This window comes from Streptomyces sp. 840.1 (genome assembly GCF_003751445.1).
Classification (GTDB): Bacteria; Actinomycetota; Actinomycetes; order Streptomycetales; family Streptomycetaceae; genus Streptomyces.
Map to the genome: position 1 here is coordinate 4,950,001 of NZ_RJUU01000001.1, position 57,671 is coordinate 5,007,671.

The 57,671-nt window shown below is 70.5% G+C and carries 44 protein-coding genes, 1 tRNA gene, 2 rRNA genes and 1 pseudogene (1 of these 48 running past the window's edge); 32 read left to right on the plus strand and 16 right to left on the minus strand.

Annotated elements, in window-relative coordinates:
* The 4 genes from EDD93_RS22635 to EDD93_RS22650 all read left to right on the plus strand — a co-directional run.
* A 23S ribosomal RNA gene (locus tag EDD93_RS22635) occupies nucleotides 1-1,510 on the plus strand (it extends 1,616 nt beyond the left edge of the window).
* Between the two features lie 79 nt (nucleotides 1,511-1,589).
* Nucleotides 1,590-1,706: ribosomal RNA gene (gene rrf, locus EDD93_RS22640) — 5S ribosomal RNA — on the plus strand.
* Nucleotides 1,707-1,914: 208 nt separating this feature from the next.
* A tRNA-Thr gene (locus EDD93_RS22645) sits at nucleotides 1,915-1,987 on the plus strand.
* Nucleotides 1,988-2,116: 129 nt separating this feature from the next.
* Nucleotides 2,117-2,998, plus strand: coding sequence for an alpha/beta fold hydrolase (locus EDD93_RS22650; RefSeq protein WP_123526889.1), 882 nt, complete (start codon nucleotides 2,117-2,119; stop codon nucleotides 2,996-2,998).
* A 45-nt stretch (nucleotides 2,999-3,043) separates the two neighbouring features.
* Here the strand turns inward: EDD93_RS22650 and EDD93_RS22655 are convergent, their stop codons facing one another.
* Nucleotides 3,044-5,689, minus strand: coding sequence for a SpoIIE family protein phosphatase (locus tag EDD93_RS22655; RefSeq protein ID WP_123526890.1), 2,646 nt, complete (start codon nucleotides 5,687-5,689; stop codon nucleotides 3,044-3,046).
* A 412-nt stretch (nucleotides 5,690-6,101) separates the two neighbouring features.
* Here EDD93_RS22655 and EDD93_RS22660 point away from each other — a divergent pair, with 412 nt between their 5' ends.
* From EDD93_RS22660 to EDD93_RS22710, 11 genes and pseudogenes are all read left to right on the plus strand, one after another.
* Nucleotides 6,102-11,576: a HAMP domain-containing protein gene (locus EDD93_RS22660; protein WP_123526891.1), complete on the plus strand. Its 5,475-nt coding sequence runs from the start codon at nucleotides 6,102-6,104 to the stop codon at nucleotides 11,574-11,576.
* Between the two features lie 245 nt (nucleotides 11,577-11,821).
* Nucleotides 11,822-12,499 (plus strand): two-component system response regulator, encoded by a 678-nt coding sequence (locus EDD93_RS22665; protein ID WP_123526892.1) that lies wholly within the window; start codon nucleotides 11,822-11,824, stop codon nucleotides 12,497-12,499.
* 158 nt (nucleotides 12,500-12,657) lie between these two features.
* A pseudogene (locus EDD93_RS22670) lies at nucleotides 12,658-15,494 on the plus strand (DNA translocase FtsK).
* A 220-nt stretch (nucleotides 15,495-15,714) separates the two neighbouring features.
* Entirely contained in the window at nucleotides 15,715-16,515 is an 801-nt protein-coding gene (locus tag EDD93_RS22675) for a helix-turn-helix domain-containing protein (protein ID WP_123526894.1), read from the plus strand.
* A 133-nt stretch (nucleotides 16,516-16,648) separates the two neighbouring features.
* Nucleotides 16,649-18,127 (plus strand): 30S ribosomal protein S12 methylthiotransferase RimO, encoded by a 1,479-nt coding sequence (gene rimO, locus EDD93_RS22680; protein WP_123526895.1) that lies wholly within the window; start codon nucleotides 16,649-16,651, stop codon nucleotides 18,125-18,127.
* Entirely contained in the window at nucleotides 18,124-18,876 is a 753-nt protein-coding gene (gene pgsA / locus EDD93_RS22685; RefSeq protein ID WP_123526896.1) for a CDP-diacylglycerol--glycerol-3-phosphate 3-phosphatidyltransferase, read from the plus strand. Before rimO ends, pgsA begins: the two co-directional genes overlap by 4 nt.
* Nucleotides 18,873-19,382 (plus strand): CinA family protein, encoded by a 510-nt coding sequence (locus EDD93_RS22690; RefSeq protein WP_123526897.1) that lies wholly within the window; start codon nucleotides 18,873-18,875, stop codon nucleotides 19,380-19,382. The genes pgsA and EDD93_RS22690 overlap by 4 nt, the downstream gene beginning before the upstream one ends.
* 109 nt (nucleotides 19,383-19,491) lie before the next feature.
* Complete coding sequence (locus EDD93_RS22695; RefSeq protein WP_024492760.1) at nucleotides 19,492-19,875, plus strand: helix-turn-helix domain-containing protein; 384 nt, start codon at nucleotides 19,492-19,494, stop codon at nucleotides 19,873-19,875.
* 209 nt (nucleotides 19,876-20,084) lie between these two features.
* Nucleotides 20,085-20,555, plus strand: a complete 471-nt coding sequence (locus EDD93_RS22700; protein WP_123526898.1) for a Dps family protein — start codon at nucleotides 20,085-20,087, stop codon at nucleotides 20,553-20,555.
* A 48-nt stretch (nucleotides 20,556-20,603) separates the two neighbouring features.
* Nucleotides 20,604-20,798, plus strand: coding sequence for a CsbD family protein (locus tag EDD93_RS22705; protein WP_123526899.1), 195 nt, complete (start codon nucleotides 20,604-20,606; stop codon nucleotides 20,796-20,798).
* 192 nt (nucleotides 20,799-20,990) lie between these two features.
* Nucleotides 20,991-21,290 (plus strand): hypothetical protein, encoded by a 300-nt coding sequence (locus EDD93_RS22710; RefSeq protein ID WP_123526900.1) that lies wholly within the window; start codon nucleotides 20,991-20,993, stop codon nucleotides 21,288-21,290.
* On the opposite strand, the gene EDD93_RS22715 is transcribed toward EDD93_RS22710, so the two are convergent.
* The 3 genes from EDD93_RS22715 to EDD93_RS22725 form a co-directional block, all read right to left on the minus strand.
* Nucleotides 21,238-22,002: an SDR family NAD(P)-dependent oxidoreductase gene (locus EDD93_RS22715; protein ID WP_123526901.1), complete on the minus strand. Its 765-nt coding sequence runs from the start codon at nucleotides 22,000-22,002 to the stop codon at nucleotides 21,238-21,240. The genes EDD93_RS22710 and EDD93_RS22715 overlap by 53 nt on opposite strands.
* 36 nt (nucleotides 22,003-22,038) lie before the next feature.
* Nucleotides 22,039-22,866: a DNA-formamidopyrimidine glycosylase family protein gene (locus EDD93_RS22720; RefSeq protein WP_123526902.1), complete on the minus strand. Its 828-nt coding sequence runs from the start codon at nucleotides 22,864-22,866 to the stop codon at nucleotides 22,039-22,041.
* A 177-nt stretch (nucleotides 22,867-23,043) separates the two neighbouring features.
* Nucleotides 23,044-27,714, minus strand: a complete 4,671-nt coding sequence (locus EDD93_RS22725) for a DEAD/DEAH box helicase (protein ID WP_123526903.1) — start codon at nucleotides 27,712-27,714, stop codon at nucleotides 23,044-23,046.
* Between the two features lie 55 nt (nucleotides 27,715-27,769).
* On the opposite strand from EDD93_RS22725, the gene EDD93_RS22730 reads away from it, so the two are divergent.
* Genes EDD93_RS22730 through EDD93_RS22740 form a run of 3 tightly spaced genes read left to right on the plus strand, consistent with a single transcriptional unit; the run spans nucleotide 27,770 to nucleotide 29,752 of the window.
* Nucleotides 27,770-28,633 (plus strand): AraC family transcriptional regulator, encoded by an 864-nt coding sequence (locus tag EDD93_RS22730; RefSeq protein WP_123526904.1) that lies wholly within the window; start codon nucleotides 27,770-27,772, stop codon nucleotides 28,631-28,633.
* Between the two features lie 10 nt (nucleotides 28,634-28,643).
* Complete coding sequence (locus EDD93_RS22735; RefSeq protein WP_123526905.1) at nucleotides 28,644-29,450, plus strand: AzlC family ABC transporter permease; 807 nt, start codon at nucleotides 28,644-28,646, stop codon at nucleotides 29,448-29,450.
* Entirely contained in the window at nucleotides 29,447-29,752 is a 306-nt protein-coding gene (locus tag EDD93_RS22740) for an AzlD domain-containing protein (RefSeq protein WP_123526906.1), read from the plus strand. The genes EDD93_RS22735 and EDD93_RS22740 overlap by 4 nt, the downstream gene beginning before the upstream one ends.
* Nucleotides 29,753-29,777: 25 nt before the next feature.
* On the opposite strand, the gene EDD93_RS22745 is transcribed toward EDD93_RS22740, so the two are convergent.
* Nucleotides 29,778-30,692, minus strand: coding sequence for a hypothetical protein (locus EDD93_RS22745; protein WP_123526907.1), 915 nt, complete (start codon nucleotides 30,690-30,692; stop codon nucleotides 29,778-29,780).
* A gap of 79 nt (nucleotides 30,693-30,771) precedes the next feature.
* Between EDD93_RS22745 and EDD93_RS22750 the strand changes: the two genes are divergently transcribed.
* The 4 genes from EDD93_RS22750 to recX all read left to right on the plus strand — a co-directional run bounded on the left by EDD93_RS22750 (nucleotide 30,772) and on the right by recX (nucleotide 34,561).
* Nucleotides 30,772-30,966, plus strand: a complete 195-nt coding sequence (locus EDD93_RS22750; protein ID WP_123526908.1) for a DUF3046 domain-containing protein — start codon at nucleotides 30,772-30,774, stop codon at nucleotides 30,964-30,966.
* A 184-nt stretch (nucleotides 30,967-31,150) separates the two neighbouring features.
* Nucleotides 31,151-32,362 (plus strand): AI-2E family transporter, encoded by a 1,212-nt coding sequence (locus EDD93_RS22755; protein ID WP_123526909.1) that lies wholly within the window; start codon nucleotides 31,151-31,153, stop codon nucleotides 32,360-32,362.
* A gap of 315 nt (nucleotides 32,363-32,677) precedes the next feature.
* Nucleotides 32,678-33,808 carry a recombinase RecA gene (recA, locus tag EDD93_RS22760; protein WP_123526910.1) on the plus strand — a complete coding sequence of 377 codons (1,131 nt, stop codon included), beginning with the start codon at nucleotides 32,678-32,680 and terminating at the stop codon, nucleotides 33,806-33,808.
* Nucleotides 33,809-33,811: 3 nt separating this feature from the next.
* Nucleotides 33,812-34,561 carry a recombination regulator RecX gene (gene recX / locus EDD93_RS22765; RefSeq protein WP_123526911.1) on the plus strand — a complete coding sequence of 250 codons (750 nt, stop codon included), beginning with the start codon at nucleotides 33,812-33,814 and terminating at the stop codon, nucleotides 34,559-34,561.
* Between the two features lie 66 nt (nucleotides 34,562-34,627).
* Here recX and EDD93_RS22770 read toward each other — a convergent pair whose 3' ends face one another.
* Entirely contained in the window at nucleotides 34,628-35,296 is a 669-nt protein-coding gene (locus tag EDD93_RS22770; protein ID WP_123526912.1) for a hypothetical protein, read from the minus strand.
* 378 nt (nucleotides 35,297-35,674) lie between these two features.
* Between EDD93_RS22770 and EDD93_RS22775 the strand changes: the two genes are divergently transcribed.
* Nucleotides 35,675-38,233: an FtsX-like permease family protein gene (locus tag EDD93_RS22775; protein WP_123526913.1), complete on the plus strand. Its 2,559-nt coding sequence runs from the start codon at nucleotides 35,675-35,677 to the stop codon at nucleotides 38,231-38,233.
* A 48-nt stretch (nucleotides 38,234-38,281) separates the two neighbouring features.
* On the opposite strand, the gene EDD93_RS22780 is transcribed toward EDD93_RS22775, so the two are convergent.
* The 8 genes from EDD93_RS22780 to EDD93_RS22810 all read right to left on the minus strand — a co-directional run bounded on the left by EDD93_RS22780 (nucleotide 38,282) and on the right by EDD93_RS22810 (nucleotide 44,679).
* Nucleotides 38,282-38,719, minus strand: coding sequence for a rhodanese-like domain-containing protein (locus tag EDD93_RS22780; RefSeq protein WP_123526914.1), 438 nt, complete (start codon nucleotides 38,717-38,719; stop codon nucleotides 38,282-38,284).
* A complete protein-coding gene (locus EDD93_RS22785) occupies nucleotides 38,716-39,282 on the minus strand; it encodes a cysteine dioxygenase (RefSeq protein ID WP_123526915.1) in 567 nt (188 codons plus the stop codon). The genes EDD93_RS22780 and EDD93_RS22785 overlap by 4 nt, the downstream gene beginning before the upstream one ends.
* Before the next feature lie 73 nt (nucleotides 39,283-39,355).
* Nucleotides 39,356-39,442, minus strand: coding sequence for a putative leader peptide (locus EDD93_RS40830; RefSeq protein ID WP_311307652.1), 87 nt, complete (start codon nucleotides 39,440-39,442; stop codon nucleotides 39,356-39,358).
* Nucleotides 39,443-39,474: 32 nt separating this feature from the next.
* Nucleotides 39,475-41,088, minus strand: coding sequence for an FAD-dependent monooxygenase (locus EDD93_RS22790; RefSeq protein WP_123527924.1), 1,614 nt, complete (start codon nucleotides 41,086-41,088; stop codon nucleotides 39,475-39,477).
* Between the two features lie 242 nt (nucleotides 41,089-41,330).
* Nucleotides 41,331-42,242 carry an amino acid ABC transporter permease gene (locus EDD93_RS22795; RefSeq protein ID WP_123526916.1) on the minus strand — a complete coding sequence of 304 codons (912 nt, stop codon included), beginning with the start codon at nucleotides 42,240-42,242 and terminating at the stop codon, nucleotides 41,331-41,333.
* The gene (locus EDD93_RS22800) at nucleotides 42,239-42,904 is read right to left on the minus strand and encodes an amino acid ABC transporter permease (protein WP_123526917.1); all 666 of its coding nucleotides are present in this window, start codon (nucleotides 42,902-42,904) and stop codon (nucleotides 42,239-42,241) included. The genes EDD93_RS22795 and EDD93_RS22800 overlap by 4 nt, the downstream gene beginning before the upstream one ends.
* Nucleotides 42,905-42,978: 74 nt before the next feature.
* On the minus strand, nucleotides 42,979-43,821 hold the full coding sequence (locus EDD93_RS22805; RefSeq protein ID WP_123526918.1) for a glutamate ABC transporter substrate-binding protein: 843 nt from the start codon (nucleotides 43,819-43,821) through the stop codon (nucleotides 42,979-42,981).
* 69 nt (nucleotides 43,822-43,890) lie between these two features.
* Entirely contained in the window at nucleotides 43,891-44,679 is a 789-nt protein-coding gene (locus tag EDD93_RS22810; protein ID WP_123526919.1) for an amino acid ABC transporter ATP-binding protein, read from the minus strand.
* 317 nt (nucleotides 44,680-44,996) lie between these two features.
* Between EDD93_RS22810 and EDD93_RS22815 the strand changes: the two genes are divergently transcribed.
* Entirely contained in the window at nucleotides 44,997-45,689 is a 693-nt protein-coding gene (locus EDD93_RS22815) for a response regulator transcription factor (protein ID WP_123526920.1), read from the plus strand.
* Nucleotides 45,690-45,704: 15 nt separating this feature from the next.
* Nucleotides 45,705-47,099 carry a HAMP domain-containing sensor histidine kinase gene (locus tag EDD93_RS22820; protein WP_123526921.1) on the plus strand — a complete coding sequence of 465 codons (1,395 nt, stop codon included), beginning with the start codon at nucleotides 45,705-45,707 and terminating at the stop codon, nucleotides 47,097-47,099.
* A 76-nt stretch (nucleotides 47,100-47,175) separates the two neighbouring features.
* Here the strand turns inward: EDD93_RS22820 and EDD93_RS22825 are convergent, their stop codons facing one another.
* Nucleotides 47,176-48,177, minus strand: a complete 1,002-nt coding sequence (locus EDD93_RS22825; protein WP_123526922.1) for a TAXI family TRAP transporter solute-binding subunit — start codon at nucleotides 48,175-48,177, stop codon at nucleotides 47,176-47,178.
* Between the two features lie 135 nt (nucleotides 48,178-48,312).
* On the opposite strand from EDD93_RS22825, the gene miaB reads away from it, so the two are divergent.
* A complete protein-coding gene (miaB, locus tag EDD93_RS22830) occupies nucleotides 48,313-49,833 on the plus strand; it encodes a tRNA (N6-isopentenyl adenosine(37)-C2)-methylthiotransferase MiaB (protein ID WP_185092406.1) in 1,521 nt (506 codons plus the stop codon).
* Nucleotides 49,834-49,894: 61 nt separating this feature from the next.
* Nucleotides 49,895-50,608, plus strand: a complete 714-nt coding sequence (locus EDD93_RS22835) for a class III extradiol dioxygenase subunit B-like domain-containing protein (RefSeq protein WP_123526924.1) — start codon at nucleotides 49,895-49,897, stop codon at nucleotides 50,606-50,608.
* A 177-nt stretch (nucleotides 50,609-50,785) separates the two neighbouring features.
* Here the strand turns inward: EDD93_RS22835 and EDD93_RS22840 are convergent, their stop codons facing one another.
* Complete coding sequence (locus EDD93_RS22840; protein WP_123526925.1) at nucleotides 50,786-51,022, minus strand: antitoxin; 237 nt, start codon at nucleotides 51,020-51,022, stop codon at nucleotides 50,786-50,788.
* Between the two features lie 206 nt (nucleotides 51,023-51,228).
* On the opposite strand from EDD93_RS22840, the gene miaA reads away from it, so the two are divergent.
* The 5 genes from miaA (at nucleotide 51,229) to EDD93_RS22865 (ending at nucleotide 57,512) form a co-directional block, all read left to right on the plus strand.
* Complete coding sequence (gene miaA, locus EDD93_RS22845) at nucleotides 51,229-52,167, plus strand: tRNA (adenosine(37)-N6)-dimethylallyltransferase MiaA (RefSeq protein ID WP_123526926.1); 939 nt, start codon at nucleotides 51,229-51,231, stop codon at nucleotides 52,165-52,167.
* Between the two features lie 107 nt (nucleotides 52,168-52,274).
* Complete coding sequence (locus EDD93_RS22850; protein ID WP_123526927.1) at nucleotides 52,275-52,715, plus strand: hypothetical protein; 441 nt, start codon at nucleotides 52,275-52,277, stop codon at nucleotides 52,713-52,715.
* A gap of 109 nt (nucleotides 52,716-52,824) precedes the next feature.
* Nucleotides 52,825-53,697 (plus strand): diaminopimelate epimerase, encoded by an 873-nt coding sequence (gene dapF / locus EDD93_RS22855; protein ID WP_123526928.1) that lies wholly within the window; start codon nucleotides 52,825-52,827, stop codon nucleotides 53,695-53,697.
* A 140-nt stretch (nucleotides 53,698-53,837) separates the two neighbouring features.
* Complete coding sequence (locus EDD93_RS22860) at nucleotides 53,838-55,940, plus strand: bifunctional (p)ppGpp synthetase/guanosine-3',5'-bis(diphosphate) 3'-pyrophosphohydrolase (protein WP_123526929.1); 2,103 nt, start codon at nucleotides 53,838-53,840, stop codon at nucleotides 55,938-55,940.
* Nucleotides 55,941-56,051: 111 nt separating this feature from the next.
* Nucleotides 56,052-57,512 carry a M1 family metallopeptidase gene (locus EDD93_RS22865; RefSeq protein WP_123526930.1) on the plus strand — a complete coding sequence of 487 codons (1,461 nt, stop codon included), beginning with the start codon at nucleotides 56,052-56,054 and terminating at the stop codon, nucleotides 57,510-57,512.
* Nucleotides 57,513-57,671: the final 159 nt, after the last annotated feature.

Genomic DNA, 57,671 nt, shown 5'->3' on the forward strand with positions numbered 1-57,671 from the left:
CCAGACTTGTATTAGGTAAGCGATGGGGTGACGCAGGAAGGTAGTCCAACCCGGGCGGTGGTAGTTCCCGGGGTAAGGGTGTAGGCCGTGTGGTAGGTAAATCCGTCACACATTAAGGCTGAGACCTGATGCCGAGCCGATTGTGGTGAAGTGGATGATCCTATGCTGTCGAGAAAAGCCTCTAGCGAGTTTCATGGCGGCCCGTACCCTAAACCGACTCAGGTGGTCAGGTAGAGAATACCGAGGCGTTCGGGTGAACTATGGTTAAGGAACTCGGCAAAATGCCCCCGTAACTTCGGGAGAAGGGGGGCCATCACTGGTGATCGGATTTACTCCGTGAGCTGGGGGTGGCCGCAGAGACCAGCGAGAAGCGACTGTTTACTAAAAACACAGGTCCGTGCGAAGCCGTAAGGCGATGTATACGGACTGACGCCTGCCCGGTGCTGGAACGTTAAGGGGACCGGTTAGCTGACTTTCGGGTCGGCGAAGCTGAGAACTTAAGCGCCAGTAAACGGCGGTGGTAACTATAACCATCCTAAGGTAGCGAAATTCCTTGTCGGGTAAGTTCCGACCTGCACGAATGGCGTAACGACTTCTCGACTGTCTCAACCATAGGCCCGGTGAAATTGCACTACGAGTAAAGATGCTCGTTTCGCGCAGCAGGACGGAAAGACCCCGGGACCTTTACTATAGTTTGATATTGGTGTTCGGTTCGGCTTGTGTAGGATAGGTGGGAGACTTTGAAGCGGCCACGCCAGTGGTTGTGGAGTCGTCGTTGAAATACCACTCTGGTCGTGCTGGATGTCTAACCTGGGTCCGTGATCCGGATCAGGGACAGTGTCTGATGGGTAGTTTAACTGGGGCGGTTGCCTCCTAAAGAGTAACGGAGGCGCCCAAAGGTTCCCTCAGCCTGGTTGGCAATCAGGTGTTGAGTGTAAGTGCACAAGGGAGCTTGACTGTGAGACCGACGGGTCGAGCAGGGACGAAAGTCGGGACTAGTGATCCGGCAGTGGCTTGTGGAAGCGCTGTCGCTCAACGGATAAAAGGTACCCCGGGGATAACAGGCTGATCTTCCCCAAGAGTCCATATCGACGGGATGGTTTGGCACCTCGATGTCGGCTCGTCGCATCCTGGGGCTGGAGTCGGTCCCAAGGGTTGGGCTGTTCGCCCATTAAAGCGGTACGCGAGCTGGGTTTAGAACGTCGTGAGACAGTTCGGTCCCTATCCGCTGTGCGCGTAGGAATATTGAGAAGGGCTGTCCCTAGTACGAGAGGACCGGGACGGACGAACCTCTGGTGTGCCAGTTGTCCTGCCAAGGGCATGGCTGGTTGGCTACGTTCGGAAAGGATAACCGCTGAAAGCATCTAAGCGGGAAGCCTGCTTCGAGATGAGTATTCCCACCCTCTTGAAGGGTTAAGGCTCCCAGTAGACGACTGGGTTGATAGGCCAGATGTGGAAGCCCGGTAACGGGTGGAGCTGACTGGTACTAATAGGCCGAGGGCTTGTCCTCAGTTGCTCGCGTCCACTGTGTTAGTTCTGAAATAACGAACGGCCGTGTTTTGTTCCGGTGTTGGTTAATTTCATAGTGTTTCGGTGGTCATTGCGTTAGGGAAACGCCCGGTTACATTCCGAACCCGGAAGCTAAGCCTTTCAGCGCCGATGGTACTGCAGGGGGGACCCTGTGGGAGAGTAGGACGCCGCCGAACTCCTTTTAAAATGGTTAAGCCCCGTGCCCTTGTGGCACGGGGCTTTTCTGCGTTCCCGACAGCTTTCGTGCACCCCCGTGCACCCGCCGGCCACGGCCTGTCCGGGCCCGGACAGGCCTGCGGCGAGGGCCGGGTGATGGCGTGTCAGACGGTTTTGCGCACCCTCCGATTCAGGGTATGCTTTAGCTCGTTGCCGCAGGGCAGCAAGGCCCCAATAGCTCAGTCGGTAGAGCGTCTCCATGGTAAGGAGAAGGTCTGCGGTTCGATTCCGCATTGGGGCTCGTACAGACGAAAGGCCCCCACCACACGGTGGGGGCCTTTCGCGTATGAGGAGCTTTACGGGCCGGCCAGGCCAGGCAAGGCGCGGAATTCTGAGTGCGCGCCGCAGCCGGGCATGACAGGCTCCACGCATGTCGCTCATTGACGTGTCTTCCGAGGTCTCCATCGCGTACGAGAGCTTCGGAGACCCCGAAGACCCTCCGGTTCTGCTTGTGATGGGTTTCGGGGCGCAGATGCTCGCCTGGCACGAGGACTTCTGCCGGGCGCTCGCAGACCGGGGCCGCTACGTGATCCGGTACGACAACCGCGACTGCGGGCTGTCCACCAAGTTCGACGATCACCCCGTGGACATGGGCGCGTTCATCGCAGCCGTCACCTCGGGCGACATTCCCGCCGCCCTGGCGATGGTTCCCTACCGGCTGCGCGACATGGCCGACGACGGTCTCGGTCTGCTCACTGCGCTCGGCATCGAACGCGCCCACGTGGTCGGGGCCTCGATGGGCGGGATGATCGCGCAGACAATGGCCCTCGCCTGCCCGGAGCGGGTGCTCTCCCTGACGTCGATGATGTCCTCGACCGGCGAGAGCGAATACGGGAGTGCCGGCCCGGAGGCCCAGGCGGTGCTGTTCAGCCCGAAGCCCGCAGACCGTGAGCGATATGTCGCGGCGGCGGCGAAGGAGCTCGTGTGGGCCTCCAAGCGGTACGGCGATGCCGTGGCGCTGCGGGAGCTGGCGGCCGCCAGCTACGACCGCTCCTACTACCCCGCCGGGATCGGGCGACAGCTCGGCGCGATGGTCCTCAGCGGTTCACGCGCGGACGCGCTCCGCGAACTGCGTACGCCGACGCTGGTGATCCACGGACTGGACGACACCCTGATCGACCCCAGCGGCGGGAGGCGCACCGCCGAGCTGGTACCCGGCGCCGAACTGCTGATGATCCCCGACATGGGCCACGACCGCCCCCGCGAGCTCTGGCCCCTCCTCATCGACGCCCTGGTGGCGCACACCGGCTGACCAGGCCGTTACCGGCACGCGCGGCCCCGGCGTGCCGTACCGGTCCTACCGGTCCGCAGAACCGCCCGGCAGGGCCTGACCCGCCTGAGGCTCCGGGACGCGCATCGCGAGGATGGCCATGTCGTCCGAGGCCGGGTCCGCGGCGAACCGCTCGACCGCCCGCAGGATGCGAGCCGCCACCGCACCGGCCGTCAGGCCCGTACAAGTGGCCAGTACGTCCGCCAGACCGTCGTCGCCGAGCATCCGCGTGCCCTCACGCCGTTCGGTGACACCGTCCGTCACGCACAGCAGGACGTCGCCCGGATCGAGAGTCACCGTCTGCTCGTACAGCTCCAGGTCCTCGATGACGCCCAGCAGCGGCTGCGGCTCGGCCGCCGCCTCGACCGACCCGTCCTGGCGCAGCCGCAACGGCAGTGGGTGGCCCGCGCAGACCACCTTCAGCAGCGCGCTGCCGTCCTCCTGGGGCCACAGCTCCCCGTACAGCAGGGTCAGGAAGCGGCTGCGGGCTCCCTCGTCGAGGATGGCGGCGTTCAGCCGCTCCAGGACGGCGGGGCCGCCGAAGCCCTCACGGGCGAGCAGGCGCAGGGCGTGGCGGGCCAGGCCCGTCACCGCCGCGGCCTCGGGACCCGTGCCGCAGACGTCGCCGATGGCGAACCCGTAGGCGCCGTCCCGGATCGGGAAGACGTCGTAGAAGTCGCCGCCGACCTCGTTGCCCTCGCCGGCCGCCCGGTAGATGACCTCGATCTCGACATTGGGCACGTCCGGCAGGCCCGGTGGCAGCAGGCTGCGCTGCAGGGACTGGCTGATCGCCATGCGCTCCGAGTAGAGGCGGGCGTTGTCGAGCGCCAGGGCCGCCCGGCGGGACAGGTCCTCGGCCAGTTCCAGGATCTCCTGGCGGAAGTGGTCGTCGGACGGTTTGCCCAGCGTGAGCATGCCGATGACGCGGTTGCGGGCGACCAGCGGAAGGACCACCGTCTCCCCGCCCACCGCGGCCGCGGTCGCGAGCGTCGTACGGATGCCCGCGCCCAGGCTGCCCGCGTCACCGAGGCCGATGCTGCGCATGGAGGTGCGCAGGGCCGCCTGATGGGCCGCCTCGGACGGGGCCGACCAGGAACGGGCGCCGGGAGCCGGCACCGGATCGGGCGGGGCGATCTTGGAGAGCAGGGCCTTGAGCCCGTCGATGAGCTCCTCGTCCTCGTGCAGCACGTACGAGAGGTACGGGTCCGAGGACTGATCGGCGATCGTGTAGACGGCGCACCAGGTGGCCAGGGTGGGGACCGTCATCTGTGCCATCAGGGCCAGGGTCTGGTCGCGGTCGAGCGTGCCCGCCAGAAGGTCCGAAGCCTCGACGAGGAAGGAGAGGGAACCGCGCCGCAGCCGTTCCAGTTCGCCCAGGCGGGCCGATTCGACGGCCAGCGCGATCCGGTCTGCCGCGAACTGGAGGCGCAGGGCCTCCTCGTTCGAGTACCGGCCTGCGGCCTCCGCCGCGACGCCCAGGGAGCCCGTCAGACGGCCCTCGACCTTCAGCGGGACGGTGACGACGGAACGCATACCGGTGTTGCCGAGGAGCGGGACGGCGCCCGGGACGGCGTCGAGGTCCTCGTGGACGGCGGGCATGCGGGCCGAGCCGTACCGCCCGGTGCCCGCCTCCACGGGGACGCGGGCGAAGCGCTGGCGGGCGGAGGGCAGGCCGGTCGTGGCCCGTACCTCCAGCTCGGTCTCGTCGTCCGTGGCCAGCAGCAGGAACGCCGCGTCGGCGTCGAGCATGTCCCGGGCCCGCTCCACGGTGCGCTGGAGCAGGCCGTCCAGGTCGTCGGGGGCGGGGGAGCCGATGAAGACCTCGAAGGGGTCCGTCTTGCGGTTCTCCGTGCCGGAGTCGGTGACGGGCGTGCGCACCGGTGACTGGAGCACCGCCCGCTCGTAGTCGCGGACCAGCAGGCAGACCGTCGACGGCTCGCCCTGGGTGTCCCGTACGCGCAGGTGGGAGCCGTAGACCGGGATCGTGCGGCCGTCGGCGCCCCGGATGCCGTAACTGCCCTCCCAGCGGGACAGACGGAGCGCGTCGGCGATACCGGTGTTGGTTCCGGGGGTCTGAGGCCAGGCGGTGAGGTCGGTGAGCTGCTTGCCGACGACCTGGTCCGCCGCGTAACCGAACAGGTACGCGGCGTCGTCGTTCCACGCGGCGATGGCGCCGAGGCTGTCGATCTGGACGACGGCGACCCGGACACGTTCGTCGGTGACCGGGAGCAGTCCGACGGGGAGCAGCGGGCCCGCGGAACGGATGCCCACCGGGCGCTCGGGCAGGTCGAGCTGGAACCAGACGTGCTTGTGCGCGGGGGAGTACTCGACGCCCCAGCGCGAGGCGAGCGCGGCGCACAGCAGCAGTCCGCGGCCGCCTTCCCGGTCCGGGCTGCCGAAATCGGGGCCGGCCGACTGGAGCGGGATCTCCCGTTCCGGATAGTGGTCCGAGATCTCGACCCGGACGCCGTCCTCCGTACGAAGGCACAACACGTCTGCGGCGGTGCCCGCGTGGACCACCGCATTGGTGACCAGCTCGCTGGTGAGGACGACGGCATCGTCGACGACGTCCGTGTATCCCCACCCCTGGAGGGTGTCGCGGACAAAGGCGCGGGCGGTCGCGACAGAGCGCCCGACCGGGTCGAAGGTGGCAGCCGCGCGCGCCGTGATCACAGCACTCCCCATATGGTGTCTCGTCGCTTCCCCGAGTCCTGTGCCCGTTTTTAGTTGCTTCGATTCGCTTGCCAGGCTAGACGCTCCGTTCGCGTACCGGGTACACGAGGGCGGACTTCTGGCAGGCACGGACGGATACGGGCCCGTGACCGGACAAGTGTGGGCTTCCCAACAGAGTGATGTGGGACAACCATTGGACGTTCCACCCCGACCGGCTCCGGCCTGGTAGGTTTCAACGATTTGACGTCCGCATAGTCACCCGTCAACGGTGGGCTGTGGCGGTGAGCCATTGAGGATCTGGGCAAGCTCCCAGAGAAGCACCGAGCGATACGGTCAACCCTGCGGGAGGGACACGGTGGAGTCTGGCGTGGCGGCGCGGGGAACAGGCACGCGCACTAAAGGCGGACAGTCCGTGAAGAAGCAGCGCAATGGAACCATCGAAGTCGACGCGGCAGCGCTCAACAGACTGCTGGCCGGTCTGGTGGCCATGCGTGACGGGAATTTCCGCAGGCGCCTGACCGTCTCCGGCGACGGTGTGATGGCGGAGGTCGCCGCCGTCTTCAACGAGGTCGCCGACCGCAACGTCCATCTCACGGGTGAGCTCGCCCGGGTACGGCGGGTGGTCGGGCGTGAGGGCAAGCTCACCGAGCGGCTGGAGACCGGCGCCTGCGAAGGGGCCTGGGCCGCCGCGATCGACGCCTCCAACGAGCTGGTCGACGATCTCGCGCGACCGGTGTCGGAGGTCGGACGGGTGCTGTCGGCGGTGGCCGACGGTGACCTGGAGCAGCGGATGGAGCTCCGCTCGCACACCACCGACGAGACCGTACGGCCGCTGCGCGGCGAGTTCCTGAAAGTCGCCCGTACGGTCAACAATCTCGTCGACCAGCTGGCGGCGTTCACCGAGCAGGTGACGCGGGTCGCGGTCGAGGTGGGCACCGAGGGCAAGCTGGGCGGGCAGGCCCAGGTGCGCGGCATGTCCGGGTCCTGGAAGGACCTCACGGACTCCGTGAACACCATGGCCTACCGGCTGACCGCGCAGGTGCGGGACATCGCCCTGGTGACGACGGCGGTCGCCAAGGGCGACCTGTCCCGGAAGGTCACCGTTCATGTGGCCGGCGAGATGCTTCAGCTGAAGAACACCGTGAACACCATGGTCGACCAGCTGTCGTCGTTCTCCTCCGAGGTGACCCGCGTCGCCCGCGAGGTGGGCACCGAGGGTGAGCTGGGCGGGCAGGCGACCGTGCCGGGCGTGGCCGGTGTGTGGAAGGACCTGACCGACTCCGTCAACACGATGGCGGGCAACCTCACCTCCCAGGTACGCGGCATCGCGGAGGTGACGACGGCGGTCGCCAACGGCGACCTGTCGCAGAAGGTCCGGGTGAGCGCGCGCGGCGAGGTCGCCCAGCTCGCCGAGACCATCAACCAGATGACCGAGACGCTGCGCACCTTCGCCGACGAGGTCACGCGCGTGGCGAGCGAGGTCGGCGGCGGCGGTGTCCTCGGCGGCCAGGCGCAGGTGCCGGGTGCCGCCGGGACGTGGAAGGACCTCACCGACTCGGTGAACACCGTCTTCCGCAACCTGACGACCCAGGTGCGCGACATCGCGCAGGTGACCACGGCGGTGGCCAGCGGTGACATGACGCAGAAGGTCACGGTCGACGTGGCCGGCGAGATGCTCGAACTCAAGAACACCGTCAATACGATGGTCGACCAGCTCCAGTCATTCGGTTCCGAAGTGACCCGGGTGGCCCGGGAGGTCGGCGTCGAGGGCCGGCTGGGCGGCCAGGCGGAGGTGCCCGGTGCGGCCGGTACCTGGAAGGACCTCACGGACTCCGTGAACACGGCGTTCCGGAACCTGACGGGCCAGGTCCGGGACATCGCGCAGGTGACGACGGCGGTCGCCAACGGTGACCTGTCGCAGAAGGTCACCGTCGATGTCGCGGGCGAGATGCTCGAACTCAAGAACACCGTGAACACGATGGTGGCGCAGCTGTCGTCGTTCGCGGACCAGGTGACGCGGATGGCGCGGGACGTGGGCACCGAGGGGCGTCTCGGCGGCCAGGCGCGTGTCGACGGCGTCTCCGGTACGTGGAAGGAGCTCACCGACTCCGTCAACTTCATGGCGGGGAACCTGACCTCCCAGGTGCGCCAGATCGCCCAGGTGACCACCGCGGTCGCGCGGGGCGACCTGTCGCAGAAGATCGACGTGGACGCCCGCGGCGAGATCCTGGAGCTGAAGAACACCATCAACACGATGGTCGACCAGCTCTCCGCCTTCGCCGAGCAGGTGACCCGGGTGGCCCGCGAGGTGGGCACGGACGGGCGGCTGGGCGGTCAGGCGCAGGTGCCCGGCGTGGCCGGGGTGTGGCGGGACCTGACCGACTCGGTGAACGGCATGGCGGGGAACCTCACCGCTCAGGTCCGTAACATCGCGCAGGTCGCCACGGCCGTGGCGCGCGGTGACCTGTCGCAGAAGATCGACGTGGACGCCCGCGGCGAGATCCTGGAACTGAAGAACACCCTCAACACGATGGTCGACCAGCTCTCGAACTTCGCGGAGCAGGTGACCAGGGTGGCCCGCGAGGTGGGCACGGAGGGCATCCTCGGCGGTCAGGCCGAGGTGCAGGGCGTGTCCGGTACGTGGAAGGACCTCACGCAGTCCGTCAACGGCATGGCGAACAACCTGACCCTCCAGGTCCGCAACATCGCCGAGGTCACGACCGCGGTCGCCAAGGGTGATCTCTCCAAGAAGATCACCGTCGACGCCAAGGGCGAGATCCTCGAACTGGTCACGACCGTCAACACGATGGTCGACCAGCTGATGAACTTCGGTGACGAGGTGACGCGGGTCGCCCGTGAGGTGGGTACCGAGGGCATCCTCGGCGGCCAGGCCCGGGTGCGCGGGGCCACGGGCATCTGGAAGGACCTCAGCGAGAACGTCAACCTGATGGCCAACAACCTGACCAGCCAGGTGCGCAACATCTCCCGGGTCTCCTCCGCCGTCGCCAACGGCGACCTGACGAAGAAGGTCACCGTCGAGGCGCGCGGTGAGGTGGCCGAACTGGCGGACACCGTCAACACGATGGTGACGACCCTGTCCTCGTTCGCGGACGAGGTGACGCGCGTCGCCCGCGAGGTGGGTACCGAGGGCGAACTGGGCGGCCAGGCACGCGTCCCCGGAGTCGCCGGTACCTGGAAGGACCTCACCGAGTCCGTGAACTCGATGGCGTCCAACCTGACCGGTCAGGTGCGCCAGATCGCCACCGTCACCACGGCCATCGCCAAGGGCGATCTCACCAAGAAGATCGACATCGATGCCCGCGGTGAGATCCAGGAGCTGAAGAACACCATCAACACGATGGTCGACCAGCTGTCCTCGTTCGCGGAGCAGGTCACCCGGGTGGCCCGCGAGGTGGGTACCGAGGGGCAGCTGGGCGGCCAGGCACGGGTCCGGGGCGTCGACGGCACCTGGCGCGACCTCACCGAGTCGGTGAACGAGATGGCAGGCAACCTGACCCGTCAGGTGCGCGCCATCGCGGCCGTCGCCACCGCGGTGACCCGAGGTGACCTCAACCTGAAGATCGACGTGGACGCCGCCGGCGAGATCCAGGCGCTGCAGGGCAACATCAACACGATGATCGCCAACCTGCGTGACACCACGGCGACCAACAAGGAGCAGGACTGGCTCAAGGGCAACCTCGCCCGGATCTCCGGCCTCATGCAGGGGCGCCGCGATCTCGACGATGTGGCCTCTCTGATCATGAGCGAGCTGACCCCGGTCGTCTCCGCGCAGCACGGTGCGTTCTTCCTGGCCATGGCCACCGGGGACACCGACGCGCTGGGTGCCGAGGGCGACAAGGAGGGCGCGTACGTGCTCCGGATGCGGGGCAGCTACGGCTACTCCGCGGGCTCCATGCCGACGTCCTTCCGGCCCGGTGAGACGCTCATCGGCACGGCCGCCGAGGAGAAGCGGACGATCCAGGTGGACAACGTCCCGCCGGGCTACCTGAAGATCTCCTCCGGCCTCGGTGAGGCGCCGCCCGCGCATGTGATCGTGCTGCCGGTGCTCTTCGAGGGGAAGGTGCTCGGCGTGATCGAGCTGGCCTCGTTCCAGCCGTTCACCCATATCCAGCGGGACTTCCTCAACCAGCTCGCCGAGATGATCGCCACGAGCGTCAACACCATCAGTGTCAACACGACGACCGAGAAGCTGCTGGAGCAGTCGCAGGAACTGACCGAGCAATTGCGCGACCGCTCCCAGGAGTTGGAGAACCGGCAGAAGGCCCTCCAGGCGTCCAACGCGGAACTGGAGGAGAAGGCCGAGCTGCTCGCCCAGCAGAACCGCGACATCGAGGTCAAGAACACCGAGATCGAGGAGGCCCGGCAGGTCCTGGAGGAGCGCGCCGAGCAGCTCGCGGTGTCGATGCGCTACAAGTCGGAGTTCCTGGCCAACATGTCGCACGAGCTGCGTACGCCGCTCAACTCGCTGCTCATTCTGGCCAAATTGCTGGCGGACAACGCCGAGGGCAACCTGTCACCGAAGCAGGTGGAATTCGCCGAGACGATCCACGGCGCGGGATCCGATCTGCTGCAGCTGATCAACGACATCCTCGATCTGTCGAAGGTCGAGGCGGGCAAGATGGACGTCAGCCCGACCCGGATCGCGCTGGTTCAGCTGGTCGATTACGTGGAGGCGACATTCCGGCCGCTCACCGCGGAAAAGGGCCTCGATTTCTCCGTCCGGGTGTCGCCGGAACTGCCGGCGACGCTGCACACCGACGAACAGCGGCTGCTGCAGGTGCTGCGCAACCTCCTGTCCAACGCGGTGAAGTTCACCGACAGCGGTGCCGTCGAGCTGGTGATCCGGCACGCGGGGGCGGAGGTGCCGAACGCCATCCGCGAACAGCTGCTGGAGGCCGGTTCGCTGCGTGACGCCGACGCCGATCTGATCGCTTTCTCGGTGACCGACACCGGAATCGGGATCGCGTCCAGCAAGATGCTGGTGATCTTCGAGGCGTTCAAGCAGGCGGACGGCACGACCAGCCGCAAGTACGGCGGTACGGGCCTCGGCCTCTCCATCAGCCGTGAGATCGCCCGCCTGCTGGGCGGCGAGATCCACGCGGCGAGCGAGCCCGGCCGGGGCTCGACGTTCACGCTGTACCTGCCGCTGAACCCGAGCGAACTCCCGCCGCAGGGATACCCGCAGATCGGCCCCGGGCCCATCGAGATGCACGGTGCCCCGGTCGAGGGCGGGCGGCTGCCCGAGGCCGGTCAGGGGCTCGGAGAGAGCTTCCAGGACTTCGGACGGGAAATGGGCCGCCAGGGGGGCGGCCACGATCAGAGCGGCGCGGCAGGGCTGTTCAGGCGCCGCCGCAAGGCGCTGGGCGGCTCCGGGCAGCAGCCCGCGCTGCCGGCGGCCCCCGCGGCCTCCCAGGCTGCCCAGAGCGCTCCGCAGGAGCCCTGGACACCTGCGGTCCAGGAGGAGCCCGAGGCCCGCAGGACGTTCCGGTTCAGCGGCGAGAAGGTGCTGATCGTCGACGACGACATCCGGAACGTCTTCGCGCTCACCAGCGTGCTGGAGCAGCACGGGCTGGCGGTTCTGTACGCGGAGAACGGGCGCGAGGGGATCGAAGTCCTCGAACAGCACGACGATGTGACGGTCGTGCTGATGGACATCATGATGCCGGAGATGGACGGCTACGCGACGACATCCGCCATCCGCAGGATGCCGCAGTTCGCGGGGCTGCCGATCGTCGCGCTGACGGCCAAGGCGATGAAGGGCGACCGGGAGAAGGCGATCGAGTCCGGGGCCTCCGACTACGTCACCAAGCCGGTCGACTCTGATCATCTTCTTTCCGTCATGGAGGGATGGATGCGCGGAGAGTGATCGCCGATTGAGCGAATCAATGATGATTTGTTGATCGAGTCTGTCCGAAGTGGTGTGGGAGCGCGGTTTCCGGGGAACCTTTTGGTCTCTCGCCGCGTTTCTGGTATGTGCACAGTGACATCGCGGTGACAGGGTGTGGTGACGGGCGGGGTGCGGCTACCATGACCGGCACAAGGACGGACGGCGTAAGGGAGTCGTCCCCTGGGGCGGCGCCCGGTGCAATTCCGGGGCGAGGAGGACGGGCCATGGTGCCGAAGGCCAAGATCCTCCTGGTCGATGACCGGCCGGAGAATCTGCTGGCGCTGGAGGCCATCCTCTCTGCGCTCGATCAGACACTGGTGCGGGCATCGTCAGGGGAGGAAGCGCTCAAAGCGCTGCTCACGGACGACTTTGCGGTCATTCTGCTGGATGTGCAGATGCCGGGCATGGACGGTTTCGAGACCGCCGCGCACATCAAGCGGCGGGAACGGACCCGGGACATCCCGATCATCTTCCTCACCGCGATCAATCACGGTCCGCATCACACCTTCCGGGGTTATGCGGCCGGCGCGGTGGACTACATCTCGAAGCCGTTCGACCCGTGGGTGCTGCGTGCGAAGGTCTCGGTCTTCGTCGAGCTGTACATGAAGAACTGCCAGCTCCGGGAGCAGGCGGCGCTGCTGCGGCTCCAGCTCGAAGGCGGCGTGCCCGCCGGCGCCAACCACGAGAAGGAGCCCGCCGGCCTGCTGGCCGAACTCTCCGCACGGCTCGCGGCCGTCGAGGAGCAGGCCGAGGCCCTGTCCAAGCAGCTCGACGACGAGTCGGCGGACGCCGGAGCGGTGGCCACCGCCGCCCATCTCGAACGGAAGCTGACCGGGCTGCGCCGGGCGCTGGACGCCCTGGAGCCCGGCACCAACGGCGGACCGGCACCGCTTCCCTCGTAACGCGTCGGGCCCCTGCCCGTACCGCCCTTTCCCGTTCGGTGTCTTCATGCCGCGACGGCGGCAACTGGCCGTCGGGGCGTGGCGGTCGGCCGTCCGGATGCGGTGCGGTGCGGATGAGGGCGCGTCAGTTCGCGGCCTCCGCAGGGCGACACGGTCGGGTGAACGGGCACGCGCACGTGTTCACCGCCGCGGAGCCCGGTAACCTCGGCCCATGGCCTCACGTACGTCCGGCAAGGGTTCCCAGGGCACGGCGGGCACCGCGAAGCGCGTCGGCGGTGGCCCGGGACCGGCGAAGAAAGCCGCGCCCGCGAAGAAGGCCGCCGTCAGGAAGAGCCCGCCCGCGAAGAAGGCTCCGGTCAAGAAGGCGGTCGCCAAGAAGGCGGCCGCGCCCAAACCGGCGCCCTCACCCACCGGCGGTGTCTACCGCCTGGTGCGCGCCGTGTGGCTCGGTGCGGCACACGCCATCGGCGCGATGTTCCGCGGCATAGGGCGTGGCGCCAAGGGGCTCGACCCCGCGCACCGCAAGGACGGTGTCGCACTGCTGCTGCTCGGCCTCGCGCTGATCGTCGCAGCGGGCACCTGGTCGAACCTGCGCGGTCCCGTCGGCGACCTCGTCGAGATGCTCGTCACCGGGGCCTTCGGCCGGCTCGACCTGCTCGTACCGATACTGCTGGGCGCCATCGCCGTACGGCTGATCCTCTATCCCGAGAAGCCCGAGGCCAACGGCCGGATCGTCATCGGGCTGTCCGCACTGGTCATCGGGATCCTGGGGCAGGTCCACATCGCCTGCGGATCACCCGGGCGCGAGGACGGCACCGAGGCCATGCAGGACGCGGGCGGGCTGATCGGCTGGGCCGCGTCCAAACCGCTGATCTTCACCATGGGCGAGGTGCTCGCCGTCCCGCTGCTCCTGCTGCTCACCGTCTTCGGGCTGCTCGTCGTCACGGCGACCCCGGTGAACGCCATCCCGCAGCGGCTGCGGCAGCTCGGTGTCCGGCTGGGCGTCGTCGACCCCGTGTACGACCCCGGCGCGCAGGACGAGAGCGACGACGACCGGTACGACGAGCAGTGGCGCGAGGCGCTGCCCGCCGGCTCCCGGCGCTCGCCCCGGCGTTCCGCCGCGTCCGAGCCGTCCGAGGTGTACGACACCGACCAGGTCGAGGCCGAAGCCCTCGCCAAGCGCCGCGGCCGGCCGCGCCGGCCCTCCGCGCAGCCCGCGATGAACCGCACCATGGACGCGGTGGACGTCGCCGCCGCCGCTGCCGCCGCGCTGGACGGCGCCGTGCTCAACGGCATGCCGCCCTCGCCCGTCGTCGCGGACCTCACCCAGGGCGTCTCCGTGGACCGTGAGCGCACGGGCACGCCGGTGCCGGGGGCCAGGGAGGCCGAGCCGGCCCGGAGGCCGGGGGAGAGGGCGTCCTCGCCCTCCGGTGGCGTCCCCGACCTCACCAAGCCGGTGCCCGAGCGGTCGGAGTCGCAGCCGCTGCCGGCCCGCGCCGAGCAGCTCCAGCTCTCCGGCGACATCACGTACTCACTGCCCTCGCTCGACCTGCTGGAGCGAGGCGGCCCAGGCAAGACCCGCAGCGCCGCCAACGACGCGATCGTCGCGTCACTGACCAACGTCTTCACCGAGTTCAAGGTCGACGCGGCCGTCACCGGCTTCACCCGCGGGCCCACGGTGACGCGGTACGAGGTGGAGCTCGGCCCGGCCGTGAAGGTCGAGCGGATCACGGCGCTCGCCAAGAACATCGCGTACGCCGTCGCCAGTCCGGACGTCCGGATCATCTCCCCGATCCCGGGGAAGTCCGCGGTCGGCATCGAGATCCCCAACAGCGACCGCGAGATGGTCAACCTCGGTGATGTGCTGCGCCTCGCGGACGCCGCCGAGGACGACCACCCCATGCTGGTCGCACTCGGCAAGAACGTCGAGGGCGGCTACGAGATGGCCAACCTGGCGAAGATGCCGCACGTCCTGGTGGCCGGTGCGACCGGGTCCGGGAAGTCCTCCTGCATCAACTGCCTGATCACCTCCGTGATGATAAGGGCGACCCCGGAGGACGTCCGGATGGTGCTGGTCGACCCCAAGCGCGTCGAGCTGACCGCGTACGAGGGCATTCCGCACCTGATCACGCCGATCATCACCAACCCCAAGAAGGCCGCCGAGGCGCTCCAGTGGGTCGTGCGCGAGATGGACCTGCGCTACGACGACCTCGCCGCGTTCGGGTACCGGCACATCGACGACTTCAACCACGCCGTGCGCACCGGGAAGCTCAAGACTCCGGAGGGCAGCGAACGGGAGCTGTCGCCGTACCCCTACCTGCTCGTGATCGTCGACGAGCTGGCCGACCTGATGATGGTGGCTCCGCGTGACGTCGAGGACTCGATCGTCCGCATCACCCAGCTGGCCCGCGCCGCAGGTATCCATCTGGTCCTCGCCACCCAGCGCCCCTCGGTGGATGTCGTCACCGGTCTGATCAAAGCGAACGTGCCCTCCCGGCTCGCCTTCGCGACCTCCTCGCTCGCGGACAGCCGGGTCATCCTCGACCAGCCCGGAGCCGAGAAGCTCATCGGAAAGGGTGACGGGCTGTTCCTCCCGATGGGTGCGAACAAGCCGACCCGTATGCAGGGCGCCTTCGTCACCGAGGACGAGGTCTCCGCGGTGGTCCAGCACTGCAAGGACCAGATGGCCCCGGTGTTCCGCGAGGACGTGGTGGTCGGCACCAAGCAGAAGAAGGAGATCGACGAGGACATCGGCGACGACCTGGATCTGCTCTGCCAGGCCGTCGAGCTGGTCGTCTCGACCCAGTTCGGATCCACCTCGATGCTCCAGCGCAAGCTGCGGGTGGGGTTCGCCAAGGCAGGCCGGCTGATGGACCTCATGGAGTCGCGGAACATCGTCGGCCCCAGCGAGGGATCCAAGGCGCGCGACGTCATGGTGAAGCCGGACGAGCTCGACGGAGTGTTGGCGCTGGTTCGCGGGGAAACCGGTTCGTGAGGGTTTTGGTTCGTGAGGGTTTTGCGGGCAACCGTTTCGCCGGGTCGTACGTCAAGTTGAAGGGAGGGACAGCAGGATGTCCTTCCGGGGGGCTGTCCGGCGAATCAGGCTCTGTTCGAATCTGATGGCGTACAAAGTGCTCCCTCCCGGTTGCCCCACCCTTTCTCACCCCCCCTAGACTGAACATCCAGCAGGTGGCTCACGCTCGAAAGGCGCCCCCGTGTCCATCGGCAACTCCCCCGAAGACGACCGGCCTTCGATCGGTCGAGTGCTCCAGCAGGCTCGTATCGCCGCAGGTCTCACGGTCGAAGAGGTCAGCACGTCCACCCGGGTGCGCATCCCCATCGTGCACGCGATCGAGGACGACGACTTCTCCCGCTGCGGCGGTGACGTGTATGCGCGCGGCCACATCCGTACGCTGGCACGTGCCGTCGCCATCGATCCGGAACCGCTGGTCTCGCAGTACGACGGCGAGCACGGCGGCCGTCCCTCGCCCACGCCGGCGGCTCCGCTGTTCGAGGCCGAGCGGATCCGTTCCGAACCCCGCCGGCCCAACTGGACCGCGGCCATGGTCGCGGCGATCGTCGCCGTGGTCGGGTTCGTCGGCTTCACGTTCTTCAAGGGCGGCGACGACTCCCCGACGGCCGGCCAGGTCGCCGAGGGCCCGACGTCGGCCAAGACCAGCCCCAAACCGGCGAGCAGCAAGCCCGCCGACCCCAAGCCGGCCCCGTCCGACAGCGCCATCGCCGCGGCGCCGCAGGACAAGGTGACGGTCAGGCTCAGCGCCAGTCAGGGCAAGAGCTGGATCTCCGCCAAGGACCACAACGGCCGGCTGCTCTTCGACGGGCTGCTCCAGCAGGGCCAGTCGAAGACGTTCCAGGACAAGGAGCGGGTCGACCTCGTCCTCGGTGACGCCGGGTCGGTCGAGCTCTTCGTCAACGGCAAGAAGGTCGAGGACCAGTTCCAGCCCGGTCAGGTGGAGCGGCTCTCGTACACCAAGGGTGACCCCGAGGTCGGCTGACCTCGCTGCTCCACGGTGCACGCCCTGCGGCGAGCGCCCGGCCACCACGCCGGGCGCTCGCCGCTTTGTTACTCCCTGTAACCGTGGAACCTGCACGCGGGGGCCAGTGCCGGGACAAAGTAGTCTTGAGCCCATGCCCGAACGCCGTACCGTCGCCCTTGTCACTCTTGGCTGCGCCCGTAACGAGGTGGACTCGGAGGAGCTCGCAGGCCGCTTGGCAGCGGACGGCTGGGAGCTCGTCGAGGATGCCTCCGATGCCGATGTCGCCGTGGTCAACACCTGTGGATTCGTCGAGGCCGCCAAGAAGGACTCCGTCGATGCCCTGCTCGAAGCCAATGATCTGAAGGACCACGGCCGCACCCAGGCCGTCGTCGCCGTCGGCTGCATGGCCGAGCGCTACGGCAAGGACCTCGCCGAGGCCCTGCCGGAAGCGGACGGAGTCCTCGGATTCGATGACTACGCAGACATCTCGGACCGCCTCCAGACCATCCTCAACGGCGGCATCCACGCCTCGCACACCCCGCGCGACCGCCGCAAGCTGCTGCCGATCAGCCCGGCCGAGCGCCAGGACGCCACCGTGGCCCTGCCCGGCCACGCCCAGGAAGCCGTACCGGCCCCCGCCGACCTCCCGGAAGGCGTCGCCCCCGTCTCCGGCCCCAGGGCACCCCTGCGCCGCCGGCTGGGCACCAGCCCCGTCGCCTCCGTGAAGCTGGCCTCCGGCTGCGACCGCCGCTGCTCCTTCTGCGCCATCCCGTCCTTCCGCGGCTCCTTCATCTCGCGCCGCCCCTCGGACGTCCTGGGTGAGACCAGGTGGCTGGCCGAGCAGGGCGTCAAGGAGGTCATGCTCGTCTCCGAGAACAACACCTCCTACGGCAAGGACCTCGGCGACATCCGGCTGCTGGAGACGCTGCTCCCGGAGCTCGCCGACGTCGACGGGATCGAGCGCATCCGGGTCAGCTACCTGCAGCCCGCCGAGATGCGGCCCGGCCTCATCGACGTACTGACCTCGACGCCGAAGGTCGCGCCGTACTTCGACCTCTCCTTCCAGCACTCGGCCCCCGGCGTGCTGCGCGCGATGCGCAGGTTCGGTGACACGGACAGCTTCCTGGAGCTGCTGGACACCATCCGGAGCAAGGCGCCGCAGGCCGGTGCCCGCTCCAACTTCATCGTCGGCTTCCCCGGCGAGACCGAGGCGGACCTGGCGGAGCTGGAGCGGTTCCTCACCGGTGCGCGTCTCGACGCCATCGGCGTCTTCGGCTACTCCGACGAGGACGGCACCGAGGCGGTCGGATACGCCGACAAGCTGGACGCCGACACCATCGCGGAACGGCTGGCGCACATCTCGCAGCTGGCCGAGGAGCTGACCTCCCAGCGCGCCGAGGAGCGCGTCGGAGACACGCTCCAGGTGCTCGTCGAATCGGTCGAGGCGACCGAGGACGAGTCGCGCGCCGTGGGCCGCGCCGCCCACCAGGCTCCCGAAACGGACGGCCAGGTGCTCTTCACCGCACGCGAGGGACTCGTCCCGGGCCGTATGGTCGAGGCAAAGGCAGTGGGCACCGAGGGAGTCGACCTGGTGGCCGAATGCCGTGAGCTTGCGGAGGTGGCCAGATGACCGGAGCGCCGGCATCCGCGACAGGGGGCTCCGGCGCTACGCCGGTCCGCGGCGGGAAGCTGGGCACTGCGGCCGTCAACCAGGCCAGCCTGTGGAACATCGCCAACCTGCTCACCATGGCGAGGCTGGTGCTGGTCCCCGGCTTCGTCATGCTGCTGCTCCACAACGGCGGATACGACCCGGCGTGGCGCTCCTTCGCCTGGGCGGCCTTCGCCATCGCCATGATCACCGACCTGTTCGACGGGCATCTGGCGCGCACCTACAACCTGGTCACCGACTTCGGGAAGATCGCCGACCCGATCGCCGACAAGGCGATCATGGGCGCGGCGCTGATCTGCCTGTCGTACCTGGGCGATCTGCCCTGGTGGGTCACGGGCGTGATCCTCTTCCGCGAGCTCGGCATCACCGTGCTGCGGTTCTGGGTGATCCGGCACGGGGTGATCCCGGCCAGCCGCGGCGGGAAGATGAAGACGCTGTCGCAGGGCATCGCCGTCGGGATGTACGTCCTGGCGCTCACCGGACCGCTGGCGACGCTGCGGTTCTGGGTGATGGCGGTGGCCGTCGTGCTGACGGTCGTCACCGGTCTGGACTACGTGCGCCAGGCGATCGTGCTGCGCCGCCAGGGGCTCGCCGCGGAGCGGTCGGCTGCGGCGCAGGAAGCCGTCGAGGCGGCCGCGGAGGCGCCCGGGGGCGCGGACAGGGTCTCCGGAGCCCCCGGGGCCCGTGGAGCGGCGGAGGCCGAGCGGTGACAGCCGCGGCGCAGGTGCTGCGACTGCTCGTCGAGCGGGGGGAGACCCTGGCCGTGGCGGAGTCGCTGACCGGCGGCCTGGTGGCGGCCGAGTTGACGGCAGTACCCGGTGCCTCGCACTCCTTCCGCGGGTCCGTGACGGCCTATGCGACCCCCCTCAAGAGTGAAGTCCTGGGTGTGGATCCGGCCCTTCTCGCGTCGCGCGGCGCGGTGGACCCCGAGGTGGCCCGCCAGATGGCCGCGGGCGTGCGCCGGGTCCTCGGATCCGACTGGGGGCTGGCCACGACCGGAGTAGCCGGCCCCGAGCCGCAGGACGGCCGGCCGGTGGGAACGGTCTTCGTCGCAGCCTGCGGGCCTGACGGTGAGGCGAAAGTGGCCACACTGCGGTTGAACGGCGGACGAGCGGACATCCGTAATGAGAGTGTACGGAGCGTGCTCGATCTGCTCTCCGGCGAACTCCGCGGGTACGCGAGCGCACAGGATACGGAACAGATCGGGGGGAATTGATGTTTGCAGCCCTGAGTGAACACGACATCGCTCCCCGCACGGCCGCGGCGCTAGGCGGTACGGTGGGGCGTGAAGGATGCGGCTACGCGGTCCGAGGAGGGAGCCACCGATGATTCTGCTCCGTCGCCTGCTTGGTGACGTGCTGCGTCGGCAGCGCCAGCGCCAAGGCCGTACTCTGCGCGAAGTCTCCTCGTCCGCCCGAGTTTCGCTCGGCTATCTCTCCGAGGTGGAGCGGGGGCAGAAGGAGGCATCCTCCGAACTGCTCTCCGCCATTTGCGACGCGCTTGACGTACGGATGTCCGAGCTCATGCGTGAAGTGAGCGATGATCTGTCGCTGGCTGAACTGGCCGAGTCGGCAGCAGCCGGCGACCCGGTACCCGTACCGGTGCGCCCCAGGCTCAATTCCGTCTCCGTTTCTTCGGTGGCGGGTGTGCCGACGGGTCGGGTGACCATCAAGGCGCCTGCGGAAGCGGTGGATGTCGTCGCCGCCTGACCCGCTCGGTTCGGTCTGAATCCGGAGCCCCGGACTTCCCCTCAGGGGAGGTCCGGGGCTTCTGCGTGTGTTGTCCGCGTAATGGCGGGCAGGCGGTCTGTGTGAGACCGGGGAACGATCTCGATCGGAGACTCCCCGGATGACCGTTTTGCTTCGTTTGTGCCATCGTGGGTGGTGCTGAACGGAACGGATACAGATCGGAGACGTGCATGTCTGTGGTGAAGAGCCCGCTGTCCGAGGCCGACCTCAAGTCTGTCGGCGGTGCGCTCCAGGGTGCCCTGGTGGATCTCGTCGACCTCTCGCTGGTCGCGAAGCAGGTTCACTGGAACGTGGTGGGGCCACGCTTCAGGTCCGTGCACCTTCAGCTCGACGAGGTCGTCGACACCGCCCGCCAGCACTCCGACACGGTTGCCGAACGGGCCTCCGCGCTCGGCGTCAATCCGGACGGGCGGTCGGGGACGATCGCCAGGACCACGGCCATCGACTCCGTGCCCGAGGGCTGGGTCAAGGACGTGGACGCGGTACGGACGCTGGTCGACGCCCTCGGTGTGGTGATCGGCCGGATGCGGGAGCGGATCGAGGTGACCGGCGACCCGGATCCGGTCAGCCAGGACATCCTGATCGCGCTGACCGCTGATCTCGAGAAGCACGCGTGGATGTTCCAGGCCGAGAGCGCCTGATCCCGCCCCTGCCCCATCCGAGTTTTCCCTTTCATTCGAGGAGTCACCATGACTGACGGAAGCCAGAAGGACAAGATCACCGGCAAGGCCAAGGAGGCCATGGGCAAGATGACCGGTGACCGCCGCAAGGAGGCCGAGGGCAAGGCGGACCAGGCGAAGGGCAAGACCAAGGACGCCATGGGCGGCGCCAAGGAGCGCGCCGAGGGCGTCAAGGACTCCCTGGCCGACAACGACAAGAGCTGAGTCCCGGAAGCGGAGCCCCCACCGGAAGCGGTGGGGGCTCCGCTCTGGATGCGGCCCCGGCGGAGCCGGGTGAGACTTCGAGGGTGTGCGACTGCGCCGTGCGCGCCGGTACTGCACCGGTGCGCTCTCCCATTGGGTGATCAGACCGGACATATTGCCGGGAGGTACTGGGCTCGGCCGGAGGAGGCAGCCATGGTACGGCGATGGGTGCCGGCACTCGTTCTCGGCGGTGTGTGGTGGTGGGCCGTGCTGCGGCTGCTGCTGGAGCCGGCGCACGCCGGAGTGGTCGAGGGAGTGGTGGCGGCGGGTGGCTGGGGGCTGAGCCTGCTGCCGGTACACGTGGCCGCGACCGCCCGGCCGATCGGCATATTCGACGCGGGAACCGGCCTGCTGCGGCGGTGCGCCGCAGGGGTGCGGTCCTGGTGGGCCGGCGCGGTGACTACCAGGGCATGGCGACGCCGCCGTTCGGGCGGAGGATCTGACCCGTCATGAAGGCCGACGCGTCGGACGCCAGGTGCAGCACCGTGTGCGCCACGTCCATGGGCTCGCCGACCCGGCCCAGCGGCGAGATCCGCACCATGGTGGCCTCCGCCCGCTGCTGCTGCTCAGCGTCGTGGCGGGCGGTCATGGGAGTGCGGACCCAGCCCGGCGCGACGGCGTTGACCCGAATGGCGTGCGGCCCCAGTTCGGTGGCAAGGGTCTTGGTCAGCTGCACCACCGCCGCCTTGGCCGTGCTGTAGCAGAGCAGTCCGGGGTTCGCGGAGTCGACCGCACCCGAGGCCATGGTGATCAGTGACCCGGGGGCCCCGCGCGCGAGCATGGTGCGGGCCACTTCCTGGCAGGCGTACAGGACGCCCTTGAAGTTGACCGAGAGCACCCGGTCGAGGTCCTCGTCGGCAGTCTCCAGGACGCTGCTCGTGTGCATGATCCCGGCGACCGCGGCCAGGATGTCGAGATCTCCGGCGGCCGCGACGGCAGCCCGGACCTGATTACGGTCGGTGACATCCAGCGGGTGTGTGTGGGCTTCGCCCCCCGCCGCGCTGATGAGCCCCAGGGTCTCCCGCAGGCCCTTGGCGTCGAGATCCGCACAGTGGACGGCTGCGCCCGCCTCCGCGAGCAGGACGGCGCAGGCGCGGCCGATACCGCCCGCCGCGCCGGTGACGAACGCGGATCGGCCGGTGAGGTCGTACGCGGCAAGGGGCATGACCGGACCGTACGACCGGATCTGACGACCCGTCAACTAGGGGGTGGGGCCGGATTGGCAGCGTGGACACCAGTAGGCGGGGCGGGCGTCCTGCTCCGCCCTGCGGATGGGCGTTCCGCAGCGCAGGCAGGGGCGGTGGGTTCTGCCGTAGACCCAGAGGTTCTCGCCCGTGCGGCCGGTGCGGAACGGCTGCCCCGTGGTGGTGCGGGGGCGTGCGCCGGTGGTGGTGATCCGGACCGGGCGGTCGCGGTTGGCTTCGAGGAGCTGGTGGGCGGTGCTCACCAGGAGCGTGGCCGTGGCGGCGGGCAGATCGCCGATGGGGAGCCAGGGGGTGGCACGGGCCAGGAAGCACAGCTCGGCCTTGTAGATGTTGCCGATGCCGGCCAGGTTGCGCTGGTCCAGGAGCGCCTCGCCGAGCGGCCGGGCGGGGTCGGCCAGGAGATTGCGCAGCGCCGTGGCGGCGTCCCAGTCGGGGCCCAGGAGGTCGGGACCGAGATGGCCCACCGCCTTCTCCTCGTCGGCGGTGCGCAGGAGTTCCAGGACCGGGAGGCGGTAGCCGACGGCCGTGTGGGCGGTGTTGGCGAGGACGGCGCGGATCTGGTGTGCGGGGCCGCCGCGCCAGCGTTCGCCGGGGCCGTAGATCCGCCAGGCGCCGTCCATCCGCAGATGGCTGTGGAGGGTCAGGCCGCCCTCGAAACGGGTCAGCAGATGCTTGCCGCGCGAGAGGGCGCCGAGCACGGTCCGGCCGGTGAGGTCGGCGGTGGCGAACCGGGGGACGCGGAGGTCGGACGTGGTGAGGACCTGACCGGCGAGCGCCTGGTGCAGACGCCTGGCGGTCTGCAGGACGGTGTCTCCTTCGGGCATGCCTCCATGATGCGCGGGATTCGCGGCAGTGGGCGGGACACGAGGGTCCAGTGGTGTGCGCGGTGTGCGCGGTGGCTGTGGTGGGTGTGGGCTTGCGGGAGCGGGAGCCTGTCTGTGGACGTGGACGTGGACGTGGACGTGGCGTGGTCGGGCTCTGGCTTGGGTTCGGAGGCCGGCTCAGGCGCGTAGGCGCAGGCCTCTCGGGGTGGCGAGGAAGCCGGCCGACTCCAGCGTGCGGCCCAGCGGCGAGGTCAGTGCCGAGGCGCCGTTGGTGCGTTCCACCGTCACCGTGCCGAGGGCCCCGCCGCGGGCGGCCTCGGCCAGAGCGGCGGCGGCCGCCCGCAGCGCGGGGTCCTCCGGATCGGTCGGCCAGGCCAGCAGCGTCTTCCCGCCGCGCTCCATGTACAGCGTCAGCTCGCCGTCGACCAGGACCACGAGGGAGCCCGCCTTTCGGCCGGGTTTGTGCCCGGCCCCGTCCGGTGGCTCGGGCCAGGGCAGCGCCGCCCCGTAGGCATTGGCCGGATCGGCCGCCGCGAGGACCAGGGCGGTGGGAGCCAGGCCCGGTTCCCTGCGGTCGCGGGCGGTGGAGGCCGCACGGAGCCGGTCGACCGCGCCGTCCATCGCGAACTGTGCGGCCCCCAGCCCCTCCACGACGTAGCCGCGGCGGGCCTGCCCGTTGTCCTCGAAGACCGACAGCACGCGGTACGCGGCGGAGAAACCGCCCTCGACGCCCTCGGCCTGGACCGCTCCGCGCGTCACCACACCGTGCCGGTCCAGCAGGGTGCGGGCCAGTGCGTGGGCCCGGTGCGTGGGTTCGGGTTCGACGGCGGGCAGCAGCGACCAGCGGCCCGAGACCGTGGGCGGACCGGTGCGGGAAGCCGGACGGGCCGAGGCCGTCAGCGAGCCGTACCGGCCGCGCGGGACGTTTCTCCGGGCGCGGTGCGCGGTCGATCCTGCGGTGCGGCCCGAGCCCAGCAGGGAGCGCAGCGGTGCGAGGGTGTCGTTGGTCAGCCGGCCCGACCAGGTGAGGTCCCAGAGTGCGTCCGCGAGCTGCGGATCGGTGCAGTCCGGGTGTGTGGTGGCCCGGACCTGATCGGCGATCTGGCGGAAGAAGAGCCCGTACCCGCCGTTGAGGGCGGTGAGTACGGATTCGTGCAGCGCGCTGAGTTCGAGCGGACGCGGGGGAGCCAGCAGCAGGGGGGCGCTGTCGGCCAGGTACAGGGAGAGCCAGCCGTCCTTGCCGGGGAGGGCGCCCGCACCGGCCCACACGACCTCGCCGGTCGTGGTGAGTTCGTCGAGGAGCGCGGGGGAGTAGCCGGAGACGCGGCCGGGCAGGACCAGCTTCTCCAGAGCCGACGCGGGCACCGGGGCGCCCTGCAACTGCTCGATGGCGCGGGCCAGTCCGTCGATTCCGCGCAGGCTGTTGCTGCCGAGGTGCTGCCACTGGGGCAGGAAGCCCGCCAGGGCGGCGGGCGGGACCGGCTCCAGCTCATGGCGGAGCGCGGCGAGCGAGCGGCGCCGCAGCCGGCGCAGCACCGTGGCGTCGCACCACTCCTGGCCGATGCCGGCGGGGTGGAACTCCCCCTGGACGATCCGGCCGGAGGCCGCCAGGCGCTGCAGCGCGCCGTCGGTGACCGCCGTGCCGAGACCGAAACGGGCGGCCGCAGTGGTGGAGGTGAACGGGCCGTGCGTACGGGCGTAGCGGGCGAGGAGGTCACCGAGGGGGTCCTTGACCGGTTCGGTGAACGCCTCGGGGACGCCGACGGGGAGGGCCGTGCCCAGGGCGTCGCGCAGCCGGCCGGCGTCCTCGATCGCCGCCCAGTGCTCGGCACCGCCGATCCGGACCCGGATGGCCCGGCGGGCCGATGAGAGCTCCCGAGCCCACGGCTCCTGCGCCCCCCGCTCGGCCAGCTCGGCCGCGGTGAGCGGGCCGAGGACCCGCAGCAGGTCGGCGACGCCCTCGATGTCCTTGATCCGGCGGTCCTCGGCCAGCCACTGCAGCTCCCGCTCCAGCTCGGTCAGGACGTCCGCGTCGAGCAGCTCGCGCAGCTCGGCCTGGCCCAGCAGCTCGGCCAGAAGGTGCGAGTCGAGGGAGAGCGCGGCCGCCCGCCGTTCGGCGAGGGGCGAGTCGCCCTCGTACAGGAACTGTGCGACGTAGCCGAACAGCAGCGAGCGGGCGAAGGGTGTGGGTTCCTGGGTCGTCACCTCGACCAGGCGGATCCGGCGTGCTTCCAGATCGCCCATCACTTCGGTGAGCCCGGGGACGTCGAAGACGTCCTGGAGGCATTCGCGGACCGCTTCGAGAACGATGGGGAACGAGCCGAACTCGGAGGCGACCTGGAGGAGCTGGGAGGCCCGCTGGCGCTGCTGCCACAGCGGGGTGCGCTTGCCGGGGCTGCGGCGGGGAAGCAGCAGCGCGCGGGCCGCGCACTCGCGGAACCGGGAGGCGAACAGGGCGGAACCGCCCACCTGGTCGGTGACGATCTGCCCGATCTCGCCCTGGTCGAAGGCCACGTCGGCGGCGCCGACCGGGGGCTGATCGCTGTCGTGGGCGACGTTCGGCGGGGCGGCTGTCCCGCTGCCGGATCCGGGCGCCCGGTCCTGGTCCACCGGATCGAAGTCCAGGAGGTCCAGGCCCATCATGTCGGCGTCCGGCAGCCTGAGGACGATGCCGTCGTCGGCATGCATGACCTGGGCGTCCATCCCGTACCGCTCGGCGAGACGGGCACTGAGCGCCAGCGCCCAGGGCGCGTGCACTTGGGCGCCGAAGGGGGAGTGCACCACGACGCGCCAGTCACCGAGCTCGTCGCGGAAGCGCTCGACGAGGATCGTCCGGTCGTCCGGCACGTGACCGCAGGCCCGGCGCTGCTCGTCGATGTACGCCAGCACGTTGTCCACGGCCCAGGTGTCCAGGCCTGCGGCCAGCAGTCTTTCCCGCGCGGCCTCGGGGGACAGCCCGCCGAGCTCGCGCAGGAAGGCGCCGAGGGCCCGGCCCAGCTCCAGCGGGCGGCCCAGCTGGTCGCCCTTCCAGAACGGCAGCCGTCCCGGAACGCCGGGCGCGGGCGAGACGAGAACCCGGTCGCGGGTGATGTCCTCGATCCGCCAGGACGTGGTGCCCAGCGTGAAGACGTCCCCGACCCGGGACTCGTAGACCATTTCCTCGTCCAGCTCACCGACCCGGCCGCCGCCCTTCTTCGGGTCGGCGCCCGCGAGGAAGACCCCGAAGAGCCCTCGGTCGGGGATGGTGCCACCGGAGGTGACGGCGAGCCGCTGGGCGCCTGGGCGGCCCGTGACCGTGCCCGCGACCCGGTCCCAGACCACGCGCGGGCGCAGTTCCGCGAAGGCGTCGGACGGGTAGCGGCCGGCCAGCATGTCGAGCACGGAGGTGAACGCCGACTCGGGGAGCGAGGCGAAGGGGGCCGCCCGGCGGGTCACGGCCAGCAGGTCGTCCGCCTGCCAGCTGTCCAGGGCGACCATCGCGACCAGTTGCTGGGCCAGCACGTCCAGCGGATTGGACGGGATGCGCAGTGCCTCGATGGACCCCTCCCGCATCCGCTCGGTGACCACTGCGGCCTGCACCAGGTCACCCCGGTACTTCGGGAAGACGACACCGGTGGAAACCGCCCCCACCTGGTGGCCGGCCCGGCCCACCCGTTGCAGCCCGGAGGCGACCGACGGAGGTGACTCCACCTGGATCACCAGGTCGACCGCGCCCATGTCGATACCCAGCTCCAGGCTCGAGGTGGCGACCACCGCGGGCAGCCTGCCCGCCTTGAGGTCCTCCTCGACCTGGGCCCGCTGCTCCTTGGAGACCGAACCGTGGTGCGCCCGTGCGAGCAGGGCGGGCGCACCCTTCGCGGCACCCGACTCGGCCATGATCTCGGCGGGTGAGTGGGCATCGGGCATCGTCTCGCCGGTGGCCCGCTCGTACGCGATCTCGTTGAGCCGGTTGCAGAGGCGCTCGGCCAGCCGGCGGGAGTTGGCGAACACGATGGTGGAGCGGTGCGCCTGGACGAGATCGGCGATCCGCTCCTCCACATGCGGCCAGATCGACGGCTTGTCCGCCTGGTCCGCGGTGTCCGGGCCGGTGGCGGGGGAGCCGCCGAGCTCGCCCAGATCCTCGACCGGCACGACCACCGACAGATCGAACTGCTTGGTGGAGACCGGCTGGACGATCTCCACCCTCCGCTGCGGGGAGAGGAACCGCGCCACTTCGTCGACCGGGCGGACCGTGGCGGACAGGCCGATCCGGCGGGCCGGCCGGGGCAGCAGCTCGTCGAGACGCTCGAGCGACAGGGCGAGATGGGCGCCACGCTTGGTGCCCGCGACGGCGTGCACCTCGTCCAGGATCACCGTCTCGATCCCGGCCAATGCCTCCCGGGCCGACGAGGTCAGCATCAGGAACAGGGACTCGGGTGTCGTGATCAGGATGTCCGGCGGCCTGGTCGCCATCGAACGGCGCTCGGCGGGCGGGGTGTCGCCCGAGCGGATCCCCACCCGTACCTCGGGCTCCGGCAGCCCGAGGCGCACCGACTCCTGGCGGATGCCGGTGAGCGGGGAGCGGAGGTTGCGCTCCACATCGACCGCGAGGGCCTTGAGTGGTGATACGTACAGCACCCGGCAGCGCTTCTTCGCCTCGGCGGGCGGCGGGACCGCCGTCAGCTGGTCCAGGGCGGCGAGGAAGGCCGCCAGGGTCTTGCCCGAACCGGTCGGGGCGACGACCAGTACGTCCGACCCCTCACCGATCGCCCGCCAGGCGCCCTCCTGCGCGGCCGTCGGCGCGCTGAAGGCGCCGGTGAACCAGCTTCGGGTCGCGGCGGAGAAGGAATCGAGTGCGGAGCCGGTCATGCCCCCATCGTGCACCCCGCCACTGACAACGGCCGCGAGCTGCGAGAATTCGGGTATGGCGGCAACTGCGGGACCGGGGGAGTGGGCGAGACACTGGCAGTACCCGGAACTGCCCGACCTCGACCTGCTGAGGGCCCGCTACGTCCGCCACACCTTTCCGCGCCACAGCCATGAGGGCTACGTTCTCGGCGCCGTCACCCAGGGCATCGAGGACGTCGCCCTGCCCGGCGGCACCGTCCACGCGGGCCCCGGCTCCGTCGTGATGATCAACCCGGAGGTGCCGCACACCGCCACGGCCGGTGTTCCCGAGGGGTGGGTGTACGCCACGATCTACCCGTCCGCACAGGTGATCAACGACATCGCGGCCGATACGACGAGCCTGCGCGGCACGGTCGGCTTCACGGAGACGGACGTGAGCGATCCGTACGCGGCCCGCCTCATCGGCGAGGTGCACCGCGCTGCGGAAGAGGGCAACGCACTCGCCGCCGACAGCGTGCTGCGGATCATGGTCACGCGCCTGCTCACCCGCCACGGCAGCCCCCTTCCCGTCCTCGAACCCAGGGCGGCGGGGGCGCGGGACGCCGAGCGGGCCCGCGCCGTGCTGGAGAGCCGGATGGCCGGGCCGCCCACCCTGGAGGCCCTGGCCACCGAGCTGGGCACCAGCCCGTTCGCCCTGCTGAGAGCCTTCAGGAAGCAGTACGGGATGCCCCCGCACACCTGGCTCACCGACGCCCGGGTCCGCCGTGCGCGCCGGATGCTCGACGCGGGCACGCCGCCGGCGGTGGCGGCCGCCGAGGTCGGCTTCACCGATCAGCCGCATCTCAACCGTCACTTCACCCGGATCGTTGGCGTGCCACCCGGCGCCTACCAGCGCGAACGTGCAAGAACGTACAAGACCGATCCCAAATCGCGCCGGTAGCGTTCCGGACGTGGCAGAACAGACAACACCTCAACGAGCCGGTGAGCCGGCCGGCGGCAGCGTGATCACCGCCGGCACCAAGCCGGACGCGGCCGTCGTACGGGACGCGCTCGGCGTCGGAATAGCCGTCGGGCTCTCCGGCTTCGCCTTCGGCGTCACCTCGGCCGGCTCCGGACTCAGCCTGCTGCAGACCTGCGTGCTCAGCCTCCTGGTCTTCACCGGCGCCTCCCAGTTCGCTCTGGTGGGCGCGCTCGCGGCGGGTGGCAACCCGTACACCGCGGCAGCAGGAGCCTTCTTCCTCGGAGTGCGCAACTCGTTCTACGGCCTGCGGCTGTCGCAGCTGCTCGCCCTCCCCCGCGCCGTGCGCCCCTTCGCCGCCCACTGGGTGATCGACGAGACGACAGCCGTGACGCTGCCCCAGCCCACCCGGCGCGCCGCCCGGATCGGTTTCACCGTCACCGGGCTCACGCTCTACGTCCTGTGGAACCTCACCACCCTGGTCGGCGCCCTGGGCGCCGGGGCGCTCGGTGACACCGACGCCTGGGGGCTGGACGCGGCCAGCCCCGCCGTCTTCCTCGCCCTGCTCGCGCCGATGCTGAAGACCACGACGGAGCGCGTCACCGCGGGGCTCGCGGTCGTCCTCGCCCTCGGTCTGCTGCCGGTGCTCCCCGCCGGGGTGCCGGTACTGGTGTCCGCGCTCGCGGCGCCCGTCGTCCTCTTTGTGAAGGGACGCGGCAAGGGGCCGGACCCGCAGCACCCCGAGAACGCGCCGAGCACGAAGGGCCCGCGCACGACCACGCCGGAGGACGGCCGATGAACGTCTGGATCGCCATCGCACTGACAGTCGCCGGCTGCTACCTCGCCAAACTCCTCGGCCTCCTGGTGCCCGCCGGAGCCCTGGAACGCCCCGTCGTGCAACGCCTCGCCGCGCTGCTGCCGGTGGCACTCCTGGCCGCCCTGACCGCGCAGCAGACCTTTGGCGACGGACAGCATCTGGTGCTCGACGCCCGGGGCGCGGGTCTCGCCGCGGCAGCGCTCGCGCTCGTCCTGCGCGCCCCCTTCCTCGTGGTGGTGGGCGCCGCCGTGGTCGTCACCGCCGCAGTACGCGCCCTCGGGTGAACGCGCGCGGCGGGGCGGGCCCGGGTCAGCCCAGGTGCCACCCGTGCGCGCGCAGCGTCTGCAACGCCCTGAGCGTCACCAGGGGCCGCCCCTCCAGAGCGGTCCCGGGCGCCCACTGCCGCCAGGTCACCGGCCAGCCGCCGTCCGCCTCCTGCCCGGCCGCGAGATGGTCCAGCGACAGCTCCATCTCCGCGTCGGTGAACCACCGGCGGGCGAGCGACTCCGGGGCGCGGGCGTAGTCGTACGGGAAGTGCTGCTCGCCCGGTGCGTAACCGGCCGCCACCGGGTACTGCGCCCGCTGCTCCGGATCCAGCACGGCGAGTCTCTGGTCGCGCACCAGGCGCCCCAGCCGATCGGCCGCGGCCTCGGCCCGTGAGCGGTCCGGGGCTCCGTCGAGAAAGGCGACGGCCGCCTCGATCTCGTACGGATGCGACACCTGAAGGGCGTCGACGGCGGCCCAGCAGAAGTCGGTGGCCCGGAACAGCCAGGCATGCCACACCGCGTTGCGGTGGAGCAGCCCGACAACGGGACCGGTGGCCAGCAGCTCCGCCGGCGGGTCGTCGACGATCGGAATGAAGGGCGCGGCCGGATAGCCGCGTTGCGAGGGGAGCAGGGCGGGCAGCGCCCCCTCCTTCGTGGACACGTCCGTAAGGAAGCGGCAGATCCGCTCCACCCGGATCCCGCTGCAGCGGCCGATGGAATCGAGCACGCTCAGCGCGTGGGCCGTGTGCAGCGGCTGACTGACGGGCCCGCGCAGATCGGGTTCGAGCGCGTGACCGTACCCGCCGTCCTCGTTGAGATAGGCGGCCAGCGCCGTTTCCACGGCATCGGCGCTTCCGCTCAGGAAGTGATGGGCGAACCGCCGCTGTTCGAGGACACGGGCCGTGAGCCAGATGAACTGCTCGGCACGGTTGAGGGGATTTTCTCCGGTTCCAGCCATGGACCGACCGTAAGCCGGTACGAGCTCCCGGCAAGGGCAGGCGGCCCGGCTGCACTCTCAGGAGCGGGATACTGAAGGCATGCGGTTGACGATTTTCTGGGAACGGATGGCTGACCACTTCGGCGAGGGCTACGCCGACTCCTTCGCGCGCGACCACGTGATGGCCGAGCTCGGAGGCCGCACGGTCCATGAGGCACTGGCCGCCGGCTGGGAGACCAAAGACGTCTGGCGCGGGGTCTGCACGGCGGTCGGCATCCCTGCGGACAAGCGCTGAGGCGCAGCTCAGCGCCCTCCTCCGGAGGCCGGTTGCCCGGGGTGCGCGCCGGGGTGCCGCAGCCGTAGGCGAGACTGGTTCCGTGGCACCGACAGACGAGACCGCTCAGACCCAGCCGCCCCTCACCCCGCCCGTCCCGCCGGTCGAGCCACCGGCCCCGCCGTCGGGTGCCGGTCCGGTCCGCATGCCTGCCTGGCTGCCGCGTGCGATGGTGCTGGCCCTCGCGCTCTACGCCTGCTTCCGGCTCGGCAGCTGGGCGTTCGACCAGCTCATCGGGCTGCTGATCAATGTGCTGATCGCCTTCTTCCTGGCGCTCGCCATCGAGCCCGCGGTGAGCCGCATGTCTGCCGCCGGTATGCGCCGGGGCCTCGCCACCTTCCTCGTCTTCCTCGCCGTGCTGATCGCGAGCGTCGGCTTCGTCGTGATGCTCGGCTCGATGCTCGCGGGGCAGATCGTCGACATGGTCGACGAGTTCCCCAAGTACCTCGACTCGGTGATCAACTGGGTCAACCAGACCTTCCACACGGAGCTCTCCCGGGTCGAGGTGCAGGACAGCCTGCTGCACTCCGACTGGTTGCAGAAGTACGTCCAGAACAGCGCGACCGGTGTGCTCGACGTGTCGACCACGGTGCTCGGCGGCCTGTTCCGGCTGCTGACGATCTTCCTGTTCTCCTTCTACTTCGCGGCCGACGGACCCCGGCTGCGCCGAGGGCTGTGCTCCGTGCTCCCGCCCTCCCGCCAGGCCGAGGTACTGCGGGCCTGGGAGATCGCGGTCGCCAAGACCGGCGGATACCTCTACTCGCGCGGCCTGATGGCGCTCATCTCCGGAATCGCGCACTACATCCTGCTGGCGGCACTCGGAGTGCCGTACGCTCCGGCGCTCGCGGTCTGGGTCGGGCTCGTGTCGCAGTTCATCCCCACGATCGGCACCTATCTGGCGGGCGCCCTGCCGATGCTGATCGCCTTCACCGTCGACCCCTGGTACGCCCTCTGGGTCCTCGGGTTCGTGGTGGTGTACCAGCAGTTCGAGAACTACGTGCTGCAGCCCAAGCTGACCGCCAGAACCGTGGACATCCACCCGGCGGTCGCCTTCGGCTCGGTGATCGCGGGCACGGCGCTGATGGGCGCCGTCGGCGCGCTGATCGCCATCCCGGCGGTGGCCACGCTGCAGGCCTTCCTCGGCGCCTACGTGAAGCGGTACGACGTCACGGACGACCCGAGGGTGCACGGTCAGCACCAGTGGCGGTTCGGCGAACCGCTGGCGGCGCGGCTGCGCCGCCTCCGGATTGCCCCGGAGAACGACGGCGGGCAGGGGCCGGGCACCGGCGAAGGGCCGGAAGAGGGCCAGGGGCCGGACACGGGCGAGGGGCCGCAGGGGCGGCGGCCGCGCTCCTGAGGCCGGCCCGCAGGGGCGCGGGCGCCGATTCCGGTCCCCGGTGCCCGTATCGCGGTGGCTTGAGTGTGATGCCCGATGGGCGGCATTGTTCCGACAATGCCTGATGCCGCAGCGCTATCCTGAGGGCGAGTCGGTGTGGTGTGGCGCGCTTGACACCAAAATCGAACATCCGTTCTCATGGGATTCCGGCCGGGTTTTGCCGGGCTCGACCGTGGAGTTGTCCACAGGCCGGGAGGACGTCGAGGCCCATTGTCAGTGGCAGGGGTTAGCGTCTGAGACGTGAAGCGATCGACTCAAGCAAATCGGGTGGAACCCATGGCAGGAAACGACCGCGAGAAGGCGCTGGACGCCGCACTCGCACAGATCGAGCGGCAATTCGGCAAGGGCGCGGTAATGCGCCTCGGCGAGCGGCCGAACGAGCCCATCGAAGTGATCCCCACCGGCTCGACGGCACTGGACGTCGCGCTCGGCGTCGGCGGCCTGCCGCGCGGCCGTGTGGTGGAGGTGTACGGGCCGGAGTCCTCCGGTAAGACGACGCTGACGCTGCACGCCGTGGCGAACGCGCAGAAGCTCGGCGGCACGGTGGCCTTCATCGATGCCGAACACGCCCTCGACCCCGAGTACGCGAAGAAGCTCGGTGTCGACATCGACAACCTCATCCTGTCCCAGCCGGACAACGGTGAGCAGGCCCTCGAGATCGTGGACATGCTGATCCGCTCGGGCGCCCTCGACCTGATCGTCATCGACTCCGTGGCGGCCCTGGTGCCCCGTGCGGAGATCGAGGGCGAGATGGGTGACTCGCACGTGGGTCTGCAGGCCCGGCTGATGAGCCAGGCGCTCCGGAAGATCACCAGCGCGCTCAACCAGTCCAAGACCACCGCGATCTTCATCAACCAGCTCCGCGAGAAGATCGGCGTGATGTTCGGCTCGCCGGAGACCACCACCGGTGGCCGTGCGCTGAAGTTCTACGCCTCGGTGCGCCTCGACATCCGACGGATCGAGACGCTCAAGGACGGCACCGACGCCGTCGGTAACCGCACCCGTGTCAAGGTCGTCAAGAACAAGGTCGCGCCGCCGTTCAAGCAGGCCGAGTTCGACATCCTCTACGGCCAGGGCATCAGCCGCGAGGGCGGTCTGATCGACATGGGCGTGGACCACGGCTTCGTGCGCAAGGCCGGCGCCTGGTACACGTACGAGGGCGACCAGCTCGGCCAGGGCAAGGAGAACGCCCGTAACTTCCTCAAGGACAATCCCGATCTCGCCAACGAGATCGAGAAGAAGATCCTGGAGAAGCTGGGCGTCGGTGTGCGGCCCGACGCGGCCCCCGCCGAGCCCGGAGCGGACGCTGCCGGCGCTGCGGCGGCTCCGGCCGACGCTGCGGCCAAGCCGGTGTCCGCCGCGGCCGGCAAGACCAAGCCGGCCAAGACGGCGGCGGCCAAGAGCTAGACCGTGACGCGTCGTACGGAGTGGCCGGGCACCGCCGCCGAGTCCGGCGAGGGCCCCGGCCCCGAATCCGCCGCCGGGCACACCACCGGATCCGGGTCCGGGTCCGATCTCCCTCACGAACCGGCAGCGGGGGCCGGCCGGGGCAGGGGATCGGGCTCGGGCTCCGGGTTCGGTGAAGGGGGCGGGCGCCGTTCCCGGTCCCGTTCCAGAAGCAGCGGCTCCCCCTCCTCGTCGAGGGCCGAGAAGGGGGAGCCGCGAGACCCGGTCGAGCAGGCGCGGGACATCTGTCTGCGGCTGCTCACCGGGACTCCCCGCACCCGCAAGCAGCTCGCGGACGCCCTACGCAAACGGGAGATCCCGGACGAGGCCGCCGAAGCGGTGCTGTCCCGCTTCGAGGACGTCGGGCTCATCAACGATGCCGCGTTCGCCGATGCCTGGGTGGAGTCCAGGCATCGGGGCCGGGGGCTCGCCCGCCGCGCCCTCGTCCGTGAGCTGCGGACCAAGGGTGTGGACACGACGGTCATCGACGAGGCCGTCGGCCGGCTCGACCCGGATCAGGAGGAGGCGACCGCGCGCGAACTCGTATCCCGCAAACTCCGCTCCACACGGGGGCTGGACCGGGACAAGCGGCTGCGCAGGCTTGCGGGCATGCTCGCCCGCAAGGGATACGGGGAGGGAATGGCCCTGCGCGTGGTGCGCAGGGCGCTCGAAGAAGAGGGCGAGGACACGGAAGGGCTGGACGAGCCCTTCTGAGCGGCCGGGCCGACCGGCCCACAGCTCACCGGCCCCGCCGGCCCGTCCGGTGAGCCGGGTTCCTCCTTACTGCCCGGCGCGGGCCGCGCGGTCGATGGTGGCGTCGATCAGTGCGACGGCGTCTGCGGCGGTGCGTCCGGGGTACCGGTTCCAGGGCCCGATCAGCCCGGTCCAGCCCTGCGAACGGAGCTCGGTGATCAGCCAGGCGCCGGCCCGGTCGACGGTGGCCGCCGAACCGTAGCCGAGCCGGTGCGCGGTGAGCATGGCACCGCACACACAGCGGGCGCCCCTCGCGTTGCGCAGCCGGTACGGGGTGTTCTGCCAGCCCCACTCGGTGAGGATCCGCCGCGCGTGGGCGAGATGGGTGGAGGGCCGTACCTCGGGCTGTCCGATGCGGCGCCAGGAGTGGAGCCGGTCGGGCAGTACCGCACCGAGGCGCCCGGGGAGCGGACGCTCGCGCGGTGCGGCGGCGGGCAGGGCACGGACCGTGTCCGCGATCAGCTGACCGACCGGCACGGACAGCAGGTCGCGCCAGTCGGCCGGGGCCGGGCCTGAGGCTGTGGCGGGGGCGGGCCGGTCCGGATCAGGCTCCGCCGTGACGGGATGTACGGGGCCGGAAGCCGTGCGGTCCCACCCTGTGACGATCTGCCGCCACGCGTCCGTGTCATGGAGACGAGCGGCCTGAACGTCCAGCTCGTCAGGGGTCAGGGCAGGGGGCAGAGCTGTGGTCGGCATCGGTGCGGGCTCCCCGTCGTAGCGGCCTTGTCGTTGAGCCGAATGTCCGTCCCGCACGGAGATCGCTCCACCGGAGCGAGGCCATCCGGGTGTGTCGCGAGGCATTCGGGCCGAAGAGGCCCCGGGGCGCGGGCCGGAGCAGGTTTCCCGCTGCGGGGGAAAGCCCCCGCCTCAAGACGGCAGGACGCTCCAGTGCGCCGGCACCCATGCACGGAGCAGGGTGTGAGGCACGCCGAAACAGCCCGGCACGGCCCGGCAGGTGGACCCGGCGAAGGCCTGGCAAGCGGGCCCCCGACACGGCCGGGCAAGCGGGCCCGGAAACGGCGGCGGCTCGGGCAACGACACCGCGGACGACAACGGAAAAGAGACGGTCGCATCATGATGCTGCGCTACGCACTGCGGACGATCGGACACCGCAAGGGGGGATTCCTCGGCGCGCTGCTGGCCCTCATGTGCGCCGCCGCCCTCGTCACCGCCTGCGGCACCCTGCTGGAGACCGGCCTGCGCGGACGCATCGCCACCGAGCGTTATGCCGCGACACCGCTCGTCGTCTCCGCCGATCAGAACGTCCATCAGACCACCGTCAAGCACAAGGGCAACGGAAAGACCAAGGTCAAGCACAAGGCGAAGCCCGTCGCCGAACGTGCCTGGCTTCCCGCAGGCGACGGCGACCGGCTCCGAGCACTGGAAGGCGTCCGCGCGGTCGTCCCCGAACTGACCTTCATCGCCCGGCCGCTCAGCCTCCCCGGGGGCGACGGAACCGCCGGACCCGTCTCCTACGGCCACGCCTGGAGCTCCGCCCCGCTCACCCCGTTCGCCCTCACCGCGGGCCGCGCCCCGGCCGCCCCCGACGACGTGGTGATCGACCGGGGCCTCGCCCGGCGGGCGGGCCTGACCGCCGGCGACCGGCTCACCGTGCAGTCCACCCAGGCCCCTCGCACGTACCGCGTCAGCGGCGTCGCGGCCCCGGAAGGCGGCGACCGGCTGCGGGAACAGACCTCGCTGTTCTTCTCCACGGCGGAGGCCGAACGCCTCGCCGCCCGGCCCGGCCAGGTCTCCGCGTTCGGGGTACTGCCCGCATCCGGCACGGACACCCGCCGGCTGAGGCAGCAGGTCGCACAGGCGCTCAGGGGGACGACAGCTCAGGTCGCCACGGGTGACGACCGTGGGCCGGTCGAATTCCTGGACGCGGCGGGCGCCCGGGTCAAGCTCGTCTCCATGGGGGCGGCCATGGGAGGCACCTCGCTGCTGGTCGCCGTGCTCGTCGTCGTCGGCACCTTCGCGCTCTCCGTCCAGCAACGCCACCGTGAACTGGCCCTGCTGCGCACCATCGCCGCCACCTCACGGCAGATCCGCCGCCTGCTCGGCCGTGAGGCGCTGGTGGTCGGTGCCGTCGCCGGGGTCCTGGGCGCGCTGGCGGGACTGCCGCTCGCCGCCTGGCTGCAGAGCCGATTCATCGACATGGGGGCGATCCCGGCGACCCTGGAGCGGACAGCGGGCATCTTCCCGGCCTGTGCGGCGCTGGCCGTCACCCTCATCGGCGCCTGGGCCGCCGCCCGGATCTCCGGCCGTCGCATCGCCCGGCTCCGGCCGGCCGAGGCCATGGCCGAAGCCTCGGTCGAGCGCACCCGCCCCGCCCGCGCGCGGACCGTCGCCGGTCTGGTCCTGCTCGTCGGCGGCGGCGTGCTGGTCGCCGTACTGAGCATTCTGCGCACCGAGGCCGCCTCGACCCCCGTCACCTTCCTGGCCGTGGTGGTGCTGGCCACGTCGGTGTCGCTCCTGGGCCCCTACCTGGTACGGGCGGCCTCCGCCGTACTGGGTCCGGTGCTCCGGCCTGCCGGGTCCATCGGGAAGCTGGCCAACGCGAACATCCGTGGGAACTCCACCCGGATGGCCTCCGTCGTCACCCCGCTCACCCTGCTCATCGGCATGACGTGCACGGTGCTCTTCATCCAGCCGACCCTCGGGGACGCCGCCCTGACCCAGGCCCGGGAGGGCACCCGCGCGACCTGGGTGCTGGGCGCGCAGGGCCCCGGTGTCCCGGCCGCCGCCGTCGACGCGGTGCGCGCGACGCCCGGTGTCACCGCTGCCACGGAGGTCGTCCGGACCACGGTCCGGGTCGGGCTCGACAAGTACCCGGCCCAGGGCGTCACCCCGGCCGGACTCGCCCGCACCTGGGACCCCGGGGTGACGAGCGGTTCGATCGCCGCGTTCACCGCGGGCCCGCGCACCGCGGCGATCAGCGAACTCGCCGCCGACCGGCTCGGCCTCCACACCGGCAGCAGACTGGACCTGCACCTCGGCGACGGCACGCCCGCCACCCTCACCGTGGCCGCCGTCTACCGAAGGGGCCTGGGATTCGGTGATCTGACGTTGCCTCACGACCTGGTCGCCCAGCACATGGACAACCCCCTGGCCGCCACCGTCCTGGTCTCCGGAGATGCCTCCCGCAGCGAACTGACGGCATCCGTAAAGAAGTTCCCCGGAATCGCGGTGCTGGCCCCGACGGCCGCCGACCGGCTCCAGGCGGACCGGCAGCAGAGCAACGCCGAGGTCAACTACCTGGCCATGGGCCTCGTCCTGGCCTTCACCGCCATCGCGGTGGTCAACACGCTCGCCATGTCGGTGTCCGAGCGCCTCAAGGAGTTCGCGCTGCTCCGGCTGGCCGGGGCGACGCGCCGCCAGGTGCTGCGGATGCTCCGTATCGAGACCCTGTCGGTGCTGCTGCTCGCCGCCGTTCTCGGTTCCGGAATCGCGCTCGCCGTGCTGACCGCGTTCAGCATCGGCATGACGGGCGGCGCGGCGCCCGCCGTTCTGCCGCTGGTGTACGCGACGGTGGTGGGCGCCGCGGCGCTGCTGGCCCTGACGGCCACGGCACTGCCGGGCCGCATGGCGCTGAAGGCCCGCCCGGTGGAGGCGGTCACGGCGGGCCAGTGACCGGGGGGCGGGCCCGCCCGTACCGGCGGCCCCGGGCGGGGCTCCCGGTCACACGTCGACCGGGAGCCCCGCCGCGCGCCAGGCCTGGAAGCCGCCCGCCAGATCGGTTGCCCGGTACAGCCCGAGCCGGTGCAGGGACTCGACGGCGAGGCTCGACGCGTAGCCCTCGTTGCAGATCACCACGACCCGTAGCCCGTGGCTCACCGCCTCCGCCGCGCGATGGCTCCCCTGCGGGTCCAGCCGCCACTCCAGCTCGTTGCGCTCGACGACCAGCGCCCCCGGGATCAGCCCGTCCCGCGCGCGCAGCTCCGCGTAGCGGATGTCGACGAGCAGGGCCCCGCCGGCGGCCGCCGCGCGGGCCTCCTCGGGCCCGAGCCGCTCGTATCCGGACCTGACCCGCTCCAGCAGCTCGTCGATCCCCACCCGCTGCGAACCGTCCGGCTGCTTGCCGTGCGCTCCCGTGGCTTCGTGCGGTGTGTGGCTCACTGCCAGTCCTCCGGGCTTTCGGTCTGTTCGAGGCGGAGTACCGCGCCCGTGCGGCTGTAGCGCCGGATCTGCGGAAGCGGCGGGTAGTACGCGTGGACGGAGACGGCGTGTTCGGCGGTGGACTCGTTCAGTACCTCGTGCACGTGGTGCCTGCCGAAGGCCCTGCCCTGACCTGCGGTCAGCTCCCGGGACCGGTCGATGTCCTCGGTCAGTTCGAGGGTCTTCCACCCGTCCGTCGGCAGCCGTGCCGCGAGCGAGTGCTCCTTGAGCGTGCCGCTCGCGGAGAGGAAGGCGCCGATCGAGTCGGCGTGGTCGTGCCAGCCGGTGCCGGTGCCGGGCGGCCAGCCGATCAGCCAGGCCTCACTGCCGCCCGGTCCGTCGAGCCGGATCCAGGTGCGGCCCTCGGGATCCAGGGGGAGCGAGGCGATGAGGGCGGCGTCAGCGGCGGTACGGCGGACGAAGTCGAGCAGTTCCGCAGCCGTCGGGCCGGAGGCCGGAGTGCGTACGGAAACCGGGAGCTCGGGGGCGGGAGTTGCGGGTACGGGGGCAGGAGAAGCAGACACGGGGACCGTCCTGAGAGTTCGCGTGGATGTCCTGCCGTACGTCATGACGCACGGCGGAGCAGAAGAAGGCGATTCAGCAGGACGGGCGACACACGCAGCCCGCATAGCGGAGCAGGTCCATATGGACCCTCCGCCACAGGCGCACATCGGTGTCGGTCATGTTCCGGAGTAGACCATGTGCGCCCGCGGGGGTCAATTGATGTCTGCGGTGCGGTCGGAGCGTTCGGACGTGCGGGCCGCACCGCCGCGCGCCGCGTCGGCCGCCGCCCGGAGCTCAGCGGGCCGTACCCCGCTGAACGACTCCGCCAGGTGACCGTCCGGCCTGACCAGCAGAACGGTGTGCGCGGACGCCCCCGGGTAGCTCTCCGCCACCAGCAGTTCGCCCTTCACCGGCAGGGCGTCCACCGCCTCGACGAGCCGGGGCATCACTCCGGCCCCCATCCAGTGCCGCCGGTCCCATACTCCAGTACCGGGGGCCACCAGGACGACCAGCAGCCGCCCCTGCCCCAGCCGTTCCCGGAGGCGTACGCGCGTGCCGTCGGGTGCCGTCACCCGCACATCGGCCACCGGCGCACCGGGGGGCGTACCCACGGACGCATGCGCCTCGGCGCGCGGGGGCGCAAGGGGGGACAGCGCGTAGGAAGGGGGCGCACCCAGGGGGCCACAGCCCAGATGCCCGTCGGTGAGCAGCGAATCGTGCCCCCGTGCGCTCCCCGGGACCAGGGTCCGCAGCCCTCCGCCGCCCCGCAGTATCGGCAGCGACTGGTCGGCGGCGCGCAGCCGTGCGGCGACCGCGGCCCGGCGCTCGGCCTGGTAGCTGTCGAGGAGTACGTCGGACGCGCCGTGGTGCCAGGCCAGCGCCAGCTTCCAGGCGAGGTTCTCGGCGTCCCGCAGCCCCTCGTCCAGCCCCTGGGTGCCGAGCGCACCCAGCAGATGGGCGGCGTCCCCGGCGAGGAAGGCCCGCTTCACCCGCCAACGCCGGGCGAGCCGGTGGTGCAGCGTGTAGACGCCGGTGTCCAGCAGCTCGTACGGGGGTGTCTCGCCGCACCAGCCCGCCAGGGTGTCCCGGACCCGGGCGACCAGGACGTCGGGGGTGACGAGCTCGCCGCGTGGCGGCAGCAGCCAGTCCAGCCGCCAGACGTCCTCCGGCAGCGGCCGCGCGGTCACCTCGGCGCCGCCGGAGCGCCATGGCGGCAGCCGGTGCAGCACGGCCTCGCCGGGCCAGGGCAGTTCGGTGCGCAGGGCGGCGACGGCATGCCGTTCCACCGCCGTGCGCCCGGGGAACCGGATGTCGAGGAGCTTGCGCACGGTGGACCGCGCCCCGTCGCAGCCGACCAGGTAACTCCCGCGCCACCAGGTCGAACCGGGCTCCCTGGTGTGCACGGTGACCCCGGCCGGGTCCTGCTCCAGCGTATCGACGCGGCTGTGCCGTGCCGTCCGTACGAGGCTCTGCGAGGCCACCGCGTCCCGCAGTCCGCGCACCAGGGCGTGCTGCGGTACATGGACCGGGGCGGCCGGCGCGTCCCCGGACGGCATGCCCTCACCGAGCGGCAGTTCACGTACCAGCTGCTTGCGGCGCAGGGACCGCCAGCCGGACCAGCGCAGGCCCTCGTCCTGGAGCGTCTTGCAGCCGAGCCGTTCCAGCAGCGCTGCGGTGTCCTCGCGGAGCACCACCGTGCGGGCGGGGCGCGTCTCCTCCTTGCCGGGGTCCTCGTCGAGGAGCACGGAAGGCACTCCCTGCGCCGCGAGGGCGAGCGACAGCACCAGGCCGACCGGCCCGGCGCCGACGATGATCACCGGGTCCACGGCGCGGCCCCCGGAACGTGTGCGGTCGGACGCGTGGCGGCGCACGGGCGGAGCGGACGGTCCGGAGCGGCCCCGGAGGCCGGGGACGGCGGCGACGGAGATGCGGCGGCGTAGGGGGCTCGGGGCGCGATCACAGAACGTATGCAACCTACTGCCGGTGCTTGCGTCAAGTGACACCGGAACGCGGCGAGGGGCGGTGGCGAATGCGCCACCGCCCCTCGGGGACCTCTGTTGATCAGCCGTCAGACGGCGCGTCCGTCATCAATGTTGAGCGACGGCGCACCGATCGTCTCCAGGTCGCCCCCCGGACCGGTGCCCACGACCGCGCCCGTGCTCTTCTTCGCGCGCCGGAGCCGCTGCTCCAGCCAGCTCGCGAACGAGGTGAGGGTGAAGTTCAGCGCGATGTAGATCACCGCGATGATCGTGAAACACGCGATGGTGTTCGCACCGTAGTTCGCGGCCATCGGCCGGACCGATGCCAGCAGCTCGGGGAAGCTGAGCACCGCGCCACCGAGAGCGGTGTCCTTCACGATCACCACGACCTGGCTGACGATCGCGGGCAGCATGGCGGTCACTGCTTGCGGCAGCAGTACGAAGAGCATGGTCTGGCCCTTGCGCATGCCGATCGCCTTGGCCGCGTCCGTCTGCCCCGAGGGGAGCGTCAGGATCCCGGCCCGCACGATTTCGGCGAGTACCGAGGCGTTGTAGAGCACCAGACCCGTGATCACTGCGTACAGCAGTCGGGTCTCCGGGTCGAGCTCGGTGTACTCGGAGTACGCCTGGTTGGCGATGACCATCAGGATCAGCACCGGGATGGCGCGGAAGAACTCCACGACCACGGCGGAAGGCACCCGCATCCACCGGTGCTCCGAGAGCCGGCCTATCCCGAACAGCGCGCCCAGCGGCAGCGCGATGATCAGGGCGAAGAACGCCGCCTTGATCGTGTTCTGGAAACCCGGCCAGATGAACGTCTCCCACGGCTGGGAGCTGGTGAAGAAGGGCTTCCACTTGATCCAGTCGAGCTGGTGCTTCGAGGCGAGACCGTCGTACACCCACCACACCACGGCCGCGGCGACGAGCACGAACAGGACGGTGTAGAGGATGTTCCGCCGCTTGGCGCGCGGTCCCTGGGCGTCATAGAGGACGGAACTCATCGCTTCACCGCCACCTTCTTGCTCACCCAGCCGAGGATGAGGCCGGTCGGGAGGGTCAGAACGATGAATCCGAACGCGAAGACGGCAGAGATCAGGATCAGCTGAGCCTCGTTCTCGATCATGCCCTTCATCAGGTACGAAGCTTCCATGACCCCGATCGCGGAAGCGACCGTGGTGTTCTTCGTCAGCGCGATGAGGACGTTGGACAGCGGATTGACCACCGACCGGAACGCCTGCGGAAGGATGATCAGCCGCAGTACCTGGGTGAAGCTCAGGCCGAGGGCGCGTGCCGCCTCGGCCTGGCCGACCGGCACCGTGTTGATCCCGGACCGCAGCGCTTCGCACACGAAGGCGGCGGTGTAGGCGCTCAGGGCGAGTACCGCGAGACGGAAGTTGACGTCCGTGATGTCGGACGCACCGAGGCTGATGTTGAGCGTCGAGTACAGCCCCAGAGAGGAGAACACAATGATCACGGTCAGTGGAATGTTCCGGACCACGTTCACATAGCCGGTCGCGAAACCGCGCATCAGGGGGACCGGGCTGACCTTCATGCCGGCCAGCAGCGTTCCCCATATGAGGGAGCCGAGGGCGGAGTAGACGGTGAGTTGCACCGTCACCCAGAAGGCCCCCAGCAGGTCGTAACCATCAAGAAAGTCGAACACGATCTCCCGCGCTTCCGCGTGTAGGAGGGCACGGCGCGCCGCCGTCAGTGGCGGCGCGCCCGGTCAGCCCTGCTTCACTTGACGACGTTGCCGATCTTGGGGGCGGGCTCGTTCTTGTAGTTCGCCGGGCCGAAGTTGGCCTTCACGGCCTTCTCCCACGAACCGTCCGAGACCATCTTGGTCAGCGCGTCGTTGATCTTCTTCTTGAGGTCGGCGTCGCCCTTCTTCAGGCCGATGCCGTAGTTCTCGTTGGTCATCTTGAGACCGGCCAGCTTGAACTTGCCCTTGTTGGCGTCCTGCGAGGCGTAGCCGGCCAGGATGCTGTCGTCGGTGGTCAGTGCGTCAACGGCCTTGTTCTCCAGGCCGGTCAGGCACTCCGAGTAGCCGCCGTACTCCTGGAGCTGGGCCTTCGGGGCCAGCGTGTCGTGGATGTTCTGCGCCGAGGTCGAGCCGGTGACCGAGCAGAGCTTCTTGTTGTTCAGGTCCTTCGCCGACTTGATCGAGGTGTCGTCCGCGCGGACCAGGATGTCCTGGTGGGCGAGGAGGTACGGACCCGCGAAGTCGACCTTCTTCAGCCGCTCGTCGTTGATCGAGTACGAGGCGGCGATGAACTTCACGTCACCGCGGTCGATCGACGTCTCGCGGTCGGCGCTCTTGGTCTCCTTGAACTCGATGTTCTTCGCGTCGTAGCCGAGTTCCTTGGCTACGTACGTGGCGACATCGACGTCGAAGCCCGTGAACTTGCCGTCCGGGGTCTTCAGCCCGATACCCGGCTGGTCGATCTTGATACCGATGGTGATCTTCTTGCCGCCGCCCGAACCGGACTCGTCGTCCTTCTTGTCGGAGCCACAGGCGGTGGCGGCCATGGCGAGGGCGAGCACGGCTGCCGAGGCGGCGGTGACCTTACGAAGCTGCATGGTGAAATTCCCTAGAGTTGACGCGATGTGCGTGATCAGCCGGCCCGGAAACCGGCGCTGAAGGCTCCATCAGTGGTGAAGGATCTTCGACAGGAAGTCCTTGGCCCGGTCACTGCGCGGGTTGCTGAAGAACTGGTCGGGCACGGCCTCTTCGACGATCTTTCCGTCCGCCATGAAGATGACCCGGTTCGCCGCGGAACGGGCGAAACCCATCTCATGGGTGACGACGACCATGGTCATTCCCTCGCGGGCGAGCTGCTGCATGACCTCCAGCACCTCGTTGATCATCTCCGGGTCGAGCGCGGAGGTCGGCTCGTCGAACAGCATGACCTTGGGGTCCATCGCCAACGCCCGTGCGATCGCCACACGTTGCTGCTGGCCGCCGGAGAGCTGCGAGGGGTACTTGTCGGCCTGGGTCCCGACACCCACCCGGTCAAGCAGTGAACGCGCCTTGTCCTCGGCCGCCTTCTTCTCCGTCTTGCGGACCTTGACCTGGCCCAGCATCACGTTCTCGAGCACCGTCTTGTGGGCGAAGAGATTGAACGACTGGAAGACCATGCCGACATCGGCACGCAGTCGCGCCAGCTCCTTGCCCTCCTCGGGCAGGGGCTTCCCGTCGATCGTGATCGCGCCCGAGTCGATCGTCTCCAAGCGGTTGATCGTGCGGCACAGCGTGGACTTCCCGGACCCCGAGGGCCCGATGACGACCACGACCTCGCCGGAGGCGATCGTCAGGTCGATGTCCTGGAGCACATGCAGCGCGCCGAAGTGCTTGTTGACGTTGCTCAGCACGACCAGGTCGCCGCCGGCCGCGGGTGCAGCGTCCTCGGCGCCCTTGGTCACTGAAACTCCGCTCATCGGCTTTTTGCTCCGTCCTCCTCGGTTGGCAAGGACCTTAGTGACGCAGTGCGACCAGCGTCATTACATCTGAGCGGAAATTGAGCATAACGATCCGGCCGCAACCGGACACTCCGTGTGAACGGGACGTCACGCGGGCCGTCCGGGCGTACCGGGTGCATAACGGAAACATCGATGCAACCGGCAGGCACTTGACTGGCCCACCGGTCATCGGAGTGGATGCCTTGGTACACCCTGACGTGAAACGCCTCGATACGGGGAAGTGACCAGGGGGCGTACGCGACCGCACCGACCCCGCGACCCCGGAGAGGGGGCCCATGAGACTGCTGCTCGTCGAGGACGACAACCACGTCGCCGCCGCCCTGTCCGCCATCCTCGGCCGGCACGGCTTCAAGGTGGTGCACGCCCGCAGCGGCGAGGAGGCCCTCCAGGCGCTCCTCCCCACGGACGCGGAACCCTTCGGCGTCGTACTCCTCGATCTCGGGCTGCCCGACCAGGACGGCTACGAGGTGTGCGGGAAGATCCGCAAGCGCAGTGCCGTACCGGTGATCATGGTGACCGCGCGGGCCGACGTCCGCTCGCGCATCCACGGGCTGAACCTCGGCGCGGACGACTACGTGACCAAGCCGTACGACACCGGCGAGCTCCTCGCCCGTATCCACGCCGTCAGCCGGCGCAAGCCCGCCGCGGACGACACCGGGCCCACGCCCGTCGCCGCGCTGCGCCTGGGCCATGTGCACATCGAGCTGCCCACCCGGCGGGTCAGCGTCGACGGCAGCGAAGTCCAGCTCACGCGCAAGGAGTTCGACCTGCTCGCGCTCCTCGCCCAGCGGCCCGGTGTGGTGTTCCGCCGCGAGCAGATCATCAGCGAGGTCTGGCGCACGAGCTGGGAGGGGACGGGACGCACGCTTGAGGTGCACGTCGCCTCGCTGCGCGCCAAGCTGCGGCTGCCCGCACTGATCGAGACGGTGCGCGGGGTCGGCTACCGCCTCGTCGCCCCGTCCGCGTAGAGGCGTACGTCTCCGGTGCGCACCAGGCTGCTTCCGCTGCTCATCGTTCTCATGGCGAGTGTTCTGCTCGCGCTGGGCTTCCCGCTGGCCGTCAGTGTGGCCGCGGCCCAGCAGCAGGGCGTCGTCATCGACCGCATCGACGACACGGCACGCTTCGCCGCACTGGCTCAGTTCATCACCGAACGCACCCACGGCTACGACGAGCGGCAGCGCACCCTCCAGACCGAACTGGAGACGTACGACTCGGTCTACGGCATCCGGGCGGGGGTCTTCTACCGTGACGACTCCGCGATGGCGAAGGCCCCGGCGACCTGGCGGCTGCCCGTCGAGGGGGAGGGCCGCGAGGCGTTCAACGAGGCGCTGCTCGGCCGTCGCAGCCACGATCCGCCGCAGGTCTGGCCCTGGCAGGACGGCCGGGTGGTCGTCGCCTCGCCCGTCGTGCGCGACGGTGACGTGGTCGCCGTCGTCGTCATCGACTCGCCCACCGCGCAGATGCGTTCCGACACCCTGCGCGGCTGGCTGCTGATCGCGGCGGGCGAGGTGGTCGCGATGCTGGTGGCCGTCGGCGCGGCGATCCGGCTCACCGGCTGGGTCCTGCTTCCGGTGCGGACCCTGGACGTGGCCGCCCACGACATCGCCAGCGGCCGGATGCGCTCCCGGGTGGCGGCCTCCGGCGGGCCGCCGGAACTCAGGCGGCTGGCCCGCTCGTTCAACGAGATGGCCGACAACGTCGAGGACGTGCTGGAGCAGCAGCGCGCCTTCGTGGCGGACGCCTCGCACCAGTTGCGCAATCCGCTGGCCGCGCTGCTGCTGCGGATCGAGCTGCTCGCCCTCGAACTCCCGGAGGGCAACGAGGAGATCGCCTCCGTGCGCACCGAGGGAAAGCGGCTCGGCCAGGTCCTCGACGATCTCCTCGACCTGGCTCTCGCCGAACACGCGGCGGCCGATCTCCAGCTCACCGACATCGGCGCCCTCACCGCCGAACGCGTCATGTCCTGGCGGCCGGTGGCCGAGGAGAAGGGCGTACGGCTCCGGGCCGACGGCGCCCCCGCCGTCACCGCCTGGACGGATCCCATCGCCCTGTCCAGCGCACTCGACGCCATCATCGACAACGCGCTCAAGTTCACGCCCGCCGAGGAGGAGGTCCGGGTCACGGTCGCCTCCGGCGGCGAAAGCGTGACCGTCGTTGTCGCGGACCGCGGACCCGGCCTCACCGAGCAGGAGCTGGAGCGCGTCGGAGACCGCTTCTGGCGCAGCTCCCAGCACCAGAACGTACGGGGATCAGGCCTCGGCCTCTCCATCTCGAAGGCGCTCCTGGCCGCCTGCCGGGGCACCATCGCCTACGAGCGCCACGAACCGCACGGCCTGCGGGTGACGGTGTCCGTGCCCCGCAACGGCCCGCACGGCTGATCCGGTCGGCACGGCTGAGCAGGCGTCCCGGTTGAGCCGGTCGGCACGTCTGATCCGGTCCGGCCGGACCCTCCGCTCAGGGCTTCACCGAGCGGTAGTAGCGCTTGGCCCCTTCGTGCAGCGGCAGCGGATCGGTGTAGATCGCGGTCCGCAGATCCACCAGCTGCGCGGCGTGCACCTCGCGTCCGATCCGGTCCCGGCTGTCGATCACGGTCCGGGTGAAGGCCTCGGTCATCGCCGCGTCCGTACGGTCGGTGGTCACCAGCACGTTGGCGACCGCCACGGTGGGCACGGCCTGGCCCTGCTGCGCGTTGCGGTAGGCGTCGGCGGGCATCACGGCCGAGCGGTAGAAGCGGGTGGAGCCGCCCGCCGCCTGGAGCTGCTTGATCAGCTTGTCCTCCAGCGGGATCAGCCGGATCGCGAACCGGTCCGAGAGATCCGCCACCGCGGTGGTCGGCAGCCCGCCGGACCAGAAGAACGCGTCGAGCTTCCCGTCCTGAAGCAGCTTCGGCATGGTGTCGATGCCCGCCGGTATCGCCGTCACGTCCTTGACGGGGTCCAGCCCGGCGGCGGTCATCAGCCGGTCCGCGACCAGCCGCACCCCCGAGCCCGGCTGGCCGACAGCGACCTTCTTGCCGCGCAGGTCGGAGACCTTGCGGATCTCCGAGCCCCGGTCCACGACCAGCTGTATGTAGTCGTCGTACAGCCGGACACAGCCGCGCAGCCGCTCGGCGCCCGGCTTCCCGTCCCGGAGGTAGGTGGCCACGGCGTCGGTGGTCGCGATGGTGAAGTCGGCCTTGCCCGTCGCCACCCGGGCGATGTTCTGCTGGGACCCCTCGCTGGTCTGCAGCTCTATCGACACATCGGGCAGATCCTTGGCCAGCGCGCCCTTGAGCCGCTCGCCGTAGCGCTGGTAGACGCCGCTGCGCACGCCCGTGCTGAACGACAGGCTCCCGGTCGGTGCGGAGTCCCGGAGCGGAAGCAGCCACCACAGGAGCAGCCCGAGCACGACGACGAGGGCGGCGCCCGCCCGCAGGGAGCGACGCCGGCCGATTCGGGACAGTGCCGCCGGGAACATGGCGGCGATCCTGCCAGGTCATTCCCGGCCATGGCCAGGGGTGCCGGCGGATCTCCCGTGCTCCACCGCGGCCGGGAGGGGCGTCCGGAAGCCGCCCGCGGCGGGAGGTGTCCGGGCAGCGCCTACCCTTGTCGCATGAGCAGCGGCAACCGGAGCGAAGCAGTGGACGTCAGAAAAAGCTACGAGGTGCGCACCTACGGGTGCCAGATGAACGTCCACGACTCCGAACGGCTGTCGGGGCTGCTTGAGGACGCCGGCTACGTACGGGCCCCCGAGGGCTCCGACGGCGACGCCGACGTCGTCGTCTTCAACACCTGCGCGGTGCGTGAGAACGCCGACAACAAGCTCTACGGCAACCTCGGCCGGCTCGCCCCGATGAAGACGAAGCGCCCCGGGATGCAGATCGCGGTCGGCGGCTGCCTCGCGCAGAAGGACCGCGACACCATCGTCGCCCGCGCCCCCTGGGTCGACGTGGTCTTCGGCACGCACAACATCGGCAAGCTGCCCGTGCTGCTGGAGCGCGCCCGTATCCAGGAGGAGGCGCAGATCGAGATCGCCGAGTCCCTGGAGGCGTTCCCCTCGACGCTGCCCACCCGCCGTGAGTCCGCGTACGCGGCCTGGGTCTCCATCTCCGTCGGCTGCAACAACACCTGCACCTTCTGCATCGTCCCTGCGCTGCGCGGCAAGGAGAAGGACCGCCGGACCGGCGACATCCTCGCCGAGATCGAGGCCCTGGTCGCGGAGGGCGTCTCCGAGATCACCCTGCTCGGGCAGAACGTGAACGCCTACGGCTCCGACATCGGCGACCGCGAGGCCTTCTCGAAGCTGCTGCGCGCCTGCGGGCGGATCGAGGGCCTGGAGCGGGTCCGCTTCACCTCGCCGCACCCGCGCGACTTCACGGACGACGTGATCGCCGCGATGGCCGAGACCCCGAACGTGATGCCGCAGCTGCACATGCCGATGCAGTCCGGCTCGGACACGGTCCTGAAGGCGATGCGCCGCTCCTACCGGCAGGAACGCTTCCTCGGGATCATCGAGAAGGTGCGTGCCGCGATGCCGGACGCCGCGATCTCCACCGACATCATCGTCGGCTTCCCCGGCGAGACCGAGGAGGACTTCGAGCAGACGATGCACGCCGTACGGGAGGCGCGCTTCGCCAACGCCTTCACCTTCCAGTACTCCAAGCGCCCCGGCACCCCGGCCGCCGACATGGAGGGCCAGATCCCCAAGGAGGTCGTCCAGGAGCGGTACATGCGCCTGTCCGTCCTCCAGGAGGAGATCTCCTGGTCGGAGAACAAGAAGCAGGTCGGCCGCACGCTGGACGTCATGGTCGCGGAGGGCGAGGGCCGCAAGGACGGCGCGACACACCGCCTGTCCGGCCGGGCCCCCGACAACCGCCTCGTGCACTTCACCAAGCCGGACCAGGACGTACGGCCCGGCGACGTCGTGACCGTCGAGATCAGCTACGCCGCGCCGCACCACCTGCTCGCGGAGGGCGCACCCGTCGGGGTCCGGCGGACCCGGTCGGGCGACGCCTGGGAGAAGCGCAACGCCGCCTCGGCCGCCAAGCCCGCCGGCGTCATGCTGGGCCTGCCCGGCATCGGCGCCCCGGCACCGCTGCCCGCCGCCTCGGCCCCGGGCTGCGGCTGCGACTGACAGCGGTGGCGGGCGGCTGCGGCTGACGGCCGGGCGGCGCCCAGCCAGTACGCTGCCCACCATGCTTGTCGCCGCCGCTGTCTGCCCCTGCCCGCCCCTGCTGGTCCCCGACGTCGCCGCCGGTGCCGCGCCCGAGCTCGACGCCGCGCGGACCGCGTGCACCGACGCACTGGGCGTGCTGGCCGCCTCCCGGCCGGATCTGCTGATCGTGATCGGCCCGGCGGACCTCGCGGGCCGAGGGTCCCATCCCGAAGGCGCCACGGGTTCGTTCAAGGAGTTCGGCGTCGATCTCCGGGTGCGGCTCGGGCGGGACCTGGACACGGTCGCCGGGCGGCCGCTCCCGGCGTCGCTCGCCGTCGGCGCCTGGCTGCTGGCCCGCACCGGGTGGGCGGACGCGCCGGTCGAGGCGCTGGGCGTGGGGGAGTCGCTGGAGGCCGCCCGCTGCGCGGATGCCGGGCGGGCGCTGGCCGCGCGGGCGGACCGGGTGGCGCTGCTGGTGATGGGTGACGGGAGTGCCTGCCGCACGCTCAAGGCCCCGGGCTACCTGGACGAGCGCGCCACCGAGTTCGACGCGGCGGCCGCGCGGGCCCTGGGCGCGGCGGACACCGGTGCGCTGACCGCGCTGGACGAGGCGCTGGCACGCGAGCTGAAGGCCGCCGGCCGCGCCCCCTGGCAGGTGCTCGCGGGGGCAGCGGAGGGAGCCGGACTCGACGGCCGCCTGCTGTACGACGACGCGCCGTACGGCGTGGGCTACCTGGTCGCCGCCTGGTCCTGACCCCCGGCACCCGGGGGTCAGGAACCCGCAGGCTCCCGTACGCGACAGTCCAAAAGCGGCCCGCAGGCTCCCGTACGCGACTGCACGGCACACGGCACACGGCACACGGCATACGACACACGGCGGCCGCGGAGCGCTGTCGCTCCGCGGCCGCCACGGTGTCCTGCCGGACCGGGGTCAGGAAGCGGGCGGGGTGGTGCCCCCGTCCTTGTGGGACAGCTTCTCCACCGCGTCCTTGGCCTTCTGGGTGCCGGACACGATCTTGTCGCTGTACTTGCCCTTGGTCTTCTCGTCCACCGTCCGCGCGGCCTTGTCGAGCCCCTGGTCGATCTTGCCCCCGTGCTGCTGCGCGAGGTCGCTGACCTTCTCCTTCGCCGGGCTCAGCTTCGCCTTCAAATTGTCCATGAAGCCCATCGGACACCTTCTCTGCTGGGGGAGTGCGTGCGTACGCGTCTTCTCTCCGGCCCGGGTACCCGCCGTGCTGCCGCGCACTCCCTGAACCGTGAGAAAACACCCATATCTGCTTCGCATTTTACTTGACGGGCTGTCCGGACGCGCCGCCCTCCCGCCCGTCACGTCATCCGTTCAGGAACGGGCCGCCGGTTTGCGAGACTGTGCCAGTGAGAAGCCCAGCTCCCGCACCGCGGGTCATCGCCGTCGTCGGTCCCACCGCAGCCGGAAAGTCCGACCTGGGGGTGTTCCTCGCCCAGCAGCTCGGGGGCGAGGTGGTCAACGCCGACTCCATGCAGCTCTACCGGGGGATGGATATCGGCACCGCGAAACTGACGGTCGAGGAGCGCGGGTCCGTCCCGCACCTGCTGCTGGACATCTGGGACGTCACCGAGGCCGCCAGCGTCGCCGAGTACCAGCGGCTGGCCCGCACCGAGATCGACCGGCTGCTCGCCGAGGGCCGCACCCCGGTCCTGGTGGGCGGCTCCGGGCTCTACGTGAAGGGCGCGATCGACGCCCTGGAGTTCCCCGGTACGGACCCCGGCATCCGGGCCGCACTGGAGGCGGAGCTCGCGGAACGCGGCTCGGGCGCGCTGCACGCCCGGCTCGTCGCGGCCGACCCGGAGGCGGGCCGCGCCATTCTGCCGAGCAACGGGCGGCGGATCGTCCGGGCCCTCGAAGTCATCGAGATCACAGGCAAGCCCTTCACCGCCAACCTCCCCGGTAACGATGCGGTCTACGACACCGTCCAGATCGGCGTCGACGTGGCCCGCCCCGAACTCGACGAGCGCATCGCCCTGCGGGTCGACCGGATGTGGGACGCGGGACTGGTCGACGAGGTGCGTGCGCTGGAGGGGCGGGGGCTGCGGGAGGGGCGCACCGCCTCACGGGCGCTCGGCTATCAGCAGGTGCTCGCCGCGCTGGCCGGGGAGTGCACCGAGGAGGAGGCGCGCGGCGAGACGGTGCGCGCCACCAAACGCTTCGCGCGCCGTCAGGACTCCTGGTTCCGCCGCGACCCGCGCGTCCACTGGCTGAGCGGCGCCGCCGAGCACCGCGGGGAACTCCCGGGCCAGGCGCTGGCGTTGGTCGAACGGGCGGTTACAGCCTGATCACGTGATGGCATCGGGAAGCCCTGCCCGTCAGTTCGGCGAGCCGCGGCGTGCCATCATCGAGCATCGATCGACCAGTGGAGTCCGAGTTGGGAGGGCGCGTGGCGATGGAGGCCGGCCCTCGCGACACAGAACAAGACGCACCGGACACGCAGCACGAGGCAGGAAGCTTGAGCCCCGACGGGCCCGATGAGCTCGAAGTGACCCCCGAGGTCCAGGTCGAGCTGCGCCCCGCCCGACGGCTGCGTATCTGGCAGCTCGCGCCGATCGTCACGCTCGCCGCGATGGGATCGCTGATGTTCGCCTTCCCGCTCGCCTTCGAGTTCGGCGACGGCGGCGCGGTCGTCGCCATGCTGGGGCTGCTGATCAGCTGCTGCGCCGCCGGCTGGGGAATGATGGCGGCACGCCGCGTCGGACACACCTGGCCCGGCCTGCCGTCCAGGGGCTCGGGCGAGCGGCCCGACTGGCGCGTGATCGTGCTGTACGTCGCGGTGTGCGCGGCACTGGTCGCGCTGGCCGTGTGGCGCGTGGCGCGGCTGCGTTCCTGAACGGCGACGGCCGGCCGCGTTCCTGACGGCGGCGGGCCGGCCGCTTCGGCCGGCGCCGCCGGGCCAGGCGGTTTTCGGCGCTGTCGGCATCGCCTCGTACAGTTGTCCCGTGACCACCTCGCAGATCGACTTCCTCAAGGGCCACGGCACCGAGAACGACTTCGTGATCCTTCCGGACCCGGACAACGCCCTCGACCTGCCCGCTTCCGTCGTGGCCGGGCTCTGCGACCGCCGGGCCGGCATCGGCGGGGACGGGCTGCTGCACGTCGTGCGGTCCGCCGCCCACCCCGAGGCGCGGGCGATGGCGGACGAGGCCGAGTGGTTCATGGACTACCGCAACGCGGACGGCTCGGTCGCCGAGATGTGCGGCAACGGCGTACGGGTCTTCGCCCACTACCTCCAGCGCTCCGGCGCGGTCGAGGAGGGCGATCTCGCGGTCGCCACCCGCGGCGGCGTGAAGAAGGTGCACCTCGCCAAGGACGGCGACATCACCGTCTCCATGGGCCGCGCGCAGCTCCCGGCCGCCGGAGTCACGGTCACCGTCGGCGGACGGCGCTGGGACGCCCGCAACGTGAACATGGGCAACCCGCACGCGGTCGCCTTCGTCGACGACCTGGCCCACGCCGGTGACCTGTTCTGCGAGCCGTCCTTCGGCCCGGCCGAGGTCTACCCCGACGGGGTCAACATCGAGTTCGTCGTGGACCGCGGCCCCCGCCATGTCGCGATGCGCGTCCATGAGCGCGGCTCGGGCGAGACCCGGTCCTGCGGCACGGGCGCCTGCGCCGTCGCCGTCGCCGCCGCCCGCCGGGACGCGGCCGACCCCGCGCTGACCGGCACCCCGGTCACGTACACCGTCGACCTCCCCGGCGGCACGCTGGTGATCACCGAGCACCCGGACGGCGAGATCGAGATGACCGGACCCGCCGTGATCGTCGCAGCGGGCAAGATCGATCCGGCCTGGCTCGAAACGCTGAACGGATAGCGCTTCGCTCGAATGGGTGATCCGTTTCACGCTGGGCGAGAGCCGGACTCCGCCACGTGGTGGGGTCGGTAGCATCAAGCACCGGCCCGGAGGCGCGACCGCACCTATCCACCGCCGGTCGACGTCGCCGGAGGTGCCCCATGAGCGCAGAGGCCACCAACCCAGGTGCTCCCATCCGCAGGCGGGGCCGTCCCCGGATCGACCTCCGCAGACTCGGGCGGGTCGCCCTGCTCGGCCCGGTCTCCCGGGACCGGCTGCCGGACGCCATCGGCCATGTGGCCGAGGCGCACCGGGCCCACCACCCCGACGCCGACCTCACCGTCCTGCGCCGGGCCTATGTCCTCGCGGAGACCTCGCACCGCGGACAGATGCGCAAGAGCGGCGAGCCGTACATCACACACCCGCTGGCGGTCACGCTGATCCTCGCGGAACTCGGCGCCGAGACCACGACGCTGACGGCCTCCCTGCTGCACGACACGGTCGAGGACACCGAGGTGACCCTCGACCAGGTGGGGGAGCAGTTCGGTGACGAGGTCCGCTATCTCGTCGACGGCGTCACCAAACTGGAGAAGGTCGACTACGGCGCGGCGGCCGAGCCCGAGACCTTCCGCAAGATGCTGGTGGCCACCGGCGACGACGTCCGGGTGATGTCGATCAAGCTCGCCGACCGGCTGCACAACATGCGCACGCTCGGCGTGATGCGACCCGAGAAACAGGCCCGGATCGCCAAGGTCACCCGCGACGTGCTGATCCCCCTCGCGGAACGGCTCGGCGTGCAGGCGCTCAAGACCGAGCTGGAGGACCTCGTCTTCGCGATCCTCCACCCCGAGGAGTACGCACACACGCACGCCGTGATCTCCGCCGCCACCCGAGGAGCGGACCCGCTCACCGCCATCGCGGGCAACGTCGCCTCGGTACTGCGGGAGGCCGGCATCCCCGCCGAAGTCCTCGTCAGGCCCAGGCACTTCGTCTCCGTGCACCGGGTCGGCATCAAACGCGGCGAACTGCGCGGCACCGACTTCGGCCGGCTGCTGGTCCTCGTCGGGGAGGACGCCGACTGCTACGGCGTCCTCGGTGAGCTCCACACCTGCTTCACCCCGGTGATCTCCGAGTTCAAGGACTTCATCGCGGCCCCCAAGTTCAACCTGTACCAGTCGCTGCACACCGCCGTGGTGGGACCCGAGGGTGAGGTCGCCGAAGTCCTCATCCGCACCCACCGCATGCACAAGGTGGCCGAGGCGGGCGTCATCGCCCTCGGCAATCCGTACGCCGCGGACAGCGGTGCGCAGAGCGCCGAGCCGGCCGACGGCGAACGGGCCGACCCGACCAGGCCCGGCTGGCTGTCCCGGCTCCTGGAGTGGCAGCAGTCCGCCACCGACCCCGACACCTTCTGGACCACGCTCCGCGCCGACCTCGCCCAGGACCGCGAGATCACCGTCTTCCGCACCGACGGCGGCACGCTCGGCCTGCCCGCGGGCGCCAGCTGCGTGGACGCCGCCTACGCCCAGTACGGGGACGCTGCGCACAGCTGCATCGGGGCCCGGGTGAACGGCCGGCTGGCAACGCTCGGGACCGCCCTCGGCGACGGCGACACCGTGCAGCTGCTCCTGGCCGAGGACGCCGCGTCGGGGCCCTCACCCGGCTGGCTCGACCACGCCAGGACCCCCACCGCCCGGATCGCGATCACCGGCTGGCTGGATGCCCACCCGCAGGACGCCGAGGCCGCGCCCGCCGACCCCAGGCCCGGACCGCAGCCCGCGCCGCCCGGATCAACCGGCTCCGCCGGCCGCGCCGCGAGCGCCCTGGTCGACCGCCCGGACGCCACCGTACGGCTGGCCGGCTGCTGCACCCCCGTACCGCCCGACGACGTCACCGGCTTCACCGTGCGGGGCGGCGCCGTAGCCGTCCACCGGCTCACCTGTCCGGCAGCGGCCCGCATGGAGGCCGTCGGCCGGGTACCGGTCGCGGTGAGCTGGGGCGAGGCGTCCGAATGCCGGGTGACGCTGGTCGCGGAGTCCTTCGGACGGCCCCGGCTGCTGGCCGACCTCACCGAGGCGATCGCCGGGGCGGACGCGGCGATCGTCTCCGCCACCGTCGAACCGCCCAGCGAACAGCGGGTGCGGCACACCTACACCCTGCAACTCCCCGACGCCGCAGGGCTGCCCGCGCTGATGCGCGCGATGCGCGACGTACCGGGGGTGTACGACGTGAGCCGCGCCCAGCACCCGGCCGCCGTTCTCTGACCGAGGCGGCCCCGGCCGGGGCCGGTGCTGTCGCGCCGCGACGGATCTCGTTCGAGTGGCGCGGCGCGCGCCGTCCCGTGACGGGCGGGGCGACGCTGGTAGCCGTAGTCCATGCCGTTCCTCTCCCGCCGCCTGCGGGCCGCTCTGCTGGCCACCGCGTCGGCCGCACTCGTCGCCGCCACCCTGCCCGCCCCGGTGCCGCTCGGCATCGGTGACCCGCTCTTCCCCCACCTCGGCAACCCCGGGTACGACGTACTCGCCTACGACCTCGGTCTCGACTACCGGGGCAGCAACAGCGAACCGCTCGAAGCCGTCACCACGATCGACGCGCGGACGACCGCGCCGCTGGACCGGATCAACCTCGACTTCACCCGGGGCACCGTGCACTCGGTCACGGTCAACGGCCTGCGCGCCGACTACACGCTGCAGGACGAGGACCTGATCATCGAGACGCCCGGCCGGCTCCCGGCCGGCGTGCCGCTGCGGATCACCGTCCGGCACACCAGCGATCCCCGGGGCGAGCGGAACAGCGGGGGCTGGGTGCGGACGGCCGACGGACTCGTCATGGCCAACCAGGCCGACGCCGGGCACCTGGTCTTCCCCAGCAACGACCACCCCGCCGACAAGGCGTACTTCACGTTCCGGATCACCGCCCCCGAGGACCGGACCGTGGTGGCCAACGGTGTGCGCACCGGACGCACCGGGCACGGCGACCGCACCACCTGGACGTATCGCACCGAACACCCGATGGCCACCGAACTCGCCCAGGTCAGCATCGGGAAGTCCGCGGTCGTGCGGCGGACCGGCCCCCACCGGCTGCCGGTCCGTGACGTCGTGCCGGCCGCCGACCGGAAGCGGCTGGAACCGTGGCTGAGCAAGACCCCCGGTCAGCTGGAATGGATGGAGAAGCAGGTCGGCCGCTACCCCTTCGAGAACTACGGCGTGCTGATCGCGGACGCCGACACCGGCTTCGAGCTGGAGACCCAGACCCTGTCGCTCTTCGAACGCCGCCTGTTCACCGATCCGCGCTTTCCCGAGTGGTACGTGGACTCCGTCATGGTCCACGAGCTGGCCCACCAGTGGTTCGGCGACAGCGTCTCGCCGAGGACCTGGTCCGATCTCTGGCTCAACGAGGGACACGCCAGCTGGTACGAGGCGCGCTACGCGCAGGAGCACGGCGGCAGGACGCTCGAACGCCGGATGCGCGACGCCTACACCTACTCGGACGCCTGGCGCGCCGACGGCGGGCCGCCCGCACGGCCCGACGCACCCGCCCCGGGCAAGAAGATCAGCCTGTTCCGGCCAGTGGTCTACGACGGCAGCGCGCTGGTCCTGTTCGCGCTCCGCCAGGAGATCGGCCACAGCGCCTTCGACCGGCTGGAGAGGCTCTGGGTACGCAAGCACCGCGACTCCAACGCCGCCACCCAGGACTTCATCCGGCTGGCGACCCAGGTCGCCGGACGCGACCTGGCCACGTTCTTCGACGGCTGGCTGTACGGGACGAGCACGCCCCCCATGCCCGGCCACCCGGACTGGCACACCGCGGCACCGGCGGGCGGCGGAAAGACGTGACAGGCCGGGAAACCCGGCCGTGACGGGCCGGAAAACCCGGGTGACGGGCCGGGCGCGCCATGCAACCATCGACAGGTCGCCGCAGCGCCGGACCGGAGCGCTCCCCGCGCGGGAATCATCCGGGAGGGTCACGCGTTGTGACTGTTGCAGACCATTCCT

Bases quoted from the DNA above. Each gene is read 5' to 3' on its own strand.
- EDD93_RS22715 (WP_123526901.1), bottom strand. From the start codon at position 22,002: ATGCCCCTTGCCGCGTACGACCTCACCGGCCGATCCGCGTTCGTCACC.
- rimO (WP_123526895.1), top strand. From the start codon at position 16,649: ATGCCCGAACGCCGTACCGTCGCCCTTGTCACTCTTGGCTGCGCCCGT.
- EDD93_RS22860 (WP_123526929.1), top strand. From the start codon at position 53,838: ATGAGCGCAGAGGCCACCAACCCAGGTGCTCCCATCCGCAGGCGGGGC.
- EDD93_RS22795 (WP_123526916.1), bottom strand. From the start codon at position 42,242: ATGAGTTCCGTCCTCTATGACGCCCAGGGACCGCGCGCCAAGCGGCGG.
- recA (WP_123526910.1), top strand. From the start codon at position 32,678: ATGGCAGGAAACGACCGCGAGAAGGCGCTGGACGCCGCACTCGCACAG.
- EDD93_RS22745 (WP_123526907.1), bottom strand. From the start codon at position 30,692: ATGGCTGGAACCGGAGAAAATCCCCTCAACCGTGCCGAGCAGTTCATC.
- EDD93_RS22740 (WP_123526906.1), top strand. From the start codon at position 29,447: ATGAACGTCTGGATCGCCATCGCACTGACAGTCGCCGGCTGCTACCTC.
- EDD93_RS22850 (WP_123526927.1), top strand. From the start codon at position 52,275: ATGGAGGCCGGCCCTCGCGACACAGAACAAGACGCACCGGACACGCAG.
- EDD93_RS40830 (WP_311307652.1), bottom strand. From the start codon at position 39,442: ATGACCGACACCGATGTGCGCCTGTGGCGGAGGGTCCATATGGACCTG.
- EDD93_RS22805 (WP_123526918.1), bottom strand. From the start codon at position 43,821: ATGCAGCTTCGTAAGGTCACCGCCGCCTCGGCAGCCGTGCTCGCCCTC.
- EDD93_RS22730 (WP_123526904.1), top strand. From the start codon at position 27,770: ATGGCGGCAACTGCGGGACCGGGGGAGTGGGCGAGACACTGGCAGTAC.
- EDD93_RS22775 (WP_123526913.1), top strand. From the start codon at position 35,675: ATGATGCTGCGCTACGCACTGCGGACGATCGGACACCGCAAGGGGGGA.
- EDD93_RS22650 (WP_123526889.1), top strand. From the start codon at position 2,117: ATGTCGCTCATTGACGTGTCTTCCGAGGTCTCCATCGCGTACGAGAGC.
- EDD93_RS22705 (WP_123526899.1), top strand. From the start codon at position 20,604: ATGACTGACGGAAGCCAGAAGGACAAGATCACCGGCAAGGCCAAGGAG.
- EDD93_RS22710 (WP_123526900.1), top strand. From the start codon at position 20,991: ATGGTACGGCGATGGGTGCCGGCACTCGTTCTCGGCGGTGTGTGGTGG.
- EDD93_RS22825 (WP_123526922.1), bottom strand. From the start codon at position 48,177: ATGTTCCCGGCGGCACTGTCCCGAATCGGCCGGCGTCGCTCCCTGCGG.
- EDD93_RS22725 (WP_123526903.1), bottom strand. From the start codon at position 27,714: ATGACCGGCTCCGCACTCGATTCCTTCTCCGCCGCGACCCGAAGCTGG.
- EDD93_RS22755 (WP_123526909.1), top strand. From the start codon at position 31,151: ATGCCTGCCTGGCTGCCGCGTGCGATGGTGCTGGCCCTCGCGCTCTAC.
- EDD93_RS22840 (WP_123526925.1), bottom strand. From the start codon at position 51,022: ATGGGCTTCATGGACAATTTGAAGGCGAAGCTGAGCCCGGCGAAGGAG.
- EDD93_RS22835 (WP_123526924.1), top strand. From the start codon at position 49,895: ATGCTTGTCGCCGCCGCTGTCTGCCCCTGCCCGCCCCTGCTGGTCCCC.
- EDD93_RS22665 (WP_123526892.1), top strand. From the start codon at position 11,822: ATGGTGCCGAAGGCCAAGATCCTCCTGGTCGATGACCGGCCGGAGAAT.
- EDD93_RS22695 (WP_024492760.1), top strand. From the start codon at position 19,492: ATGATTCTGCTCCGTCGCCTGCTTGGTGACGTGCTGCGTCGGCAGCGC.
- EDD93_RS22700 (WP_123526898.1), top strand. From the start codon at position 20,085: ATGTCTGTGGTGAAGAGCCCGCTGTCCGAGGCCGACCTCAAGTCTGTC.
- EDD93_RS22750 (WP_123526908.1), top strand. From the start codon at position 30,772: ATGCGGTTGACGATTTTCTGGGAACGGATGGCTGACCACTTCGGCGAG.
- pgsA (WP_123526896.1), top strand. From the start codon at position 18,124: ATGACCGGAGCGCCGGCATCCGCGACAGGGGGCTCCGGCGCTACGCCG.
- EDD93_RS22815 (WP_123526920.1), top strand. From the start codon at position 44,997: ATGAGACTGCTGCTCGTCGAGGACGACAACCACGTCGCCGCCGCCCTG.
- EDD93_RS22810 (WP_123526919.1), bottom strand. From the start codon at position 44,679: ATGAGCGGAGTTTCAGTGACCAAGGGCGCCGAGGACGCTGCACCCGCG.
- EDD93_RS22770 (WP_123526912.1), bottom strand. From the start codon at position 35,296: ATGCCGACCACAGCTCTGCCCCCTGCCCTGACCCCTGACGAGCTGGAC.
- EDD93_RS22865 (WP_123526930.1), top strand. From the start codon at position 56,052: ATGCCGTTCCTCTCCCGCCGCCTGCGGGCCGCTCTGCTGGCCACCGCG.
- miaB (WP_185092406.1), top strand. From the start codon at position 48,313: ATGAGCAGCGGCAACCGGAGCGAAGCAGTGGACGTCAGAAAAAGCTAC.
- EDD93_RS22720 (WP_123526902.1), bottom strand. From the start codon at position 22,866: ATGCCCGAAGGAGACACCGTCCTGCAGACCGCCAGGCGTCTGCACCAG.